The organism is Streptomyces sp. CB03238, from assembly GCF_002099185.1.
In the GTDB taxonomy this organism is placed as follows: Bacteria; Actinomycetota; Actinomycetes; order Streptomycetales; family Streptomycetaceae; genus Streptomyces.
In genome coordinates, this window is the sequence record NZ_NBCN01000005.1 from 134,517 (window position 1) to 192,187 (window position 57,671).

The following is a 57,671-nucleotide window of genomic DNA, read 5'->3' on the forward strand; positions in this document are numbered from 1 at the left end:
ACCTGATCGAGGGCGACCGGGTCACGGCGGCCGTACCGACGTACCGGGGCGAGGGCCGGACCTTCTTGTAGGCGGTCAGAACGTCACGGGCCGATGCTGCTGCCTACGCCGCCTCCGGTCGAGCTCCCGATCGGGCGGATGCCCTTGGTGATCTCGTCCATGGTGGCCGGCGGCGGGGCGCCCGGTCCGGCGGAGAAGACGAACCGCACGATGACGGGCGACTCGCTGCCGAGCGAGGACGGGAAGGCCAGGGACTGGACGTACCCGCCGGGGCCCTGGTTGGTGGTGACCTGCCAGCGCACCAGGTAGCCGGTGCGTCCGGCGACGACGGCGGGCCGCTCGGCGAGCACCTTGTGGGAGCGGATGCCGCCGTGGGGCCGGACGCCGAGGGAGTCCGCCTCGAACGCGCGGTCGGCGGCCTTGGCGATGTCCTCCTTGGCGATGGCCTCGGGGTCGGTGGTGCCGGTGGCCGTGGCGGTGAGGGAGAACACCGAGCCCCGCTTGCAGGTGCGGCTGCTCGCGGCGGGGCACGGGTCGGCGGCGACGGTCGACACGGTCGGCAGGTCGTCCGCGGTGCGCTCCGGCTTCTCCCAGCCGCCGAGGATGGGCAGGGTGATGCCGTTGAGCTGGTCGACGACGACCGTGGCGTCCTCGGTGGGCGCGGCTGTTGTGGGCGCGGGCGCGGAGCTCGTCGGCGGCGGCGCCGGGCTGTTCGCGGCGTCCACGGGCGGCTCCTCGTCGGAACCGAGGACGATCACCACCACGGCGGTCACGGCCGCCACCGCGACGCCCGCGGCGGCGAAGGCGATCAGGCGGCCGGTCCGCCTCGCCGGGCGCGGGGGGATGACGACGGTCGCGGGGGAGGCGGTACGGGTGTGCCCGGTCCAGGCCGCGCCGTCCCACCAGTGTTCGACGGCGGGGTTGCCTGGATCCGGGTACCAGCCGGGAGGGGTCGTCATGCTCATGCGGTCACCTTAGGGGGCGTGCACCCGGTCCAGCTGATCCGGTACGACGCTCCCGTCGGCCCGGCGGACGGGACCGCGGGTGCCGTCGGCGGCGGTGTAGCCGGTCGTGGCGCACGGGTACGGGGCGGCCTTGCGCGGCTTGGGCTGGATGAACATGGGGTTGACGATCCAGCGGCCGTCGGCGTTGTCGTACGCCCGGCACATCACCTCGTCCTTGTTGCGGTTGAGGACGAGCCGCAGGGCGGTGGCGTCGCGCAGGAAGGAGATGTCGGTGTCGGAGTCGCCGGCCGCGAACACCTGCCTCCGCTGGGCGGGCTGGACCTGGTCGGCGGCGGCGCCGCGTACGCCGAAGATCTCCTGGTTGATCCAGCAGCGCTTGCCGTCGATGTACGTGATCATCGAGTCGTCGCCGTCGCGGACGGTGCCGCAGCCCTGGAGCCGGCCGGTGAGGCGGCCGCCTTCCGTCACGTTGCGGATGCCGATGGCGTGGGACGGCTTGATGCCGACGCCGCCCGCCCAGACGTCGACGACCGGCTCGGGCGAGGCGGAGGTGATCCACACGTCGAAGCCGGCCTTCTGGAGGGTACGGACGAGGTCGCGCTGCTGGTCGTAGTAGCGGACCCAGCCGGTGGCGGTGCCGCTGCCGACGCGCTGCTCGGCGCCGATGGGCGCGGCGAGGTTCTCGGCGCGGGCGGCGGCCGCGAAGGACTCCACCTGGCGGGTGGTCCAGCCGTGCAGGAGCTGGGCGAGCCAGGCGTACTGAGGCTCCATGCGCCGGTGGTCGAACCCGGTGAAGGCCGCGTCGCCGGAGGTCGTCTCGCCGTCCCCGTACACGGACAGGATCTCGTCGGCGCAGTCGGTGTCGGTGGCGGTGGGCAACGTCCGTACGGCGGTGGGGCAGGCGGCCGCGAGGGAGGTGGCCGCGGCGTCGGTGAGGTAGCGGCTGGTGGTCTGCCAGTCGCCGCCCTGGGGCGGGCGTATGCGGCTGTTGCGGAGCAGCCAGAACATGGTGGCGTCGCCGACGTCGTTCTTGATGACGGTGTTGTCCCAGTCGAAGACGGCGACGGGCTTCTTGCCGCTCGTACGGTTCTCTCCGCAGTGGCCGTGGCGGTCGATGAGCTGTTGCAGTCTCGCCCGGTTGTCGCCGTACCAGCCGTCGGAGACGGTGAGGCGCGGGCACTTCTCCGGCGTGGCGTGGGCGGTCGCGGAGGCTGCGGTGAGGCCGGTGACCGTCAGGGGGAGGGCGGCCGCGGCGGCGGCCCAGCGGCGTATGTCTGTCACGTACACGCTCCTGGTGTATGCGGGACAGCCGGGCGTCGTGCGACGCCCGGCTGTCGGGGTGGTGGGAGAGAGCTGAACTACAGGGGGGTGACGTACGCCCCGGAGATGCCGCCGTCGACGAGGAAGTCGGTGGCGTTGATGAACGAGGAGTCGTCGCTCGCCAGGAACGCGACGGCGGCGGCGATCTCGTCGGCCTCGGCGAAGCGGCCGGCCGGGATGTGGACGAGGCGGCGGGCGGCGCGCTCGGGGTCCTTGGCGAACAGCTCCTGGAGGAGCGGGGTGTTCACGGGCCCGGGACACAGGGCGTTGACGCGGATGCCCTCGCGGGCGAACTGCACGCCCAGCTCCCGGGACATGGCGAGGACGCCGCCCTTGGAGGCGGTGTACGAGATCTGGCTGGTGGCGGCGCCCATGATGGCGACGAAGGACGCCGTGTTGATGATGGAGCCCTTGCCCTGGCGCCGCATGTAGGGGATGGCGGCCTTGCAGCAGAGGTAGACGGAGGTGAGGTTGACCTCCTGGACCCGCTTCCAGGCCTCCAGGCCGGTGGTGAGGATGGAGTCGTCGTCGGGCGGCGAGATGCCCGCGTTGTTGAAGGCGATGTCGACACTGCCGTAGGTGTCGTACGCGGTCTTGAACAGCGCCTCGACCTCGTCGGCGTCGGTGACGTCGACGCGTACGAAGGTGCCGCCGACCTCGTCGGCCGCGGCCTTGCCGGCCTCCTCGTCGATGTCGCCGCAGACGACGTGGGCGCCCTCGGAGGCCAGGCGGCGCGCGGTGGCGAGGCCGATGCCGCTGCCGGCGCCGGTGATGACGGCGGTACGGCCGGTGAGGCGGCGGCACACAGGGGTTTCGGTCATGGTGGTTCAGGCCTCCGTGCTGATGAAGACGTTCTTGGTTTCGGTGAAGGCGGTGAGGGCGTCGGGGCCGAGCTCGCGGCCGAGGCCGGACTGCTTGTAGCCGCCGAACGGGGTCCAGTAGCGGACGCTGGAGTGGGAGTTGACGGAGAGGTTCCCGGCGCGGACGGCGCCGGAGACGCGCAGCGCGCGGCCGACGTCGCGGGTCCAGACGGAGCCGGACAGGCCGTACTCGGTGGCGTTGGCCAGGCGTACGGCGTCCTCCTCGTCGTCGAAGGGCAGGACGACGGCCACGGGGCCGAAGACCTCCTCGACGGCGGCGGGCGCGTCGGGCGTGAGGCCGGTGAGGACGGTGGGCGGGAACCAGAAGCCGGGGCCTTCGGGCGCCTTGCCGCGGATGGCGGTCGCGTCCTCGGGGACGTACCCGCGCACTCTCTCCAGCTGGGTACGCGAGATCAGCGGGCCCATCTGGGTCTTCTCGTCCGACGGGTCGCCGACGACGATCTCCTCGATGGCGGGCGTCAGCAGCTCCAGGAAGCGGTCGTACGCGGTGCGCTGGACGAGGATGCGGGTGCGGGCGCAGCAGTCCTGCCCGGAGTTGTCCAGGAAGGACATGGGCGTCGCGGCGGCCGCCGCCTCGATGTCGGCGTCGGCGAAGACGATGTTCGGGCTCTTGCCGCCGAGTTCGAGCGTCACGCGCTTCACGCGGTCGGCGCACGCCGCCATGATGCTCTTCCCGACGCGGGTGGACCCGGTGAAGACGATCTTGGCGACGCCGGGGTGTTCGACGAGGGCGTTTCCCGCGACGGGTCCCGCGCCCGGCAGCACCTGGAAGAGGTGTTCCGGGAGCCCGGCCTCCAGGGCGAGTTCGGCGAGCCGGAGGGCCGTGAGGGGCGTGGTCTCGGCGGGTTTGAGGATGACGGCGTTGCCGGCCGCGAGGGCGGGGGCGGTGCCCCAGGCGGCGATCGGCATGGGGAAGTTCCAGGGGGCGATCACGCCGACGACGCCGAGGGGTTCGAGGATCGTGATGTCGAGGCCGCCGGGTACGGGGATCTGGCGGCCGTTCAGGCGCTCCACTCCCCCGGCCGAGTAGTCGAGCAGGTCGCGGACGTTGCCGGCTTCCCAGCGGGCGTTGCCGAGGGTGTGGCCGGCCTCGCGGACCTCCAGCCGGGCCAGTTCCTCGACGTGCTCGTCGACGACGGCGGCGAAGCGGCGCAGGAGGCGGGCGCGGTCGGCGGGGGCGGCCGCCGCCCACACCCGCTGGGCCTCGGTGGCGCGGGTGACGGCGGCGTCGACGTCGGCGGCGGTGGCGGCCGGGACGGTGGCGATGACCTCTTCGGTGGCGGGGTTGAGTACGAGGTGTTCGCTGGTCAAGACAGGGGCCTCACATGCGTTCGAAGGAGCGGCGCAGCTCCCAGTCGGTCACCGCGGCGTCGAAGGCTTCGAGCTCGATCCGCGCCATGTTGCGGTAGTGGGCGACGACCTCGTCCCCGAAGGCGGCCTTCGCGATGGGGCTGTTCTCCCACAGTTCGGCGGCCTCGCGCAGCGTGGTGGGGACGTGGGCGTAGTCGGCGGTGTACGCGTTGCCGTCGCACGGCTCGGGGAGTTCCAGCTGCTGCTCGATGCCGTACAGACCGGCCGCGACCAGGCCCGCGACGGCGAGGTGCGGGTTGACGTCGCCGCCGGGGAGGCGGTTCTCGAAGCGCATCGAGCGGCCGTGGCCGACCACCCGAAGGGAGCAGGTGCGGTTGTCGTACCCCCAGGCGACGGCTGTCGGCGCGAAGGAGCCGGGCTGGAAGCGCTTGTAGGAATTGATGTTGGGCGCGTAGAGGAGGGAGAAGTCCCGCAGCGCGGCCAGCTGTCCGGCGAGGAAGTGCCGCATCACCGGCGACATCCCGCCGGGTCCGTCGCCCGCCATGACGTTGCGGCCGGCGTCGTCGATGGACTGCAACGACAGGTGGATGTGGCAGGAGTTGCCCTCGCGCTCGTTGTACTTGGCCATGAAGGTGAGGGAGACGCCCTCCTGGGAGGCGATTTCCTTGGCACCGGTCTTGTAGATGGCGTGCTGGTCGCAGGTGACCAGGGCCTCGTCGTACTTGAACGCGATCTCGTGCTGGCCGGGGTTGCACTCGCCCTTGGCGGACTCGACGGTCAGTCCGGCGGCGGCCATCTCGTTGCGGATGCGGCGCAGCAGGGGCTCGATGCGGCCGGTGCCGAGGACGGAATAGTCGATGTTGTACTGGTTGGCCGGGGTCAGGTCGCGGTAGCCCGCGTTCCAGGCCTGTTCGTAGGTGTCCTTGAAGACGATGAATTCCAGCTCGGTGCCGACGTGGGCGGTGTAGCCGTGCTCGGCGAGCCGTTCCAGCTGGCGGCGCAGGATCTGGCGCGGTGCGGCGACGACGGGTGAGCCGTCGTTCCAGGCGAGGTCGGCGACGAGCATCGCCGTGCCCTCGTTCCAGGGGACGCGGCGCAGGGTCGACAGGTCGGGGCGCATGGCGAAGTCGCCGTAGCCCTTGGCCCAGGAGGACATGGCGTAGCCGTCGACGGTGTTGAGCTCCACGTCCACGGCCAGGAGGTAGTTGCAGCCCTCGGTGCCGTGCTCCAGCACGTCGTCGAGGAAGAACGGTGCGGCGAACCGCTTGCCCTGGAGCCGCCCTTGCATATCGGGGAAGGCCAGGACCACTGTGTCGATCTCACCGCTCGCGACGAGGGCACGCAGTTCCTCGACGTCGAGCGGGGGTTTGCGGTCTGCCACGGGATTGCTCCTCCTTCGGTCAGCCGGGAGCCATAAGGTATTGCGGAAGACCATTGCTTGGGAAGGGGAAACCGCGAGGTGGCGAAGAAGAGCTCGGGAAGTGCGTCCGGGGACCGGCTGGCGCCCGTGCTGCGGCCGGTGCGGGCGGGCAACGGCTTCGAGGAGGCGCTGGAGCAGATCCTCCAGGTCGTACGGCTCGGCCTGGTGCCCGGCGGCGAGCGGCTGCCCGCGGAGCGGGAGCTGGCGGACCGGATGGGGATCAGCCGGGTGACGCTGCGCGAGGTGCTCAAGGTGCTCCAGGAGCAGGGCCTGGTGGAGAGCCGGCGCGGCCGGTACGGCGGAACGTTCGTGCTGCACCGGGACCGGGCGCCCGGCGACTCGGGCGAGGAGGAGCTGCGGCGCCGTATCGCGTCGGTGGACGTGGAGGACACGCTGCGCTTCCGCGAGGTGCTGGAGGTGGGCGCGGCGGGGCTGTGCGCGGCGCACGGGCTGTCGGAGGAGGGCGCCGCGCGGCTGCGTACGGCGCTGCGGGCGACGCACGACGCGCCGCTGGACGACTACCGGCGCCAGGACACGCTGCTGCACCTGACGCTCGCCGAGCTGTCCGGCTCGCCGACGCTGACGGCGCAGTACGCGGCCGTACGGGCGTCGGTGAACGACCTGCTGGACTGCATCCCGCTGCTCGTACGCAATCTGGAGCACTCGCAGCACCAGCACACGGCGCTGGTGGAGGCCGTCCTGGACGGGGACGCGGACGCGGCGCGCGAGGTGATGCGGGAGCACTGCGCGGGGACGGCGGCGCTGCTGCGTGGCTTCCTCACGTAACTGCCGGGCGTAACCCGAAAGTAACGCACGGGTCTTGCGTTCACGCCCGACCACCGCAAAGGTATGGGACCACTCCATTGGGCCCCGACCACTGACGCGGGAGCGCTGCTGCCATGACGCTGGAAGAAACGAAGGACACACCCGTCCCCACCGACGACTATCTCAAGCGCCGGGCCCTTCGGCAGGGCAGCGCCGGCTGGCTGCTGCTGACCGGGCTCGGTGTGGGGTACGTCGTCTCCGGCGACTTCGCCGGCTGGAACATCGGCCTCGCCGAGGGCGGTTTCGGCGGGCTGGCGATCGCGACGGTCCTGATGGGCGTGATGTACGCCTGTCTCGTGTACGCGCTCGCCGAACTGTCCGCCATCCTGCCCGCGGCGGGCGGCGGTTACGGCTTCGCGCGCCGGGCGCTCGGCACCTGGGGCGGCTTCCTCACCGGTACGGCCATCCTCATCGAGTACATCCTGGCCCCGGCCGCCATCTCCATCTTCATCGGCGACTACGTCGAGTCCCTGGGCCTCTTCGGCCTGGAGTCCGGCTGGCCCGTCTACCTCGCCTGCTTCGTCGTCTTCATCGGCATCCACCTGTGGGGCGTCGGCGAGGCGCTGCGCTTCAGCCTGATCGTGACCGCCATCGCGGTGGCGGCGCTGCTGATCTTCGCGGTCGGCGCGTTCACCGAGTTCCGGGCGGACGGGCTCAATGACATCCCGGCCGATCCGACGGCCTTCGGGGCGAACTCCTGGCTGCCGTACGGGCTGCTCGGCATCTGGGCGGCGGTCCCGTTCGGCATGTGGTTCTTCCTGGGCGTGGAGGGTGTGCCGCTCGCCGCCGAGGAGGCGAAGGACCCGGTGCGGTCCATGCCGCGGGCGCTGTCGCTGTCGATGCTGATCCTGGTGCTGCTCGCCGTGCTGACGTTCTTCGCGGCGACGGGCGTACGGGGTTCGGCCGCGATCCAGGACGCCGGCAACCCGCTGGTGGTGGCCCTCCAGGGGGACGGCGACCCGACCGCGCTGAGCCGGTTCGTCAACTACGCGGGTCTGGCGGGCCTGGTGGCCTCCTTCTTCTCCCTCATCTACGCGGGCTCCCGCCAGTTGTTCGCCCTGTCCCGGGCGGGGTACCTGCCCCGGTTCCTGTCCCTGACCAGCCGCCGCAAGTCCCCGTACCTGGGCCTGCTGATCCCCGGCGCGCTCGGTTTCGCGCTGGCGGCCGGTACCGGGAACGGAGCGCGGATGCTGAACATCGCGGTGTTCGGCGCCACCATCTCGTACGCCCTGATGGCGCTGTCCCACATCGTGCTGCGGCGCCGCGAGCCGGACCTGCCGCGCCCGTACCGTACGCCCGGTGGGGTGGTGACGTCCTCCGTCGCCTTCGTGCTGGCGCTCGCCGCGCTGGTGGCGACGTTCCTGGTGGACCAGGACGCGGCGTTCATCGCACTCGGGGTCTATGCGGTCGCCCTCGCGTACTTCGCCTTCTACAGTCGTCACCGTCTTGTCGCGAGCGCGCCCGAGGAGGAGTTCGCGGCGCTGGCCGCGGCCGAGGCCGAGCTCGAACGCAACTGAGAGGAACCGGCTGTGCCTTCCAAGCCGCTCATCGGCGTCACCACCTACCTCGAGCCCGCCAAGTGGGGCGTGTGGGAGCTGCCCGCCGCCCTGCTCCCGGCGACGTACCCCCGCCTGGTCCAGTCGGCGGGCGGCATCGCCGCGATGTTCCCGCCGGACGCCCCCTCCGCCGCCACGGACGTCGTCGCCCGCCTCGACGGCCTCGTCGTCGCGGGCGGCGCGGACGTCGACCCCGTACGCTACGGCGCCGACCGCGACCCGCGTACGGGCCCGGCGGCGGTGGAACGGGACGCCTGGGAGCTCGCCCTCATCGAGGCGGCGCTGGCGGCCGGCACGCCGGTGCTGGGCGTCTGCCGCGGTATGCAGCTGCTGAACGTGGTTCTCGGCGGCACGCTGCTCCAGCACCTGGACGGCCACACCGGTGGCGTGGGCGTCTTCGGCCGGCACACGGTCAAGCCGGTCCCGGGCACGCGCTACGCCTCACTCATCGGCGAGGCGACGACCGTCCCGACCTACCACCACCAGGCCCTGGACCGGCTGGGCGAGGGCCTGACGCCGTGCGCGTACGCGGAGGACGGCACCGTGGAGGCGGTCGAGCTGACGGGCACGCGGTGGGCCCTGGGCGTCCAGTGGCACCCGGAGATGGGGGAGGACGTGCGGGTGATGGAGGGGCTGGTCGCGGCGGCGTCCTAGGGGGGTCCGGCGGCTCAGCCCGTGCCGCCCCGCGCCAGGGACAGCAGGTCACGGGCCGGGCCGGTGGGGAGGGGGCCGATGGGCCAGACGGCGCGGAGGGCGCGCTGGAGGTGGACGCCTTCCACGGGGACCTCGACGAGGCGGCGGGAGGCGAGTTCCTCGGTGACGGCGAGTTCGCTGAGGACCGCCGGGCCCGCTCCGCTGATCGCCGCCGCCTTGACCGCTGTCGTGGAGGCCAGCTCCATGAGGGGGTCGGCGAGCCCGCCGTAGTCCGCGAGCGCCGCGTCCAGCACCTGGCGCGTTCCCGAGCCGTACTCGCGCAGCACCAGCGGGGTGGCCGCCAGTTCGGCGGGCGTGAGCGGGGCGCGGCGGCGGGCCCACCGGTGGGAGGGGGCCGTGACCACCACGAGCCGGTCGTGGGCGACGACCGCGGCGTCCAGGCCCTCGGGGACGGCGAGGCCCTCGACGTACCCCAGGTCCGCCTCCCCGGCGAGCAGGCTGGCCGCGACGGCGGTCGAGTTGCCGGCCTGGAGCGAGACGGCCGTGTCGGGGCGCTCGGCGCGCAGGGCGATGAGCCAGCCGGGCAGCAGGTACTCGGCGATGGTCATCGAGGCGGCGACCCGCAGCCGTGAGTCCCGCCGGTCGCGCAGCGCCTGGGCGCCAGCGTCGAACGCCTCGGCGGCCTCGACGACACGCCTCGCCCAGTCGGTGACGAGCGCACCCGCGTCGGTGAGCCGGGAACCGCGCGGGGAGCGGTCCACGAGGGCGACGCCCAGTTGCCGTTCCATGGAGCGGATGCGGCTGCTGGCGGCCGGCTGGGTGATGCCGACCTCGCGCGCGGCCCGGCCGAGGCTGCCGTGCCGGGCGACGGCGAGAAGCAGTTCCAGGGCCCCGAGGTCGGGCACGCGATGCGAGATGCTCATAACTTCAGTTTATGGGGTCATAGGGACATGATCTCTGGTGTGGGCCATCGGCGCAGGTCAGGGTGGGTCCATGGCAACCCTCGCGCAGCAGCTCCCACTCCCCCGCGTACCCCGCGCCATGGCCGTCCGGCACCTCGGGCCCAACTGGTACGCGACGGTGATGGGCACCGCGATCGTCGCCAACGCGGGCGCCGCACTGCCCCTCCAGGTACCCGGTCTGCGCACCGCCTGCACCGCCCTCTGGGCACTGTCCCTGCTGATGCTGCTGGTCCTGCTCGCGGCGCGCGCGCTGCACTGGACGCTCCATAGGGACCAGGCCCGGGCCCACCTCCTGGACCCGGCCATTGCCCCGTTCTATGGGTGCCTGGCCATGGCCCTGGTCTCGGTCGGCGGCGGCGCCGTCGTCGTCGGCCGGGACTGGATGGGGCCGGCCACGGCGGTCACCCTCGGCGGGGTCCTGTTCGTGGCGGGGACGGTCATCGGCCTGACGGTCGCGGTGACGATCCCGTACCTGATGGTGGTGCACCACAGGGTCGACTCCGCCTCGCCGGTGTGGCTGCTGCCCGTCGTCGCGCCCATGGTGTCGGCCGCGCTCGGCCCCCTCCTCGTACCGCATCTGCCGCCCGGACAGTGGCAGCGGACGCTGCTGATCGGCTGCTACGGGATGTTCGGGCTGAGCCTGCTGGCGACCCTGGTGGTGCTGCCGCTGGTCTTCGGCCGGCTAATGACCGGCGGCCCGCTGCCGCTCACCCTGACGCCGACGCTGTTCCTGGTGCTCGGCCCGCTGGGGCAGTCCACGACGGCCGCCAGCAACCTCGCCGACGCGGCGCCGCCCGGCATGCCGTACGCGGCCGGGTTCGCCGTCCTGTACGGCGTACCCGTGATGGGCTTCGCGCTGATGTGGCTGGCGCTGGCCGGGGCGATGGTGCTGCGGGCGCGGCGGCGGGGCATGGGGTTCGCGATGACGTGGTGGGCGTTCACGTTCCCGGTGGGGACGTGTGTGACCGGCGCGGAGGGGCTGGCGCAGCACACCGGGCTCGCGGCGCTGCGGTGGCTGGCGGTGGTGCTGTACGTGCTCCTGGTGGCGGCGTGGCTGACGGCGGCCGTCAGGACGGCCCGTGGACTGGTCGGCGGAGCGCTGCTCGCAGCGCCTCCGGTGCCTGGGCCAGTGACGGCCCGTACCAGGTGAGGTGCCGCCCGTCGACGAGGGCGGCGGGCAGCCCGGCGAACGCCTCGGGGCCGTCGTCGGCGGTGAAGCGGTACGGCTCGTCCGGCAGGACGACGAGGTCGGCGCCTGAGGCGCGCAGCTCGTCGAGCGGGATGCGCGGGTAGCGCTCGGCGTGGTCCGCGTACACGTTCGCGACGCCGAGGCGGGCCAGCAGGTCGCCCGCGAAGGTGTCCCGGCCCAGCACCATCCAGGGGCGGCGCCAGATGGGCACCACGGCCTTGCGGTACGTGTCCGAGGGCGTCACCGCCGCCCAGGCCGCCTCCGCCTCGTCCAGCCAGCGCGGCCGGGTGCGCACCCCGCAGGCGCGCAGCACCCGGTCCAGCTCGGTGAACGCCTGGTCCAGGGCGCGGATCTCGGTGACCGCCACGTCCAGGCCGGCGGCGCGCAGGGCGGCGAGGTCGGGGGCCCGGTTCTCCTCCTCGTTGGCGATGACGAGGTCGGGGCGGAGGGCGGCGATCGCGGGGACGTCCGGGTTTTTGGTGCCGCCGATACGGGTGACGTCCAGCCCGGCGGGGTGGGTGCACCAGTTCGTGGCACCGACCAGCCGTCCTGGGGCCGTGACGGCGATCGCCTCGGTGAGGGACGGGACGAGCGAGACGACCCGCATCAGGTGGCCGTCTCGATGTGCTCGGCGACGGAGACGACGAGGATGCGGGTGTGCGGGTCGCCGGCCCGCCAGCGGTGGCGGACCCCGCCGGAGAGGTAGAGCGTGTCGCCGCGCTCCAGCCGGTACGCCTGGCCCTCGGCCTCCACCTGGGCGGCGCCGTCGGCGACGTACAGCATGGCGTCGTTGCGCAGCACGAGCTCACGCCCGGCGTCGTGCTCGCCGGTGAACTCCTCGGCGTGCATCTGGTGCTCGCCGCGCACCAGGGCCCGCGCGCCGGGCCGGCCGGGGTCGTCGGCGGCGCGTACGACGTCGACGGTGCGCGCCGGGTCAGCGGCGTCGAGCAGCGCCACGGTAGTGGTCTCCAGGGCGTCGGCGATCTGCTGGAGCGAGCGCTCGCTGGGCCGGGCGCGCTCGTTCTCGATCTGGCTCAGGAACGGCACGGACAGGCCGCTGCGCTCGGCGACCGCGGCGAGGGTGAGCGCCATGGCTCTTCGCCGCCTGCGGACGGCCACGCCCACTCGTAGCGTTTCCTTGTCGTCCATCTCCTCGGCTCCCTCCCTCTGCGACCACCTTACGCAGCGGAGGTACCGCCGAGTAGCGCAACGGGAGGGAAAGCCGTGGAGGGGGCTTACACAGGAGCCATCTTGTCGGCGACGCCCGGGTTGTCGTTCAGCCAGGCGCGGACGGCCTCCTGCTCCTTGCCCTTGCCGGTCTGCTGGATCTTCGCTTCGAGGTCCGTGAGCTGCTTCTCGGTCATCGTGAAGTCCTTGAGCCAGGCGGCGACCTCGGGGTTGTCGGCGGCGAAGCCCTCGCGGGCGAGGGTGTGCACGCCGTCGCCCTTGCCCCAGGTGCCCTTGGGGTCCTTGAGCTTCGTCAGGCCGTAGGTGGAGTAGGCCCAGTGCGGCGACCAGAGGGTGACGACGACCGGTTCCTTCTTGGCGTACGCGCGCTTCAGCTCGGCCAGCATGCCGGGAGTGGAGCCGTCGACGACCTCGTACTCACCCTCCAGGCCGTACTCCTTGAGGACCTTGTCCTTGAGCAGGCCCATCATTCCGGCGCTCGGCTCGATGCCGATGATCCGGCCCTTGAACTGCCCCGCCCTCCCCTTGAGGTCGTCGAGGGAGTCGATGCCCTTCAGGTACGAGGGGACGGACAGCTCCAGGGAGGTGGGGCCGTACCAGGCGCCCATGTCCTCCAGCTTGTCGTGGTACTTGTCCCAGTAGGTGGCGTGCGTGACCGGCAGCCAGGAGTCGGTCTGGACGTCGATCTGGCCGTTCGCCATCCCGGTGTAGAGGGCGCCCGCCTCGTACTGCTTGGCGTCGACCTCGAAACCGCGCCGCTCCAGGAGCTCCTTCCAGAGGAAGGTGGAGGCGATGCCCTCGTCCCAGGGGATGTAGCCCAGGGAGATCTTCTTGCCCTGGCCGACGTTCGTGCCGTCGGCGGCGGCCCGGGAGGTGGCCGTGCCGCCGAAGACGTTCATGCCGCCGGCGACGAGCGCGAGGACGACGGCACCGACGACCGCCACGGCGGGCCGGGGGCGGTGGTCGAAGATCTTGAGGCGGCCCCGGGGGAGGGCCTCGGCCTTGGCGAGGGCCCGGCGGCCGAGGGGCGAGACCTGCCGGCCGAGGGCCCCGGTGATCCGGTCCAGGTACATGGCGAGGATGACGATGGAGATACCGGCCTCGAAGCCGAGGCCGATGTCGACGTTGCCGATGGCCCGGTAGACGGCGCCGCCGAGTCCGCCGCCGCCGACCATGCCGGCGATGACGACCATGGACAGGCCCAGCATGATCACCTGGTTGATGCCGGCCATGATCGTGGGCAGGGCGAGCGGCAGCTGGACGCGCAGGAGGGTGTTGCGCGGTGTGGTGCCGAAGGCCTCGGCGGCCTCCACGAGCTCCTGGTCGACCTGGCGGATGCCGAGCTCGGTCATCCGTACGCCGGGCGGCAGGGCGAAGATGATGGTGGCGATGATGCCGGGGACCACGCCGACGCCGAAGAAGATGATGCCGGGGATCAGGTAGACCATCGCGGGCATGGTCTGCATGAAGTCCAGCACGGGCCGGGTCACGGCGCTGACGGCCTTGGAGCGCGAGGCCCAGATGCCCAGCGGGACGGCGATGGCCAGCGTGACGACGGTGGCGACCAGCACCAGGCTGAGGGTCGACATGGCGTCGTCCCACAGGTCGATGGAGTCGATCAGCGCGAAGCCGGCGAAGGCGAGGACGCCCGCGAGCAGGCCGCGCAGCCACCAGGCGAGGACGGCGAGGATGCCGCCGAAGAGCAGCGGCTCGGGCGCGGAGAGGGCGGCGTCGATGCCGTCGTACATACCGGTGACGAGCGAGCTGATGGCGTCGAAGAGCCAGGAGAGGTGGGACTGGAGCCAGTCGACACCGCTGTCGACCCAGTCACCGAGCGGAAGCCTAGGCACGGGCGGCCTCCTGGGTGGTGTCCACCGTGGTGCTGACCGCCGTGGTGCCGGCCACCTGGGTGCCCGCCTCCTGGGTGCCCGCCGCCGTGGTGCCGGCCGCCGGCTCGGCCAGGGCGGCGAGCAGCGTGGCGCGGGTGACGACGCCCACGAGCTCACCCGCGTCGTCGGTGACGGCGACCGCGACGCCGCTCGTGGAGCAGGGCGTGAACAGCTCGGCGATCGGCGTGTCGCGCGGGACGGCGGCGGGCGCGGCGGCCAGGACGTCGGCGGCAGTACGCAGGTCGCCGACGCCGAGCACGGTGTCCGGGTCGGCCATGATCGCGCCGGCGGTCAGCACGCGGGACCGGTCGACGTCCTGGATGAAGGAGGCGACGTAGTCGTTGGCGGGCCTGACCAGGATGTCCTCGGCCGAGCCGAGCTGGACGATCCGGCCGTCCCGCATGACGGCGATGCGGTCGCCGAGGCGCATGGCCTCGTTGAGGTCGTGGGTGATGAACACGATGGTCTTCTTCAGCCGCTTCTGCAGCTCCAGGAGCTGGTCCTGCATGTCGCGGCGGATCAGCGGGTCGAGGGCGCTGAAGGACTCGTCCATCAGCAGCAGGTCGGCGTCGGTGGCGAGCGCGCGGGCCAGGCCGACGCGCTGCTGCATGCCGCCGGACAGCTCGTCGGGCCAGGACTTCTCCCAGCCGCCCAGGCCGCACAGCTCCAGGGCCTCGGCGGCACGCCGTTCGCGCTCCGCGCGCGGGACGCCCTGCACTTCGAGGCCGTAGGCGGCGTTCTCCAGCACGCTGCGGTGCGGGAAGAGCGCGAAGTGCTGGAACACCATGCTGATCTTGTGGGAGCGTACGCGGCGCAACTCGCGCGGGCTCAGGGCGGTGAGGTCCTCACCGTCGAAGAGAACGCGTCCGGCGGTCGGCTCCAGCAGTCCGTTGAGCATGCGCAGCAACGTGGACTTGCCGGATCCGGACAGACCCATCACGACGAAGATCTGGCCCGGCTCGACGGAGAACGAGGCGTCGATCACCGCCGCGGTCGTTCCGTCGGCCCGCAGTTCGTCGCGGTCCGCGCCCGCTTCGAGCCTGCGTACCGCTTCGTCGGGTCGTCTGCCGAACACCTTGTACAGGTGCTCGGCCTGGAGCCTGGACACATACACCTCACGCGTTGAAACGAAAACGGCCTGCCATCCCCGATCGGCAGGCCGTGGAGCGGGTTTGTTGAAAACAGGACAGGGACCGCTCCGGTGCCGCGCCTGCCCTTGGGCACACACCGCAAACGGAAAGGTGATCCACTTCACGCGGGGTCACGCCGGGCGACCCGGAACCGCGTGCGCTCCCGGCTGTCAGTGGGGTGCGGCATGATCGGAGATGTGACGCGACGCCTGATGCTCCTCGACACCGCTTCCCTCTACTTCCGCGCCTACTTCGGGGTCCCTGACTCCGTGAAGGCCCCGGACGGCACGCCGGTCAACGCCGTGCGCGGGCTGCTGGACTTCATCGCCCGGCTGGTCCAGGACCGGCGGCCGGACGAGCTGGTGGCCTGTATGGACGCGGACTGGCGTCCGGCGTGGCGGGTGGAGCTGATCCCGTCGTACAAGGCGCACCGGGTCGCCGAGGAGACGGAGGTGGGGCCGGACGAGGAGGAGATCCCGGACACCCTGTCGCCGCAGGTTCCGGTGATCGAGGCGGTGCTGGACGCGCTGGGGATCGCCCGGGTGGGCGTCGCCGGGTACGAGGCGGACGACGTCATCGGGACGCTGGCGGGCCGGTCGGCGGGCCCGGTGGACATCGTGACCGGCGACCGGGACCTGTACCAGCTGGTGGACGACACCCGGGGCGTACGGGTGCTGTATCCGCTCAAGGGCGTGGGCACGCTCCAGGTCACGGACGAGGCATGGCTGCGCGCCAAGTACGGCGTGGACGGGCCGGGGTACGCGGATCTGGCGCTGCTGCGCGGTGACCCGAGCGACGGGCTGCCGGGTGTGCCGGGCATCGGCGAGAAGACGGCGGCCAAGCTGCTCGACGCGTACGGCGACCTGGCCGGGATCCTGGCGGCGGTGGACGATCCGCGATCGAAGCTGACGCCCGCGCAGCGCAGGCGGCTGGACGAGGCCCGGGGCTATCTGGCGGTCGCGCCGACGGTGGTGCGGGTGGCCGGGGACGTACCGCTGCCGGAGTTCGACCCGGCGCTTCCGGCGCAGCCGCGCGACCCGGCGGCGCTGGAGAAGCTGGCCGCGCGATGGGGCCTGGGAGGTTCGCTCGACCGTCTTCTCTCCACCCTCGCAAGCTGAGGTGTTAAGTTAGGCAAGCCTAAGCACCCAACTTCTCGGGGAGACCACCGTGGCGGAACAGCCTGCCCGCAAGGCACCCAAGGCGCAGGAGGCGCGCGTCGTGCGCACCGAGCGGCTCACACCGCACATGGTGCGCATCGTCCTCGGCGGCGAGGGGCTGGCCGAGTTCGCCGCGGACGAGTTCTCGGACCACTACATCAAGCTGCTCTTCCCGGCGGCGGGCGTGACGTATCCGGAGCCGTTCGACATGGCGCGCATCCGGGAGGAGTTCCCGCGTGAGCAGTGGCCCACGACGCGTACGTACACGGTACGGGCGTGGGACGCGGCCCAGCGCGAGCTGACCGTCGACTTCGTCGTCCACGGCGACGAGGGCCTGGCCGGCCCGTGGGCGGCACGCGCCCAGGTGGGCGAGACGGTGCGCTTCCTGGGACCGGGCGGCGGGTACGCGCCGGACCCGGCGGCCGACTGGCACCTGCTGGTGGGCGACGAGAGCGCGCTGCCCGCGATCGCCGCCTCACTGGAGCGGCTGCCGCAGGGCGCCGTGGGGCACGCCTTCATCGAGGTCGAGTCCCAGGACGAAGAGCAGAAGATCACCCTCCCGTCCGGCGTCGAGCTCCGCTGGCTGCACCGCGGCGGCAGCCCGGTCGGCGACGCGCTGCTGGCGGCGGTCCGGGACCTGGACTTCCCGCCCGGCGACGTGCACGCCTTCGTCCACGGCGAGGCGGGCTTCGTCAAGGACCTGCGCCGCCACCTCCGCCTGGAACGCCAGGTTCCCCGCGAGCGCCTGTCCATCTCGGGCTACTGGCGTCTGGGCCAGACGGACGAGGCCTGGCGGGCGGTCAAGCGCGACTGGAACGAGCAGGTCGAGCGCGAGCAGGAGAACCCGGCGGCCGCCGCCTGACACCCTGCCGTTCCCGCCCGTGACACGGCGCTGGGACCGCCCGGTGCCCCAGTACGGCCCCCGTAGCCCGCCCCTGCGGGCGGCTTTGGGGGCGCCTCCCGCAGCGCGGGCGACGGACAGTCCGGGATCAGGCCCCGCAGCGCGGGCCGGAACACCCAGCCCGCCACGCGCCGACCGCGCAGCCCCCTCCGGCCCGGCGAGCCGCAGGCCGCGCCCCAATGCGCCGCCGGGCCACGACCTCACACAGTCAGCCGTCTTGACACCCGCACGGCCGGCTGTCGGAGCCCCGGCCACCCGCCCCCCAGAGTGACGCGGACGCGCCGCCGGAGGACGTGCCTTTGCCGGGGCACGGCAACCGGGTGCTACGGGCGGGCCGGGCCTCATCGCGCCGGCCGAGGCCCTCGCGGCAGGCTCCACCGCACCGTGACGCGCCAAGGGCCCGGCCGGAAGCCCGGCCGGGCCCTTGGCGTACGACGGCAGGCGGTCAGCCCACCGAGCTGTAGGCGACGACACCACGCAGCAGCGCGTCGACCGCCTTGCGGGCGTTCTTGGCGACCGTGCTGTTCTCCCTCGGCGCGGCCGCGGCGATCTGGCCCAGGACGTCGATGACCTGCTTGCACCAGCGGACGAAGTCGCCGGCCGGCATCTCGGCCTCACGCAGCACCTCGTCGAGGCCCTTGTCGGAGGCCCACTGGTAGGCGGCCCAGGCGAAGCCGAGGTCCGGTTCGCGCTGGCCGACGCCCTCGGCCTGGTTGATGCGGAACTCCTCCTCCAGGGCGTCCAGCCGTCCCCAGATCCGCACCATCTCACCGAGCGCCGCCTTGGCCTTGCCCGACGGGAGTTTCGGCGCGACCGCGTCGTCCGCCTGCCTGGCCTCGTAGACCAGGGCCGAGACACACGCGGCCAGCTCGGCCGGGCTGAGGCCCTCCCAGACACCGTCGCGCAGGCATTCGCTGGCCAGCAGGTCCAGCTCGCCGTAGAGGCGGGCGAGCCGCTTGCCGTGCTCGGTGACCTCGTCGCCGCGCAGGTAGTCCATCTCCGTCAGGAGGGCGACGATCCGGTCGAAGGTGCGGGCGATGGTGTTCGTACGCCCCTCGATACGCCGCTCCAGCTGCCGTGTGTCGCGCTGGAGGCGGTGGTACCGCTCGGCCCACCGCGCGTGGTCCTCCCGCTCGTCGCACCCGTGGCAGGGGTGCGCGCGCAACGCGGCGCGCAGGCGGGTGATCTCGCGGTCGTCGGCGGCCGCGGAACGCTGCTTGCGGTGCCGCTCCGGGGCTATGTGCCCGGCCTTGGTGCGCAGCGCGGACGCGAGGTCGCGCCGCGACTGCGGCGAGCGCGGGTTGAACGACTTGGGGATGCGCATCCGCTCCAGCGGCTCGACCGGCACCGGGAAGTCGATCGACGCCAGCCGCTTGACCTGCCGTTCGGCGGTGAGGACGAGCGGGCGCGGCCCGTCGACGTGCTCGAAGCCACGGTGCCCGTTGGACCGCCCGGCCGGCAGGCCCGGATCCAGCACCAGGGCCAGCCCGGCGAACTTGCCGGTGGGCACATGGATGACGTCACCCGGCTTGAGCCGCTCCAGCGACGTGGCGGCGGCCACCCTCCGCTGCGCGGCGCCCTGCTTGGCCAGCTCGGTCTCACGGTCCTTCAGCTCGCGGCGCATCCGCGCGTACTCCTCGAAGTCACCGAGGTGGCACGTCATGCCCTCCCGGTAGCCTTCCAGCCCCTCCTCGTTGCGCTGGACCTGGCGGGAGATGCCGACCACCGACCGGTCCGCCTGGAACTGCGCGAACGACGTCTCCAGCAGCTCGCGCGAGCGGTGCCGGCCGAACTGGTCGACCAGGTTGACCGCCATGTTGTACGAGGGCTTGAAGCTGGAGCGCAGCGGATACGTACGGGTGCCGGCGAGGCCCGCGAGGTGGCCGGGGTCCATGCCGCGCTGCCAGAGCACCACCGCGTGGCCCTCGACGTCGATGCCGCGCCGCCCCGCGCGCCCGGTCAACTGGGTGTACTCGCCCGGGGTGATGTCGGCGTGCTGTTCGCCGTTCCACTTGACGAGCTTCTCCAACACCACCGAGCGAGCGGGCATGTTAATGCCGAGCGCCAGCGTCTCGGTGGCGAACACGGCCTTGACCAGGCCGCGTACGAACAGCTCCTCGACGACCTCCTTGAAGGTCGGCAGCATGCCCGCGTGGTGCGCGGCGATGCCCCGCTCCAGGCCTTCCAGCCACTCATAGTACCCGAGGACGTGCAGGTCCTCGGTGGGAATCGAGGCGGTGCGCTCCTCGACGATCTCCCGGACCCGGGCGCGTCCCTCCTCGTCGTTGAGGCGGAGTCCCGCGTACAGGCACTGCTGTACGGCGGCCTCGCAGCCGGCCCGGCTGAAGATGAACGTGATGGCGGGCAGCAGCCCCTCGGCGTCCAGCCGCTCGATGACCTCGGGCCGTCCGGGCGTCCAGATCCGCGACCGCTGCCGCCGCTCCCGCTCCCGGTCGGCCTCCCGGCCGCGGCGCCGGTCACGGCCGTTGAACGACGGGCGCGAGTTCTCCATGCGCGCCAGGCGGACCAGGTCGGGGTTGACCTCGCGCCGGCCGGACCCGCGGCCGCCGTGGTCGGTCTCCTCCTCGAAGAGGTCGTATATCCGGCGTCCGGCCAGGACGTGCTGCCACAGCGGCACGGGGCGGCTCTCGGAGACGATCACTTCCGTGTCGCCACGGACGGTGTCGAGCCAGTCACCGAACTCCTCGGCGTTCGACACGGTCGCGGAGAGCGACACCAGCGTCACGGACTCGGGGAGGTGGATGATCACTTCCTCCCAGACGGCTCCGCGGAACCGGTCGGAGAGGTAGTGCACCTCGTCCATCACCACATAGCCCAGGCCCCGGAGGGACTGGGAGCCCGCGTACAGCATGTTGCGGAGGACCTCGGTGGTCATGACGATCACCGGCGCCTCGGAGTTGACGCTGTTGTCACCGGTGAGCAGACCGACCTTGCCGGGTCCGTACCGCTTGACGAGGTCGGCGTACTTCTGGTTCGACAGCGCCTTGATGGGCGTGGTGTAGAAGCACTTGCGGCCCTGCTCCAGGGCGAGGTGCACGGCGAACTCACCGACGATGGTCTTGCCCGAGCCGGTGGGTGCCGCGACGAGTACTCCCTTGCCGGCCTCGAGGGCTCGGCATGCCTCGATCTGGAACGGGTCCAGCTCGAAGTCGTACAGGGCGCGGAAGGGAGCGAGCGCGGTCGCCTGCTCGGCGGCGCGGAGCCGGGCCGCCGCGTACGCTTCCGCGGGTGTGAGTTCTTCTGTCATCTTGCTATCGAGCCTACCCGCCGGGACTGACAGTCAGCCGATCTTTAATCACCACGGCAGCCCGTGACCGGGGGTCTACGCAGCGAGAACGGCCGAAGGCCCTCCGGGTGTCCGGAGGGCCTTCGCACCGCATGGGGGGCGCCGTGTTCGCACCCGTCAGGTGACGTCGTCGTATCCGCTTCCGTTCAGCCGGTCCGACCGCCTGCCGTCCGCCTGCTCGGGCAGCGCCGGGGCGGCGGGGACGGGCTCGACCGCACCGATGGCCTCGGGTGTCAGGTCCAGTTCGGAGGCTTCGTCGTCGGCGAGGCCACGATCGGGGTTCCGGAACTGCCGCCGCCGGTCGTTGAGCAGGGAGACGCCGACCGCGATGAAGTAGAGCACCGCCAGCGGGCCGGCCAGCAGGAGCATCGAGATGGGGTCACCACCAGGGGTGGCGATCGCGGCGAACGCCGTCAGGCCGATGATCATGCCCCGCCACCAGTGCAGCATCCGCCGACCGGTGAGGACACCCGTGAAGTTGAGCAGGATCAGCAGCAGCGGCAGCTCGAAGGCGAGACCGAAGACGACCACCATGCGGGTGATGAGGTCGAGGTAGTCGTCGAGCGGCAGCAGGTTCTTCGCGCCCTCCGGCGTGAAGCCCAGCATGATCTCGGCCGTCTGCGGCAGGACCGAGTACGCCACGTACGCGCCGAGCACGAACAGCGGAACGCCGACCGCCACGAAGCTGAGCGTGTAGCGCTTCTCCTGTTTGTGCAGGCCGGGGGCCACGAAAGCCCAGAGCTGGTAGAGCCACACCGGAGTGGCCACCAGGACGCCTGCCATCAGCGCGACCTTGAGCGCGATGGTGAACGGCGACAGCAGACCCTGTGTCGTCATCTCCGCGCACGGCTTGCCGTTCACCATCGTGTCGGCGCCGTTCTTGCAGCCCACCGACTCCAGGATCGGCCTCATCAGGAACTCGAAGATGTCCTTCTGGAAGAAGGCCGCGACGATCACTGCAACCGCAATGGCGATGACCGACTTCAGCAGCCGGTTCCGCAGTTCACGCAAATGATCGACAAGGGGCATTCGCCCCTCGTCGTTCTTCTCCCGCTTGCGGGCAGACTTGAGCAACCCACTTCCCTTGTCTCGTGCGAGTGCGGCAGCCGTCGGCGCGTAACGCTCAGCGCGTGTGCGTCAGCTCTTGGTGGTGTTCTGCTCGGCGACCGGGCGGGCGCTGCTCACATCGCCGGGCGCGGCCTGGATGGTGCGCGGGGCGGGCGGCTGCTGGGCCGTCGTGTCCGTGGTGGACGCCGGGGCGGAGTCGGCGTCGTCCTTCTTCATGGCCTTCGCCTCGCTCTTGAGGATGCGAGCCGACTTGCCCAGCGAACGAGCCATCTCAGGAAGCTTCTTGGCACCGAAGAGCAGCAGGATGACTACGATGATCAGAACGATCTCGAGGGGCTTCAGATTGCCGATCATGTGCGACTTCCTTCTCACCGAGGCGGCTGGGGAGTGGGATTTACCCGTGCGACCGGACGGTTGTCCAGCCCCATGCTGCAAGGATCGTAACTCGCACGGGTAAACGTCGGGCAATCCCTGTGCATACTCCGCGTTCCCGGCCGGGGCCCAACGCCTGCGCCGGAACCAGCAGCGTACCTCGCGTACCTGTCGGCGAGGAGACCGCCGACAGCCCGCCGGCCGACCGCCGGCGTTACCGCAATGTCTCCCCGGTGCGGGCCAGGTCGGTGGCCGCCCGTTCCAGGTCCTCGGCGGCGCGGTTGATTCGCTGGGTGGTGTGCGTCACTTGACGGCCGAGGCGCTGGGCCTCGATGAACACCCGGATGCCGAGGACGCCGAGGACGGCGATGCCGAGGAAACCCAGGGCGATGGCGAGCATGGGCCAGAACATGCGCAGAGCCTAGACGACGCTCAGACGGTGGAGTGCAGGCGCAGCGTCCGCACGCCGCCGCCGGTGAGGAGTTCGACGATGCGCTCACCGGCGGGCTTGCGTACGGCGGAGCCGCATTCGGGGCAGGTGAAGGAGTAGAAGGTGGTGCGGCGGCTGGCGCCGATGGCGAGGCGCAGGGAGCCGGCGGAGAGCTCGAAGCGGGCCTGGCACTCGGGGCAGGCGGCCTTGAAGAGGACCGGGGCCGCCGACGACGAGACGATTCCGGGCATCACAGACAAATCCCCCAATTTCTTACGACTGCCTGTACGGCTCAACGGGCTCGGCTCCGCCTACTCCTGCCCGTCGTACGCGGCCAGCGCCTCGCACGCCGCCTGACGTGCACTCGCCGCCAGCTCCGGCGGGGAGACGATCCGGCCCTCCCGGCCCAGGCGCAGGGCGAGCCGCCGCAGCGACGCCGGGTCCGGCGTACGCAGAGTGATGCGGAGGCCCCCGTCGGGCAGTTCCTCGGCGCTGTCATGGGGGTAGTACTCGGCCACCCACCGGCCGCCCGGCCCCACGTCGACCACCACCTCCGGGTCGTCGGCCGACGGCTGGACCAGGCCCTCGGACAGGTCACGCAGCTCGATCTCCGGCGGCGCGGACGGCTCGTCCAGCAGACGGATCTCGGCAACCCGGTCGAGGCGGAAGGTCCGCCGCGCCTCGGACAGGCGGCACCAGGCCTCCATATACGTATGGCCGACGGCGAAGAGCCGGATCGGGTCGACCTCGCGCTCGGTGAGCTCGTCCCGCGCGGGCGAGTAGTAGCGCAGCCACAGCCGGCGCCGCTCCGAGATCGCGCGGTCGACCTCCGCGAACACGCCGCCCTCGGACTCGAAGGTCACCGACAGCCGCGAACTGGCGCCCGCCGCCTCGCCCGCCGCGGCCTCCAGCTTCGCGGTGGCGCGCAGCAGCGCCTCCCGGTCACCCTCCCGCAGCCCGGGCAGGGTGGCGACGGCCCGCGCCGCGACCAGCAGCGCGGTCGCCTCGTCGGCGGCGAGGCGCAGCGGCTCGGCGACGTCGTCGGGGTTGTGCCACCAGATCTGCTCGCCGTCCGTGTCGATGTCGAGCAGGTCGCCGCCGCGGAAACTGGTGCCGCACATGGGCAGCACGTCGAGGTCGGAGATCAGCTCGTCCTCGGTGATGCCGAACGCCCGGGCGACGTCCCCGACGTGGGCGCCGGGGCGCTCACGCAGATAGGTCACCAGCGAGAGCATCCGCCTGGTCTGGTCGATCGCGTTCGCGGCCATCGTCTTTCCGTCCCCCTCAGCCCTTGGCCACGGCACGCAGCCGGTCCACCACATCGGCCCGCAGATCGGCGGGTTCCAGTACGACGACGTCCGGGCCGAACTCCACGAGCCAGGCGTCCAGCCCGTGGCCGTACGGAACCTCCAGCTCGTCCCAGCCGTCCCCCAGGTCCCGTACCGACAGGGCCCGGGCGCGCAGCGGGTAGCCACAGTCGGTGCGCAGCCGGATCCGGGCGGACCGGGTGGCCGTCTCCCCCGCCCAGCTCTCGACGGTCTCGCGGACGGTCGACACGTCCGGTACGGGCGCGGTGAAGGCCCCGGCCCGGGAGCGGACCTTGCCGGTGATCCGGGAGAGCCGGAAGACGCGCTCGGCGCCGCGCTCACGGTCCCAGCCGGCCAGGTACCAGTGGCCGCGCCAGCACTCCAGCGTCCAGGGCTCGACGTGGCGGGTCTCGGGGCGGGCGGCGTTGGCCTTGCGGTACTCGAAGACGACGGGGCGACGGTCACGGCAGGCCAGCATCAGCGGCTCGAAGGCGGCCTCATGGACGGGGATGCGCGGTTCGAGGGCGCTGTGGGGGGTGTCGTACGAGTCCTCCGCCTCGGGCATGCCGGCGGCCCGCAGCTTCTGCAGGGCGCCGCTGGCGGCGCCGGCGAGGCGCGCCTGCTGCCAGACCCTGGCGGCGAGACCCAGGGCGGCGGCCTCCTCGGCGTCGAGCTGGATCGGGGGCAGCCGGTTGGAGTCACGGCGGGCGAGGTAGCCGGTCTCGCCATCGAGGTTCTCCACCGTCTCGATGACCAGGCCGAGCTCGCGCAGATCATCCTTGTCGCGCTCGAACATGCGGTTGAAGGAGTCGTCGGAGCCGGCTTCCAGGTAGGCCTCGATCGAGCCGCGCAGCTCCCGCTTGCTGAGCGGGCGCCGGGTTCCCAGCAGGCACAGCGCCAGATTCATCAGCCGCTCGGCCTTGGCAATGGCCATCGACGCCCTGCACCTCTTCTTATGGAGTCACTTTTCCCGCTCAACGTACCGCCCCGGGGTGTCGCGGCAAAAGTGGCGGCCGGGTCCCACGGCAAGGGCGAGGGCCCGCGCCTGGAGGCACGGGCCCTCGAAGTGACCGGTTCTCGACGCCGCGTCGTAGCGGTGACGGGTCAGACGCCGACCAGGTCGCAGACGAAGATCAGCGTCTCGCCCGGCGCGATGCGGCCGCCACCGGCGCCGCGCTCTCCGTACGCCAGGTCCGCGGGGATGGTCAGCTTGCGCCGGCCGCCGACCTTCATGCCCTGCACACCCTGGTCCCAGCCCGCGATGACCTGGCCGGCGCCGAGCTGGAACGACAGCGGGGTGCCGCGGTTCCAGGACGCGTCGAACTCCTCACCGGTGGAGAAGGCCACGCCCACGTAGTGGACCTTGACCATGTCGCCGGCCTTGGCCACGGGACCGTCGCCCTCCCAGATGTCCTCGATCTGGAGCTCGGTCGGCGCCGGGCCTTCGGGGAAGTCGATCTCCGGCTTGTCGATGTTCACGAAAAACAGTGCTCCTCAAACGATGTACTGATCAACCGGGACAGTCTTACATCACGGCGAGGATGTCGAGTGAGAAGACCAGCGTCGAGTTGGCGGGGATGTCCCCGGAAGCCTGGGCGCCGTAGCCCAGCTCCGGCGGTACGACGAGCATCACGCGGCTGCCGACCTTCTTGCCCGCGAGGCCCTGCTGCCAGCCCTTGATCAGGTTCTGCAGCGGGAACTGGGCCAGCTCCCCGCCCTTGTAGCTGGAGTCGAACTCCTTGCCCCCGTCCCACAGGACACCCTTGTACTGGAGCAGCAGCTTGTCCGTGGGCTTGACGGCCGGGCCGTCGCCCTCCAGCACGTACTTGGCCACCAGTTCCTTGGGGGCGGGCTTCTTCGGTACGTCGATGGACGGGGCCTTGCCGTCGGTGTTGGTGCCGACCTTGGGGAGGTCGATGTTGTCATGGGCGACCTCCCGGCCCTTGGCGGAGCTCTTGCCGTTGAAGGTGCCGCGGATGTCGACAACGAACACCAGCGTGTCGGTGCCCTTGATACCGGCCTGCGGGTTGCCCTGGGTGCCGTAACCGAGAGCCGGGGGAATGGCCAGCTCGACCCGGCTGCCGACCGTCCTGCCGGGCAGCGCCCGGTCCCAGCCCGGGATGAGCTGGCCGACGCCGATCGGCATGGTCAGCGGCACGCCCCGGTCGTAGGAGTTGTCGAAGACCTTGGCGGTGTCCCAGATCTGCCCGAGGTAGTCGAACTGGAGGATGTCGCCCTTGGCCACCTTCTGACCCGTGCCGACGATGACCGACTTCGCCGCGAGGTCGGACGACGGCTTGCCCGCGCCCTTGGCGACGGTCGGCTTCTCGCCGAACTTCGTCCCCGCCGTGATGGCGGGCAGCGGGCCCTCCACGATCTTCGCGGAGGGCTCCGGCGGCGTGGACGGGCTCTCGTCGGTCTTGGCCTCGTCGGACTTGTCGTCGCCGCAGCCCGCGAGGGTGAGCAGGCCGGCGGGGACGGCGAGAAGGAGGGAGCGACGGCGCACGGAATGCCTCGTATCTTGGTCGGGATCTCGGGATCTGTAGGTCTTCGCAGTCGAGCTCGCGAGGGTGTCGCGTCACTCTACGGCGTGACTCTACGGCGTCCACGAGACACCGCACGAGCAACGCACGGCGCCTCACGCGCGTCACCCTCCTCGGTGGCACCGAGCCCGCCCAGGGCCCCGCCCCAGAAGCTTGGGCCGGAGGCCCACCACCCAGCGCCCCGGCCGGAAGACCCGGCCCAGGCGCCGCAGCCGGGGCCCGAGCGAGAGTCTCTCGCAGAGGCGGGCCAGAAACCCGGCCCAAGGCCCCGACACGGTGGCCGCCCCGGAACCCAGGCGCGAAGCCCGACCCACGCGTCCGGACCAGAGGCCCCGCCCATGCAGCCCGTGCGAGAGGCCCCGGAGTACCCGGGCCAGAGGCCGCCGAAGCTGGGAGCCCCCACGAACCGGAGAAAGGCCCGACCCAGGCGGGGCGGCAACAGGCCCCGCACAGGAACCCGGGTGAGACGCCGCGAGGCGCAGGCGTTAGAGAGGCCGCCGAAGCGACAGAGCCCCCACGAGAATGGCCGACCCGGGCGTGGGAGCAATAGGCCCCGCCCGGGGACCGGGGGAGGCCCGGACCCAGGCGTCGGGCAGGTAACTCCGCCCAGCGACCCGTGCGAGAGGCACCGGGCCGGAGGCCGCCGGAGCTCGGAGCCTGCCCGGGAACCGGGAGAAAGGCCCCGGGCTGCGGAGCCACAGGCCCCTCCGGGGCCGGGCTGGGGCGCGGGGCATGGCCGAACGGTCCGGCCAGGCCCGGCGCGGCGGGCCTGGCCGGGAAGGTGGGTCACATTCCGGCGATGAGCTTCTCCACCCGGTCGTCGACCGACCGGAAGGGGTCCTTGCACAGCACGGTCCGCTGGGCCTGGTCGTTGAGCTTGAGGTGCACCCAGTCGACGGTGAAGTCCCGTCGCTGCTCCTGCGCACGGCGGATGAAGTCGCCGCGCAGCCGCGCCCTGGTGGTCTGCGGGGGCACCGACTTGCCCTCGAAGATCTTCAGGTCGTTGCAGATCCGGGCGGCCTGTCCCTTCTTCTCCAGCAGGTAGTAGAGCCCGCGCCGACGGTGGATGTCGTGGTACGCGAGGTCTATCTGGGCGACCCTCGGGTGCGACATGGTCATGTTGTGCTTGGCGCGGTACCGCTCCAGCAGCTTGTACTTCATGACCCAGTCGATCTCGGTGCCGATGCGGTCGAGGTCCTCCTCCTCGATCGCGTCCAGCGTGCGGCCCCACAGCTCCAGGACCTGAGCCACCGTGCCCGTACGGATACCGCGCCGGTCGACGAAGTCGGCGGCCTTCTCGTAGTACTCGCGCTGGACCTCCAGGGCGGAGGCCTCGCGTCCGCTGGCGAGGCGGACCTTGCGCTGTCCGGTGATGTCATGGCTGACCTCGCGGATCGCCCGGATCGGGTTCTCCAGGGTGAGGTCGCGCATCACCGTGCCGGCCTCGATCATGCGCAGCACGAGGTCGGTGGCGCCGACCTTCAGCAGCATGGTCGTCTCGGACATGTTCGAGTCACCGACGATGACGTGCAGACGGCGGTACCGCTCGGCGTCCGCGTGCGGTTCGTCGCGGGTGTTGATGATGGGCCGGGAGCGGGTCGTCGCGGAGCTGACGCCCTCCCAGATGTGCTCGGCGCGCTGGCTGACGCAGTAGACGGCGCCGCGCGGGGTCTGCAGCACCTTCCCGGCGCCGCAGAGCAGTTGCCTGGTGACGAGGAACGGAATGAGGATGTCCGCGAGCCGCGAGAACTCTCCGTGACGGGCGACGAGATAGTTCTCGTGACAGCCGTAGGAGTTTCCGGCCGAGTCGGTGTTGTTCTTGAAGAGATAGACGTCGCCCGCGATTCCCTCCTCGTGCAGGCGGCGTTCGGCGTCGACGAGCAGGCCCTCGAGAATGCGCTCGCCGGCCTTGTCGTGGGTGACCAGTTCCGTCACGTTGTCGCATTCAGGAGTTGCGTATTCCGGATGCGATCCCACGTCGAGGTAGAGGCGGGCGCCGTTCCGCAGGAAGACATTGCTGCTGCGGCCCCATGACACGACACGGCGGAAGAGGTAGCGCGCCACTTCGTCAGGAGACAGTCGGCGCTGTCCCCTGAACGTGCACGTGACGCCGTACTCGTTCTCCAGCCCGAAAATGCGGCGGTCCATGACTGAACATTACGCCTGATGGCGTGTGCTGAAACCGGGTTCGACGGCACCGTTTCGATCATTTTCCGATGTCGCCACGACATCTGTGGTGTGTTGTGCTGCTCGGCGGGGAACTGCCAGTACGCGCTGGGTGGCCAGGAGGACGAGCAGGGCGACGAATCCACCGACCGCCGCCACGCCGAAACTCGCGGTGGTGCCGGAGAGCTGGACTACCGGCCCGGCCACGGCCGTTCCGGCGGCGGCCCCGACGCCGAAGGTGGTGACCAGCCAGGAGAACGCCTCGGTGACCGTCCCGCGCGGGGCGTGCCGGTCGACGACGATGAACGCGCACGCGATGGCGGGCGCCAGGAACACGCCCGAGAGGGCCGCCAGGGCGGTCATGGCCACCACGCCGGGGGTGAGCATCAGCGGCAGGTAGCCGAGCGCCAGCAGGCCGGCGAGGACGCGCAGGCGGCGCTCCGGCGCGCCCGCCCACTGCCGGGCTCCGTACACCGCGCCACCGACCAGGGCGCCGAGGCCGAGGGCGGCCATCAGCCAGCCGTAGACGGACTCGCGGCCGTGGTCCTCGGCGTACGCGATCCCGGCGACGGTGATGGAGCCGAGGGCGAGGCCGACGAAGAAGAACGAGCCGAGCAGGGCCAGCAGCCCGGGTGAGCGCAGCGCGCCCAGCCAGTGGGCCTCGCGGGGCGCGGAACGCCAGGTGCGGGACGGTTCGGACAGGACGACGGACAGGGCGCCGAGCACCCCGATCGCGTTGATGACGAGCAGGGCGGCGGCGGGCGACCAGAGCGAGACGAGCAGCGTCACCAGCAAGGGTCCGACGGTGAACATGACTTCCTGGGCGACCGCGTCCATGGCGTACGCCCGGTGGACCCGGTCCTCGCGGCCCAGGACGCTCGGCCACAGGGCGCGCAGGCCGCCCTCCAGGGGCGGGGTGAACAGCCCGGCGACGGCGACGGCCGCGTATGCCAGGAGAAGCGGGTCGATGCCGGCGAGGACGAGCAGCGCCATGCCGAGGGCCGAGACGAGGGCGGCGGGGAGCTGGACGCGGGGCTGGCCGTACAGGTCGACGGCGCGGCCGAGGAGGGGCTGGCCGATGGCGTTGCCGATGCCGTACACGGCGGCGAGCCCGCCGGCGAGGCTGTAGCTACCGCCCTCGGCACGAGTGAACACCAATATCGCGATCGGGCCTGTGCCATGGGGAAGGCGTCCTATGAGGGTGCCTATGAGCAGCCTGGCGGCATGGGGTGCCTTCAGGAGGTCGGCGTACCCGCCCGGTGCGGCGGCCATGTGCTGCCCCTCTCCCCCGGCACCTGGCCGAGGTTTTACGTATAACGTCCTGCGTCATACGTACCATGACGGCATCCCGCGGGTCCACCCTCGGGGTCGTGATCGTCGAAGCGGAGGCGTGCGTGCACCACCCGGACCCAGCGGTCCCCGACCCCGCGCCCCACCGGGCGCCCGGCCCCGGCGGCCCGCGCCCCACCAGCCGGGACGTGGCGCGGGTCGCCGGAGTGTCGCAGGCCACCGTGTCGCTCGTGCTGGGCGACAAGTGGCGCGGGCGGGTCTCGGAGCGCACCGCGCGGCTGGTGCGGGAGGCGGCCGACGAGCTCGGCTACCGGCCCAATCTCGCGGCGCGCAACCTCCGCCTGGGCCGTACCAGGACCGCGCTGCTGGTCGTGCCCGCCCTCACCAACGAGTTCTTCGCCCGCGTCTACACGGGCGCCGCCGCCGTCGCCGCCCGACACGGGTTCGGTGTGGTCCTGTACCCCTCCCCCGAGGGCGTCGGCCCGGCGAGGGACCCGTTCGCCTCGGCGCGGGCGGCGCTGGACGGGGTGATCGCCTCCTCCATGGCCGCCGACGCGCTACGGGCGATCCGTGGCACGGACCTGCCGCTGGTGATGCTCGACAGCGACCCGGCCGATCCGGGCGCCGCCGCCCATGTGAACCTCGACATCGCCGACGGCATGCGGCAGGTGACGGACCATCTGCTGGCCCTGGGTCACCGCCGCTTCCTGCACCTGTCGTCCGCCGTGCCGTCCTGGACCTTCGACGTACGCGGCCGGGCCCTGGCCGCGTGCCTGGGCGGCGTCCCGGACGTCTCCGTACGGACCGCCGCGGCGCCGCTGGAGGTGAACGGTGCCCGTGAGGCCGCCGAGCGCGCGCTGACCGCGCCCGGGCCGCGCCCCACGGCCCTGGTCTGCGACGACGACATCGTGGCGGCGGGTGCCTGCAAGGCGGTACGGCGGCTGGGGCTGCGGGTACCGGAGGACGTGTCGGTCACCGGGTTCGACGACCTGGCGCTCGCCACGGCGGTGGAGCCGGAGCTCACCACGGTCCGGCTGCCCGCCGAACGGATCGGTGAGCGCGGTATGGCAGCCCTGCTGGACGTCCTGGCGGGGCGCCCGCCGGAGCGCGGCGACCTCCCGGTCACCCTGATGCCCCGCGGCTCCTCCGGGCCCCCACCCGCCCCCTGATCGCAGGTGCCGGAACCTCCCGCGCCGACGCCCGGCCCCTCACGCCCGTGCCCTTCACGCCCGTGCCCGGACACGGGCCGGCGCCCGGAGCCGATACACACCTCGGCGGCTCACCGAGGGGCCCGAAGCCGGCACGCCGGTGCCCCGGACCCCGCGCGGGGGATCCGGGGCACCGGTCGGCCGGAGGTCAGTCCTCGGACTCCTCCGGCTCCTCGTCCGAGGGCGCGTCCGTCGGGGTGGAGGCCGAGGCGTCCGCCTCCAGAAGGCGGGACAGCTGGCGGCCGACGATCCGCTTGAACTTGCGCTGCTGCGGGCGCGTCCGGTCCAGGATCGCCACCTCGAGCCGCTCGGCGGGGATCTCCCGCTCGCTGCCGTTGGTGTCCCGGGACAGCGCCTGCACGGCGAGCTTCAGCGCCTCGGCGAGCGACATCCCGTCGCGGTGCCGCTGGTCGAGGAAGCTGCTGATCTGCTCGGCGTTGCCGCCGACCGCGACCGAGCCGTGCTCGTCCACGATCGATCCGTCGTGCGGCAGCCGGTAGATCTGGTCGCCCTCCGGGGAGGTCCCCACCTCGGCGACGACCAGCTCCACCTCGTACGGCTTCTCGCCCGCGCTGGAGAAGATGGTGCCCAACGTCTGGGCATAGACGTTGGCGAGGCCACGGGCCGTCACGTCGTCGCGGTCGTACGTGTAGCCGCGCAGGTCCGCGTAGCGCACGCCGCCGATCCGCAGGTTCTCGTACTCGTTGTACTTACCGGCCGCGGCGAAACCGATCCGGTCGTAGATCTCGCTGAACTTGTGCAGCGCACGGGACGGGTTCTCACCGACGAAGACGATGCCGTCGGCGTACTGCAGCACAACCAGGCTGCGTCCACGGGCGATGCCCTTGCGGGCGTATTCCGCCCGGTCCTGCATGGCCTGTGCGGGCGAGACATAGAACGGCGTCGTCACCGGCTATCCGTCCCTTTCTTCAGATGGGCAAACATCAGAGCGCGAACCTCAGAGCGCGGACATCAGAGCAGCGCGGCGCGCGGGCCGTCGGGCTGTTCCAGGCGGCGCTCCAGGATCGCTCGGGCGGTCTCGGAGGACTCGGCCTCCGTCAGCCGCCGGAAGCCCTCGTCGGTGATCACGGTGACGATCGGGTAGATCCGGCGGGCCACGTCCGGGCCGCCGGTCGCCGAGTCGTCGTCCGCCGCGTCGTACAGCGCCTGCACGACCAGCGTGATGGCCTGCTGCTCCGTCATGTCGTCGCGGTAGAGCTTCTTCATGGCGCCCCGGGCGAAGATCGAACCCGAGCCGGTGGCCGCGAAGCCGTGCTCCTCGGAACGGCCACCCGTCACGTCGTAACTGAAGATCCGGCCCTTCTCGCGGTCGACGTCCCAGCCGGCGAAGAGCGGGACGACGGCCAGGCCCTGCATGGCCATGCCCAGATTGCTGCGGATCATGGTGGAGAGGCGGTTCGCCTTGCCCTCCAGGGACAGCTGGACGCCCTCGACCTTCTCGAAGTGCTCCAGCTCCAGCTGGAAGAGCTTGACCATCTCCACGGCGAGGCCGGCGGTGCCGGCGATGCCCACGGCCGAGTACTCGTCGGCCGGGAACACCTTCTCGATGTCCCGCTGGGCGATCATGTTGCCCATCGTGGCGCGCCGGTCACCGGCGAGCACCACACCGCCGGGGAACGTGGTGGCGACGATGGTCGTACCGTGCGGTGCTTCGATGGCGCCCTGCAGGGGCGGCAGCGTCCGCTTGCCGGGCAGCAGCTCGGGTGAGTGGTCGGCCAGGAAGTCCATGAACGAGGAGGAGCCGGGCGTCAGGAAGGCTGCCGGCAGACGCCCGATGCTACGAGGGTTGGCTTCCACGCGTTTCCTTCCGAAATGAGGCGGCGGCCCGCCGCTGCGACGGTCGGGCCGATCATGCGTGCTGTGCACGGACCTTACCCGTGCCGTCGCCGGTCATCCGTCCCGGTGCCGTCGGCTTTCCCCGACGGCACCGGGAGGGACAACGAGCTCTACTGTCCGCCCTTTTGCACGAAGGACCGTACGAAATCCTCTGCGTTCTCCTCAAGTACGTCATCGATCTCGTCGAGTACGGAGTCGACGTCGTCGGACAGCTTCTCCTGGCGCTCCTTGAGGTCCTCGGAAGCCTGCGCGTCCTGCGCCTGCTCCTCGACCTCCTCGGTGGAACGTGTGGCCTTCTGCTGCCCGCCGCCGGTGTCCTTGGTCGCCATATCCCTCACCCCGCTCGGTTTGCCCGCTTGGTTCGGTCTCTCAAGATCAGACCCTACAAGGACGGTCTGACATCGGCCCTGTACTTTCTCCAACGTCCAGGGAGTATCCCCATGATTCCCGGAGATCCCCGGACCAAGCTCTTTTCGTACGAGTACTCGGCCGGCGCTCAGTGGCCGGACAGGACGCGGACCAGGTCCTCAGCCGTGCGGCAGCGGTCCAGGAGCTCCTTCACATGGTTACGTGTACCACGCAACGGTTCCAGGGTGGGCACCCGCTGCAGAGAGTCACGACCGGGCAGGTCGAAGATCACCGAGTCCCAGGAGGCCGCGGCCACGTCGTCGGCGTACTGCTCCAGGCACCGGCCCCGGAAATAGGCCCTGGTGTCCTCCGGAGGCTTCGCCTGCGCCCGTACGACCGCGTCCTCGTCCAGCAGCCGCTTCATCCTCCCCCGGGCCGCCAGACGGTTGTACAGGCCCTTGTCGGGCCGTACGTCCGCGTACTGGAGGTCCACCAGGTGGAGCCGTGCCGCGTCCCAGTCGAGCCCGTCACGGCGCCGGTAGCCCTCCATGAGCTCCCGCTTGGCGACCCAGTCCAGCTCGCCCGCCAGGCTCATCGGGTCGTTCTCCAGCCGGTTGAGGGTGTCCTCCCACCTGACCAGCACGTCCTTGGTCTGCTCGTCGGCGTCGGCGCCGAAGCGCTCCTCCACGTACTTGCGGGCCAGCTCGAAGTACTCCATCTGCAGCTGGACAGCGGTGAGTGTCCGGCCGCTGCGCAGCGTGATCAGATACTGGAGCGAGGGGTCGTGGGACACCTGGTGCAGGGTGCGCACCGGCTGGTCGACGGCGAGGTCGACGGTGATGAAGCCGTCCTCGATCATGGACAGCACCAGGGCCGTCGTGCCCAGCTTGAGGTACGTCGAGATCTCGGAGAGGTTCGCGTCGCCGATGATCACATGGAGCCGGCGGTACTTCTCGGCGTCGGCGTGGGGCTCGTCCCGGGTGTTGATGATCGGCCGCTTGAGGGTGGTCTCCAGGCCGACCTCGACCTCGAAGTAGTCGGCGCGCTGGCTGATCTGGAAGCCGTGCTCGTGGCCGTCCTGGCCGATGCCCACACGGCCGGCGCCCGTGACGACCTGCCGGGAGACGAAGAAGGGCGTCAGGTGGCGCACGATGTCCGAGAAGGGGGTCTCCCGCTTCATCAGGTAGTTCTCGTGCGTGCCGTAGGAGGCGCCCTTGTTGTCGGTGTTGTTCTTGTAGAGGTGGATCGGCTGGGCGCCCGGCAGCTGGGCCGCCCGCTCGGCGGCCTCCGCCATGATCCGCTCGCCGGCCTTGTCCCACAGGACGGCGTCGCGCGGATTGGTGACCTCGGGGGCGCTGTACTCGGGGTGGGCGTGGTCGACGTAGAGCCGCGCGCCATTGGTGAGGATCACATTGGCCAGGCCGATGTCCTCGTCCGTGAGCTGGCTGGAGTCGGCGGCCTCGCGGGCGAGGTCGAAGCCGCGGGCGTCCCGCAGCGGGTTCTCCTCCTCGAAGTCCCAGCGGGCGCGCCGCGCCCGGTGCATCGCCGCCGCGTAGGCGTTGACGATCTGGGACGAGGTGAGCATGGCATTGGCGTTCGGGTGCCCGGGGACGGAGATCCCGTACTCCGTCTCGATGCCCATTACTCGCCGTACAGTCATGCGGCCCTCCTTGCCCGGCGGCGCCCCCGTTCGGGAACGGCGCTCAAGTACCGCTGCTTCTCCGGTGCGTGTGCGGTGCCCGTCCCCGCACTGCGCGACTCGGCGGTACGGAAGAGCCTAGAACGCCTCTGCGCTGGTGGGGAGATCAATTGCGTCATTGCTCGGTGGTGGTCGGAATGATGGCCGGGGGCCGGTGAAAGCAACCGGCCGCGGATGCCCTCCCCCGCCGTGGGCGGGACTCCGGGGCACCCGCAGCCGGAATGCGATCTACAGGTACTGACCGGTATTCGCCACCGTGTCGATGGACCGACCGGTGTCGGCGCCCTGCTTACCGGTGACGAGGGTGCGGATGAAGACGATCCGCTCGCCCTTCTTTCCGGAGATCCGGGCCCAGTCGTCCGGGTTGGTGGTGTTCGGCAGGTCCTCGTTCTCCTTGAACTCGTCCACGCAAGCCTGGAGGAGGTGGGAGACCCGAAGGCCTTTCTGGTTGTGGTCGAGGAAGGCCTTGATGGCCATCTTCTTCGCCCGGTCGACAATGTTCTGGATCATTGCGCCGGAGTTGAAGTCCTTGAAGTACAGGACTTCCTTGTCACCATTGGCGTACGTGACCTCGAGGAACCGGTTCTCCTCGGATTCCGCGTACATCTGCTCCACGACCGACTGGATCATCGCCTGGGCCGCGGCTTCCTTGGACCCATTGTGCTCGGCCAGGTCGTCCGCGTGCAGCGGCAGCGAGGCTGTCAGGTACTTGGCGAAGATGTCCTTGGCGGCCTCCGCGTCCGGACGCTCGATCTTGATCTTCACATCGAGCCGGCCCGGCCGCAGGATGGCGGGGTCGATCATGTCCTCGCGGTTGGAGGCGCCGATGACGATGACGTTCTCCAGCCCCTCCACACCGTCGATCTCGGCGAGCAGCTGCGGAACGATGGTGTTCTCCACGTCCGAGCTGACACCGGAGCCACGGGTACGGAAGAGGGACTCCATCTCGTCGAAGAAGACGATCACCGGGGTGCCCTCGCTCGCCTTCTCACGAGCGCGCTGGAAGACCAGGCGGATGTGCCGCTCGGTCTCACCGACGTACTTGTTGAGGAGCTCGGGGCCCTTGATGTTGAGGAAGTAGCTCTTCCCGGCGGGCTGCCCGGTCACCTCGGCGACCTTCTTGGCAAGGGAGTTGGCGACGGCCTTCGCGATCAGCGTCTTGCCGCAGCCGGGCGGACCGTAGAGCAGGATGCCCTTCGGCGGCCGCAGTTCGTGCTCCTTGAAGAGGTCGGGGTAGAGGTACGGAAGCTCGACCGCGTCGCGGATCAGCTCGATCTGGTTCCCCAGACCGCCGATCTTGCTGTAGTCGACGTCCGGGACCTCCTCGAGGACGAGCTCCTCGACCTCGCTCTTCGGGATCACCTCGTAGACGTAACCGGACCTGGGCTCGAGCAGCAGGGCGTCACCGGGGCGGATGGTGATGTCCAGCAGCGGCTCGGCGAGCCTCACCACCCGTTCCTCGTCGGTGTGCCCGAGCACCAGGGCGCGCTCGCCGTCCTCGAGGATCTCCTTGAGGGTGACGATGTCCCCGGCGCGCTCGAACTCCATGGCCTCGACCACGTTGAGCGCTTCGTTGAGCATCACTTCCTGGCCGCGCCGGAGCTCGTCGAGCTCGACGCTGGGGCTGACGTTCACCCGGAGCTTGCGGCCCCCGGTGAAGATGTCGCAGGTGGCGTCCTCGTTCGCCTGCAGGAAGACACCGAAGCCGGCCGGAGGCTGCGCGAGCCGGTCGACCTCCTCCTTGAGGGCCACGATCTGGTCGCGGGCCTCACGGAGCGTATTGGCGAGTCGCTCGTTCTGCGCGGACACGCCGGCCAGGTTGGTCTGCAGCTCGACGATCCGCTCTTCGAGAATCCTCGTGTGACGCGGAGAGTCGGCGAGCTTACGTCGCAGGACGGCGATTTCCTGCTCGAGATAGGCAACCTGGCCGGCAGGGTCTTCAGACCCCCGCCCCGGCCGGATGCCGCGGTTGATGTCGTCGTCGTGGGCTGCCACGGTCCTCACCTCCTCCAAGGGGAGCTGGACGCTTCCTGACCCTACCTGGGTGGGTGGTGATTGAAACCCCTAGATCACAAAGACTCTCGGGGTGTGTCCGATCTTCACCCTTGCGCTCTCCCTCGCACCAGGGGGATACCCACCCATCAACACTTGAAAGCGGGCGGTTGTATCGTCGGAGTGGTCAACACCCGTCAGGGTTGGCCCGACTTACCACACCAGAGGCAGGAACATGACCGTGCAGCACGAGGCTCCGACCACGGGCGCCGGCGAGGCCCTGGAGGTCTGGATCGACCAGGACCTCTGCACCGGCGACGGCATCTGCGCGCAGTACGCCCCCGAGGTCTTCGAGCTGGACATCGACGGCCTGGCGTACGTGAAGAGCGCCGACGACGAGCTGCTGCAGGACCCCGGCGCCACGGCGCCCGTTCCGCTGCCCCTGCTCCAGGACGTGGTCGACTCCGCGAAGGAGTGCCCCGGCGACTGTATCCACGTACGGCGCGTTTCGGACAGGGTCGAGGTCTACGGTCCTGACGCTGGGTGACCGATTACGCACCAAGGGCTTCGGCCGGGGCGGAACGGACGAACTTGTCCCCCTCCCACCGCCACTTGACCGTCTCGCGCTGATCGGGACAGCACCGTGGTACGTCGGGCGAGGAGTAGCCGAGCAGGGTCGCGGTGACCACACCCGCACGTACGGCGATGTCGCTGACGCTGCGCCGCTCGGCGGGCTCGACGAGGGTGGCCACCACACGCGCCCCGGAGCTGCCGCGGGACAGGACGTACACACCGCTGGGCGGCGTTCCGGAACCCGACTGGCAGTGCGCCGCCACCACCGTTTCCGGCCGGCCGTCGCCGTCGATGTCACCCATCGCCCTCTTCGCCACCACGCTGGGCGCGCCCGCGCATTCCAGCGGGTACGTCACCGCGGCCGGGTCGGGAGCGGGCGCCGGGGCGGGGGCCGCCGCTGTCCGGATGCCGCCCGCCTGGGAGGCGGTGGCGGCTTCCGGCTGGAACATTCCGGCGCCTGCGACCACCGCGGCCATCGCGGCGGCGGTGGCGAGCCAGTGCACCGGGCGGGCGTGGGTGTGCGCGAGGTCCGGGAAGGCGGAGGTCTGCACGCGGAGTGTCTCCTGTGAGCTGTGCGGTGGGGGGTGGCCAGCATCGTGCCATACGTCACAGTGAGGCGGAACCGGGGGGTCGAGCTGTGTTTCCCTCAAAGCGCACTACGGAGCGTCGGCGGAGCGCCGAACGTAAAGGCGCCGCCGCCGAGTTCCCCACCCTTGGCGGGAACTCGACGGCGGCGCCGTCGCGTTGTCGGGGCGTCAGCCCCGGTCACTGCGTCGGGGCGTCAGCCCCGGTCGCTGCCCTGCGTCAGCCCTTGTTGGGGCCTTCGTAGTCCTCGCCGTACGCGCCCTTGGCGGGACGGCGGCGGCGCATCGGGGGCTCCACGCCGTCCGCGAGGCGGCGGGCGGTGAGCAGGAAGCCGGTGTGGCCGATCATGCGATGGTCCGGGCGGACCGCCAGGCCCTCGACGTGCCAGTTGCGGATCATCGACTCCCAGGCGGCCGGCTCGGCGAAGCAGCCGATCTCGCGGATGGACTCCACGGTGCGGGCGAGCTGGGTGGTGGTCGCGACGTAACAGCAGAGGATGCCGCCGGGGACGAGCGCCTTGGAGACGGCCTCCAGGCACTCCCATGGGGCCAGCATGTCCAGGATGACCCGGTCGACGTCGGTGTCGGACAGGTTGTCCTGGAGGTCGCCGACGGTGAGCTGCCAGGCGGGGTGCGGGCCACCGAAGTAGCGCTCGACGTTGCCCTTGGCGATCTCGGCGAAGTCCTCGCGGCGCTCGTAGGAGTGCAGCATGCCGTCGTCGCCGATGGCGCGGAGCAGGAAGCTGCTGAGCGAGCCGGAGCCCACACCGGCCTCGACGACGCGTGCGCCGGGGAAGATGTCGGCGAAGGCCAGGATCTGCCCCGCGTCCTTGGGGTAGACCACGGCGGCGCCGCGGGGCATGGACAGGACGTAGTCGGGGAGCAGGGGGCGCAGCGCGAGGTAGGCGACGTTTCCCGTGGTACGGACAACACTGCCCTCGGGAGCACCGATCAGCTCGTCGTGCGGGAAGGAACCCTTGTGGGTGTGGAAATTCTTCCCGGCCTCGAGCGTGAACGTGTAGTGGCGTCCCTTGGGGTCGGTGAGCTGGACCTGGTCCCCGACCTCGAAGGGCCCGCGACGGCGGGCGGCACCGGTCGGTTCGGACATGTGACCAGTGTATGGGCTTCAGGAACCCGGCCGTGCCATGGCCTGGACGAAGGCCCGCTCGACGTCCGCGGTGGACAGGACGCCGTAGATCTCGCCGGACTCCTCGACCACCAGGTACTCGGTCGCCGGAGTCGCGCGCAGCCGGTCCAGGAGCGCCTCCCCGGCGAGGTCGGCGGGGACCCTCATGCCCTCGGTGAGGTCCTGGGCGAGGCCGCTGACCGCCACCCAGGGGCGGCGGTGCTGGGGGATGCCGACGATCGCCGTCTCACGGACCAGGGCCTTGGGCTCGCCCTGGCCGTCGACGACGACGAGGGCGCGGGCGCCGGCCTCGTTGGCGCGGCGGAGGGCCTCGGAGAGGGGAGTGTCGGACTCGACGGGGACGGCGCGCCGGGTGAGGGTGCGGGCACGCAGCTCGGGGAGGTGCTCGCGCAGCCGGGCCATGCGGAGGCTGTTGCCGGCGCCGGTCCAGATGATCGCGGCGAGGATGGCGGCGAGGAGCGCGTCGGTGACCGTCTCCAGGCCGCTGATCTCCTCGGTCGCGTTGCCGAGGGCGCCGGTGTGGGTGAGCAGCGGAAGGCCGATGAGGACGGTGACGGCGAGGGCGCGGCCGACCCACGCGGCGGCGACCGTGCCGCTCATGGGCTTGCCGGTGATCTTCCATACGACGGCGCGGAGCATGCGGCCGCCGTCCAGCGGGAGGCCGGGCAGCAGATTGAACGCGGCGACGATGAGGTTGGAGATCATCAGGCCGGCGAGCAGGACACCGGGCACGGTGCCGGGCTCGACGCCGTACATCGCGGCGTAGAAGGCCCCGGCGAGGACCAGGGAGAGCAGCGGGCCGACGACGGCGAGGACGAATTCGCGGCCGGGGGTCTCGCACTCCTTCTCGATCTCGGAGACGCCGCCGAAGAACTGGAGCTGGATGCGGCGCACCGGCAGTTTGAAGCGGAGCGCGGCGACGGTGTGGGCCAGCTCGTGCACGAGCACGGAGGCGTAGAAGGCGACCGCGAAGAAGAGGGAGACCAGGTAGCGGGCGTTGCCGAGCTCGGGCAGGACCCGCTCGATCTGGTCACCGAAGACCCAGGTGATGAGGGCCGCGACCAGGAACCAGCTGGGGGCGACGTACACGGGCACGCCGAAGATGCGGCCCATCAGGAAGCCGCCGCCTTCCCGGGTCCGCCGCGGTTTTCCGCTGTCGGGAGCGGCTCCGGCCGGGTCGGACCGCGGACGGGTGTGCTCGCCGCTCTCGTCGTCCTTGTTCACAGGTTCCCTTCGGTGTGAAGCGTCACACGACGATCATGCAGTGTGGGAGGTTCTGGCGTCGATGGTATGCCGCTCGTTGTCAGTGGCGGGCCGTAGGGTTTGGAACCATGACCACGAGCCCCTCCAGCTCTCCGAGCCCGCCCACCCCTCCGAGCCCGCGGCGGCCCGCCTCGCTGTCGCCGTCGCGGGCGAGCGACTTCATGCAGTGCCCGCTGCTGTACCGGTTCCGGGTGATCGACAAGCTGCCGGAGAAGCCGAGTACGGCGGCGACGCGCGGCACGCTGGTGCACGCCGTGCTGGAGCGGCTCTTCGACGATCCGGCGGTGGAGCGGACGGCGCCGCGGGCGAAGGCGATGGTGCCGGGGCAGTGGACGCGGCTGCTGGAGTCGAGGCCGGAGCTCGGGGAGCTGTTCGAGGGGGATGCGGACGGGGAGCTGCTGGCGCGCTGGCTGGCGGAGGCGGAGCAGCTGGTCGAGCGGTGGTTCACGCTGGAGGACCCGACGCGGCTGGAGCCGGCGGAGCGGGAGCTGTTCGTGGAGACCGAGCTGGAGTCGGGGCTGCGGCTGCGGGGGGTGATCGACCGGGTCGATGTGGCGCCGACGGGCGAGGTGCGGATCGTCGACTACAAGACGGGCAAGGCGCCGCGTCCGGAGTACAGCGAGGGCGCGCTGTTCCAGATGACGTTCTACGCCCTGGTGGTCTGGCGGCTGAAGGGTGTGGTGCCGCGCCGGCTCCAGCTGGTGTACCTGGGCAGTGGTGACGTGCTGACGTACGACCCGGTGGAGGCGGATCTGCTGCGGGTGGAGCGCAAGCTCCAGGCGCTGTGGGACGCGATCGCCCATGCCACCGAGACGGGTGACTGGCGGCCGCGTCCGACGAAGCTGTGCGGGTGGTGTGACCACCAGTCGGTGTGCCCCGAGTTCGGCGGCACTCCCCCGGTCTACCCGCTCCCCATCGTCCCGGCACCAAGGGTGGAGTGACGCCGTACCGGCGCGCGGCCGGCCGCCCGGGCGGGCGGAGCCGGGGGTTCCGGGTCGACACGGGCAGGTGGCGCCGGGACCGGCGGAGTCGGGGCGGGGCGGTCAGGGCAGAATGGGCCCGGTCAGCTGAGCCGTGAAGGAGTACCTGTGGCTATCCGCGTCCTACTGGTCGACGACCAGCCGCTGCTGCGCACCGGCTTCCGGATGATTCTGGAGGCGGAGCAGGACATCGCGGTCGTCGGTGAGGCCGGGGACGGCCTCCAGGCTCTCGACCAGGTGCGGGCGCTGCAGCCCGATGTGGTGCTGATGGACATCCGGATGCCCCGCATGGACGGTGTGGAGGCGACCCGGCAGATCACCGGACCGGGCCGGGACGGACCGGCCAAGGTGCTGGTGCTGACGACCTTCGATCTGGACGAGTACGTGGTGGAGGCGCTGCGTGCCGGGGCCAGCGGCTTCCTGCTGAAGGACGCGCCGGCCAATGAGCTGGTGCAGGCGATCCGGGTGGTCGCGGCGGGCGAGGCGATGCTCGCGCCGAGCATCACGCGCCGGCTGCTCGACAAGTACGCGGACCACCTGCCCTCCGGTGAGGAGCCCGTGCCGGACGCGCTGAACACGCTGACGGACCGTGAGGTGGAAGTGCTGAAGCTGGTGGCGCGCGGGCTGTCGAACGCCGAGATCGCCGCCGACCTGTTCGTCAGCGAGACGACGGTCAAGACTCATGTGGGTCATGTACTGACCAAGCTGGGCCTGCGCGACCGGGTCCAGGCCGCCGTGTACGCGTACGAGAGCGGTCTGGTGCGTCCCGGCGCCCAGTGACCGGTACGCGAAAGCGGGGTGCCCGACCGGCGTCGGGCACCCCGCTTTCGTATGGGCTCGTATCAGCCCTTCTTGATCTCCCAGAAGCGGAAGACGGTGGACGCGTCCAGCGTCCACTCCAGACCCGTGACGCCGTCGCGGGCGACCGCGTACTGCTTGCCCTGCCACAGCGGCAGGACCGGGAGGTCCTCGGCCACCAGGTCCTGGAGCTTGCCGAAGTCCTCGCCGGCCGCGGTCCGGTCGGCGGTCGCGGCGGTGCGCGGGACGAGCGTGCCGGTGATCTTGCTGTTCTCGTAGTTGTTGTTGAGGACGTTGCCCTCGCCGAAGAACGGCTGCGTGAAGTTGTCCGGGTCCGGGTAGTCGGGGACCCAGCCCTTCACGTACACGCCGTACTTGCCGGCCTGGATGTCCTTCTCGTACTGGGAGAACTCGACGGACTTGACCGTCGCGTCGAACAGCCCACTGTCGTTGAGCTGCTTGGCGATCGCCTTGAGCTCCTCGTCGGTGGAGGGACCGTAACGGCTGGGTGTCGACCAGAGGGTGAGCTTCACCTTGCCGTCGATGCCGGCGGAGCGCAGCGCCTGCTCGGCCTTCTGGGGCTGCGGCTGGTCGCCGTACTCGTTGACGAAGGCCGTGTTGTGGCCGACGATCCCCGCCGGGATGATCGAGTACAGCGGGGTGGTGGTCGACCGGTGGACGTTGCTGACGAGGGCGTCGCGGTCGACGAGGTAGGCGATGGCCTTGCGTACGCCGAGCTTGCCGACGACCGGGTCGTCGACGTTGAACACCAGGTGCTGCACCTCGGCGCTGGAGCCCTCGATGACCTCTATGTCGTTCTCCGCCGACGTGTCGGTGGCCTGGATCTCGGCGATGTCGGCCGCGGCGAGGCCACGGTAGGCGACGTCGACGTCGCCCTTCTGCAGGGCAGTGCCCAGCGCCTTGCGGTCGCCGTGGAAGAACTTCAGCGTGACGCCGCCGTTCTTCACCTTGGCCGTGCCGCGGTAGTCGGGGTTGGGCGAGAAGACGGCCTCGCCCTCGGTGAACGAGTCGAGCTTGTACGGGCCGGAGCCGACGGCCTTGCCGTCCTTGCGCAGTTCCCCGCCTTTGTACTCGCGGTGGTCGACGATGGAACCGGCACCCGAAGCGATCTTGCTCGGGAAGGTGGCGTCGGGGACCTTCAGCGTGAAGACGACGGTCTTGTCGTCCGGCGTGTCGATCTTGTCGATCGTGGCGAGCAGCGGCGCGGGGCCCGCCGGATCGTTGATCTTCAGCGCCCGCTCGAAGGAGAACTTCACGTCCTCGGAGGTGAGCGGGTTGCCATTGCTGAACTTCAGCCCGTCGCGCAGCGTGCAGCGGTAGACCTTGCTGCCGCCCTGGTCGAAGCCGCACTTGTCGGCCGCCTCCGGCTGGGGCACCGAGGCGCCCTTGGGGAAGCTGAGCAGGGACTGGAAGACGTTGTTGAACAGCAGCCACGAACCCGGGTCGTAACCGGCGGCGGGGTCCGTCGCCAGAACTTCGTCGGACATGCCGACGGTCACCGAACCACCGGAGCCACCGGCGTCGCCGCTCTTCTCCTCGCCGCAGCCGCTCAGCAGGGCGGCCGCAAGCCCCGCGGCGAGCGGGGCCGTCAGCCACTTGTTGTGTGCCTTCACAGGAACCTTGCCTCTGGATCTCATCGCCGGCCGAGCCCGTGTGCGCGGCCGGGTACAGCAGGGTCAGGCGATACCTCGGCCGAGCTCCCAGAGCTGCAGGTCCGAGGAGGTGTTCAGCGCCCACTCGACACCGGTCACGTCGTCGCGGGCGGCGACGTACTGCTTGCCCTGCCACAACGGCAGCACCGGGACGTCGTCGGCGACGATGTCCTGGATCTGCGCGAAGGCGGACGAGGCGGCGTTGCGGTCTGCCGCGCGGCGCGACTCGGGGAGGAGCCGGCTGCGCGTGGCGCTGTTGACGTAGGGGGTGTTGAGGAAGTTGTCCGCGTCGAGGAACGGCGCGATGTAGTTGTCGGGGTCCGGGAAGTCGGGGAACCAGCCCAGGCCGTACACGGCGTACTCACCGCGCTTCTGGGCGGGGCGGAACTCGGACCACTTGGCGCCTTGGACGGTGACGTCGAAGAGGCCGGTGGCATTGAGCTGGTCGCGCAGCGCCGCGAACTCCTTGGCGGTGCCGTCGCCGTAGTGGTCGCTGGTGTAATGCAGCGTCAGCTTCACCGGGGCGGTGATGCCGGCGTCGCGCAGGATGGCGGTGGCCTTCTTGCGGTTCGGCTCGCCGTACTTGTCGAGGAAGGAGTTGGTGTGTGCGGTGATGCTGGACGGGATCAGCGAGTACAGCGGGGTCGCGGTCGCCCCGTACACCTTGCCGGCGAGCTGGTCCCGGTCGACGACGGCGGCCATGGCCTGGCGGACCGCCTTGTCCTTGACGGACGGGTCGTCGGTGTTGAAGCCGAGGTAGCGGATCTCCAGGCCGGGAACCTCGGTGACCTTGATGCCCGGCTTGGGGTTCTCGTTGAGGTCCTTGACCTGCTCGGGCGACATCGTCCGGGTGATCATGTCGATGTCGCCGGCTTCGAGGGCCTCGCCCATCGCGCCGGCGTCCTCGAAGGACCGCAGCTCGACCTTGTCGTTGCGGAGCTTGATGTCGCCCTTGTAGTGGGCGTTCCTGGTGAAGACGACCTTGGTGACGTGGTCACCGCTGACGTCGGCCTTCATGGTGTACGGGCCGGAGCCGTCGACCTGGAAGCCGTCGCGGAGCTTCCTGGCCTCGTACTTCTCGCTGCTGACGATGCCGGCGACGGGCGTGGAGAGCTTGTACGGGAAGGTGGCGTCCGGGCTCTTCAGGTGGAAGACGATCTCGTCGTCACCCTTGGTCTCGATCGTGTCGATGTTCGACAGCAGGCCGGCCGCGCCGTTGTCCGACTTGATGGCCAGGACCCGCTCGATGGAGAACTTCACGTCCTTGGCGGTCAGGGGGGTGCCGTCCGCGAAAACCAGGCCGTCGCGCAGGATGCAGCGGTAGCTCTCGCTCGCCCGGTCGGTGAAGCCGCACTGGGAGGCCGCCTCGGGCACCGGGGAGCCGCTGCCGCGCGGTACGCGCATCAGGGTCTGGACGGTCTGGCGCAGCACGTTCCAGACGCCGGTGTCGTAGGCGAAGGCCGGGTCGAAGGGGGCGGAGGCGTCCTTGGATGCGGTGAACCGGTCCGTGGTACCGACGACGATGGCGTCGCCGCCGGAGCCGCCGCCGGTGCCGCCGCAGGCGACGAGCACGGGGGCGAGCAGGCCGAGCACGGCCGGCAGCACCAAGGTCTTGCGGTTCATTCTGGACGTTCTCCTCATCCGGCACTGGGTACAGCGGTGTACGGACACTCCGCCGCGTCCGCCCGGTCGGGGCGGAGCGATCGGGCCGGGATACAGAGCGATCGATCCTGTGTTCCCGTGGGCTTGGTGGCCGGACGGGGGCACGCGGAAACTGCGGCGAAGTTCTCGGCAAGAGATTAGTAGGCGACGCCACAGGTGCAGGAACGGGGCCGAGTTGAGACCGCATCAGACAGTGATCAGTAATGCGGGCTCATCGATCTCTATGCGCCGGAATGATTCGTACACCACTCCATGAATGCGGACACATGACCAGGGCCGAAGTGCCGCGTTCCGGGCATGTAGGCCTTTCCGTCCATGCGGACCGCGACACTCAGAGTGACGAAGGTCACTCTCGAAAAGCCTTTGCCGGGGTAACGGAAAATGCACGGTCAGGTGCGTTGAGTTTTCGCCGCTATTCGGTGTCGCACCCTGGGTGTGCGATCAGTTCATTCGCGTGATCAATGTCCGCAGAAAGCGCAGATCGATCTCTTCCAGCGACCGCACGACGACGCGGCCGTCGGCGGGGGCGATGGGCGCCACGGACGGCACGGCGACCACCCGGCAGCCCGCCGCCTCGGCGGCCGCGACACCGGTGGCGGTGTCCTCGATGACGGCGCATCTGCCCGGCTCGGCGCCGACCCCGCGCGCGGCCAGGAGGTACGGGTCGGGGTGCGGCTTCGTACGGGACACCTCGTCGCCCGCCACGGTGAGCGTGAAGCGGTCGCGGCCGAGCGAGTGCAGGACCCGGTCGATGATGCGGCGGTGCGAGGCGGAGACCAGCGCGGTGGGCACGTTGTGCGCGGCGAGCTCGGCGAGCAGCCGCTCGGCGCCCGGCATGAGGGGGACGCCGCGGCCGATGCGCTGCTCGAAGCGCTCGTTGAGCAGCACGGTCAGCTCGGCGAGGGTGATGTCGGCACCGGTGGCCCCGATGAGGTAGCCGGCGCTGCGGGTCATCGGCCCGCCGACCACCACGTCGCGCCATGACTCGTCGAGGGTGTGACCCAGCTCACCGAAGACCTCGACCTCCGTGTCCCACCAGAAACCCTCGGTGTCGACGAGCGTGCCGTCCATGTCGAGGAAGACCGCCTGCAGGGCGGAGCCCTCGGCCATGCGGGTCAAGGACGCGGGGACCGTACTGGTCATCCGGCACACCTCCATAGAGGGACGAGAAGGCCGATCGCTCTCCCGGTGGGAGGTCTCCTGGGAAATCCGCTGAGAAATCCCGCTGAGTTCCCACAGGGAAAGCGACCGGCCTGCACTGGACCGACCAGTGTACGTCGTGTCCTGTGTTATCGCGCGTTGAAGTACTTCGCCTCGGGGTGGTGGATGACGATGGCGTCGGTGGACTGCTCGGGGTGGAGCTGGAACTCCTCGGAGAGGTGGACGCCGATCCGTTCCGGCTGGAGCAGGTCGGCGATCTTGGCGCGGTCCTCCAGGTCGGGGCAGGCGCCGTAGCCCAGCGAGAAACGCGCGCCGCGGTACTTCAGCGCGAACATGTCCTCCACGTCCGCCGGGTCCTCGGCCGCGAAGCCCAGCTCGGCACGGACCCGCGCGTGCCAGTACTCGGCCAGCGCCTCGGCCAACTGCACGGACAGGCCGTGCAGTTCGAGGTAGTCGCGGTAGGAGTCGGAGGCGAACAGCTCGGCGGTGGCCTCGCCGATCCTCGATCCCACGGTGACGACCTGGAGGCCGACGACATCGGTCTCGCCGGACTCCTCGGGGCGGAAGAAGTCCGCCAGGCACAGGCGTCGGCCGCGGCGCTGGCGCGGGAAGGTGAAGCGGGTGCGCTCGTTGCCGCTGTCGTCGAGGATGATCAGGTCGTCACCCTTGGACACGCACGGGAAGTAGCCGTGGACGACCGCGGCTTCCAGCAGGTTCTCGGTCTGGAGCTTGTCCAGCCAGCCACGCAGCCGCGGCCGGCCCTCGGTCTCCACCAGCTCCTCGTACGTCGGTCCGTCACCGGTGCGGGCCTGCTTCAGGCCCCACTGGCCCTTGAACAGGGCGCCTTCGTCCAGCCAGGACGCGTACTCCTTGAGCTGGATGCCCTTGACGACCCGGGTGCCCCAGAACGGCGGGGTCGGTACGGGGTTGTCGGTGGCCACGTCGGACCGGACCCCGCTCTCCGGCTCCTGCTCCTCGGCCAGGGCGCCGGCCGCGGGGCGTACCCGCCGCTGCTTCAGCTCGGGCAGGGTGGCCCCGGGCACGCCGCGCTTGACGGCGATGAGCGCGTCCATCAGGCGCAGGCCCTCGAACGCGTCACGGGCGTAGCGGACTTCGCCCTGGTAGATCTCGTGCAGGTCCTGCTCGACGTAGGCGCGGGTCAGGGCGGCGCCGCCGAGGATGACGGGGTAGTCGGCGGCCATGCCGCGCTGGTTGAGCTCCTCCAGGTTCTCCTTCATGATCACGGTCGACTTGACCAGGAGACCCGACATGCCGATGACATCGGCCCGGTGCTCCTCGGCCGCTTCGAGGATCGCGGAGACGGGCTGCTTGATGCCGAGGTTGACCACGTTGTAGCCGTTGTTGGACAGGATGATGTCGACGAGGTTCTTGCCGATGTCGTGCACATCGCCACGGACCGTGGCCAGGACGATGGTGCCCTTGCCCTCGTCGCCCTCGACCTTCTCCATGTGCGGTTCGAGGTAGGCGACCGCCGTCTTCATCACCTCCGCCGACTGCAGCACGAACGGCAGCTGCATCTGGCCGGAGCCGAACAGCTCACCGACCACCTTCATGCCGTCCAGCAGGGTGTCGTTGACGATGTCCAGGGCGGGGCGGGTGGTGAGGGCCTCGTCGAGGTCGGCCTCCAGGCCGTTCTTCTCCCCGTCGATGATGCGGCGCTTGAGGCGCTCCTCCAGCGGCAGCGCGGCCAGCTCCTCGGCCTTGCCCGCCTTCATCGACGTGGTGTTGACGCCCTCGAACAGCTCCATCAGCTTCTGCAGCGGGTCGTAGTCCGCACGGCGCCGGTCGTAGATCAGATCGAGCGCGGTGGTGACCTGCTCCTCGTCGAACCGTGCGATGGGCAGGATCTTCGACGCGTGCACGATCGCCGAGTCCAGACCGGCCTTGACGCACTCGTCGAGGAACACGGAGTTCAGCAGGATCCGCGCGGCCGGGTTCAGACCGAAGGAGATGTTCGACAGACCGAGGGTGGTCTGGACGTCGGGGTGGCGGCGCTTGAGCTCCCGGATCGCCTCGATGGTGGCGATACCGTCCTTGCGGGACTCCTCCTGACCCGTGCAGATCGTGAACGTCAGGCAGTCGATCAGGATGTCCGACTCGTGGATGCCCCAGTTCTGCGTCAGGTCGGTGATCAGCCGCTCGGCGATCGCCACCTTCGTCTCGACGGTGCGGGCCTGGCCCTCCTCGTCGATGGTCAGCGCGATCAGCGCCGCACCGTGTTCCTTGGCCAGGGCGGTGACCTTCGCGAACCGCGACTCGGGCCCGTCGCCGTCCTCGTAATTCACCGAGTTGATCACCGCGCGGCCGCCGAGCTTCTCCAGCCCGGCGCGGATGACCTCCACCTCGGTGGAGTCCAGCACGATGGGGAGGGTGGAGGCGGTGGCGAACCGGCCGGCCAGCTCCTCCATGTCCGCCACACCGTCCCGGCCGACATAGTCGACGCACAGGTCGAGCATGTGGGCGCCCTCACGGATCTGGTCCCGGGCCATCTCCACACAGTCGTCCCAGCGGCCCTCCAGCATGGCCTCACGGAACTTCTTCGACCCATTGGCGTTGGTCCGCTCACCGATCGCCATGTACGCCGTGTCCTGCCGGAACGGCACCGTCTGGTACAACGACGCCGCACCCGGCTCCGGACGCGGATCACGCGGCGCGGGCGCCAGGTCCCGCACACGCTCCACGACGTGCCGCAGATGCTCCGGCGTCGTACCGCAGCAGCCGCCGACCAGCGACAGCCCGTATTCGCGTACGAACGTCTCCTGCGCGTCCGCCAGCTCGACCGGCGTCAGCGGATAGTGCGCACCGTCCTTGCCCAGCACCGGCAGACCCGCGTTCGGCATGCACGACAGCGGGAGGCGGGAGTGGCGGGCCAGGTAGCGCAGGTGCTCGCTCATCTCGGCCGGGCCGGTGGCGCAGTTCAGGCCGATCATGTCGACGCCCAGCGGCTCCAGCGCGGTCAGCGCCGCACCGATCTCCGAGCCCAGCAGCATCGTGCCGGTCGTCTCCACCGTGACCGAGACGATCAGCGGGAGGTCGGCGCCGGTCGCGTCGAGGGCGCGGCGGGCGCCGAGGACGGCGGACTTCGCCTGGAGCAGGTCCTGGCACGTCTCGACGACCAGGGCGTCCGCCCCGCCCGTGATCATGCCCTCGGCGCTCTGCTGGTAGGCGTCGCGCAGCTTGAGGTACGGGACGTGGCCGAGGGTCGGCAGCTTGGTGCCGGGACCCATGGAGCCGAGTACCCAGCGCTGCCGGCCGGAGGAGGCGGTGCACTCGTCGGCGGCCTCGCGGGCGATGCGGGCGGCGGCCTCGGACAGCTCGTACACGCGGTCGGCGATGTCGTACTCCGCCAGCGCCGAGAGGTTCGCACCGAAGGTGTTCGTCGAGATGCAGTCGACGCCGGCGGCGAAGTACTCGTCGTGGACCGATCGGACGATGTCGGGCCGGGTGATGCTGAGGACCTCGTTGCAGCCTTCGAGGTTCTGGAAGTCCTCGAGGGTGGGGTCCTGCGCCTGGAGCATGGTGCCCATGGCTCCGTCGGCCACGACCACACGGGTGGTGAGGGCCTGGCGGAGGGCTGCGGCTCGGGTCCTGCTGTCAGTGCTCTGCGTGCTGTCAGCGGCGAGGGTCGGCGACGAGGCCATGGAAGTGCTCCCTGGAGTGCGACGGCTGTCGGCTTTGCACCTTCAGGGGAAGGTGCATCGAGCCAGAGTAACCGCGTACCCGCCGGGGTGGACATTTTGTTCCAGAGGGTGGACGGCATGCTGGGGCGGCGGCGTCCGGCCGCACGGGTTCCCGGGGGCTTCCTCGATGTGGCTCAAGGTCGGCAACGACCGATAGTGTTCAGCATTGTCGAACTGAGGGAGAAGGGCCGGGCGATGCCGAAGAACATCCAGTCGCTGGAACGTGCGGCGGCGATGCTGCGACTGCTCGCCGGCGGCGAGCGCCGTCTCGGACTGTCGGACATCGCGTCGTCGCTGGACCTGGCGAAGGGCACGGCGCACGGCATTCTGCGCACCCTGCAGGCGGAGGGCTTCGTCGAGCAGGACGCGGCCTCCGGCCGCTACCAGCTGGGCGCGGAGCTGCTGCGGCTCGGCAACAGCTACCTCGACGTGCACGAGCTGCGCGCCCGCGCCCTGGTGTGGACGGACGACCTGGCCCGCTCCAGCGGCGAGAGCGTCCACCTCGGAGTGCTGCACCAGCACGGCGTACTCGTCGTCCACCACGTCTTCCGCCCCGACGACAGCCGCCAGGTGCTGGAGGTCGGCGCCATGCAGCCGCTGCACTCCACCGCCCTGGGCAAGGTGCTGTCGGCGTACGACCCGGTGGCGCACACCGAGGCGCTGGAGGTGGAGCGCGAGGCGTTCACCCCGCGCACCGTCACGGACCTGGAGGACTTCGAGGCCGTGCTGGACATGACCCGGGCGCGCGGCTGGGCGGCGGACGTGGAGGAGACCTGGGAGGGTGTCGCGGCGGTGGCCGCGCCCATCCACGACCGGCGCCGGATGCCGGTCGGGGCGGTGGCCATCACGGGTGCCGTGGAGCGGGTCTGCAACGGCGGCGAGCTGCGCCCCGAGCTGGTGGCGGCGGTACGGGACTGCGCCCGCGCGGTCTCCCGCGACCTGGGTGCCGGGCGCTTCTGACGCCTTCGGCGCATCATCGGTAACGAACGCATTTCGGCCAACAGAACTCTTGACGCCACGTTTACCAGAGGACAAAACTGCCGTGCATCGGTCGGCATTGTCGAACAGCTACCGGCAATCACGCTAGAGTGTGGCAATGCCAGAGGCCGGTTAACGCCCTCACCTGAGGGCGCGGACCACCGGAGGGACCCGGGGTTCGCCTTCCCCTGGACGAAGGACAAAGGAGTCGCGGGTGTCCAGCTCCGACATCTTCATCGGCGAGATCATTGGTACCGCCGTACTCATCCTGCTCGGCGGTGGCGTGGTCGCCGCCGTCGTACTCAAGCGCTCGAAGGCGCAGAACGCCGGCTGGCTGGCCATCACCTTCGGGTGGGGCTTCGCGGTCCTGACCGCCGTCTACATGACGGGCTCCCTCTCCGGCGCGCACCTCAACCCGGCCGTCACGGTCGGCATCGCGATAAAGGACGGGGACTTCAAGAACGTCCCCGTCTACTTCGCGGGCCAGCTCCTCGGCGCCATGATCGGCGCGGCCCTGGTCTGGATCGCCTACTACGGCCAGTTCCACGCGCACCTGACCGATCGCGAGATCGTGGGCGACCCGGCCGACAAGGCCATCGAGGGCCCGCACAACGAGGCCGCGAGCAAGGCCGGCCCCGTGCTCGGTGTCTTCTCGACCGGCCCCGAGATCCGCAATGTCTGGCAGAACCTGGCCACCGAGATCATCGGCACCCTCGTACTGGTGCTCGCGGTCCTCACCCAGGGCCTCAACGACAGCGGCAAGGGCCTGGGAACCATTGGCGGCCTGATGGTGGCCCTGGTCGTGGTCGGTATCGGCCTCTCGCTCGGCGGCCCCACCGGCTACGCCATCAACCCGGCCCGTGACCTCGGCCCGCGCATCGTGCACGCCCTGCTGCCGCTGCCGAACAAGGGCGGCTCCGACTGGGGCTACGCCTGGATCCCCGTCGCCGGCCCGCTGATCGGCGGAGCCCTCGCGGCGGGTATCTACACCATCGCGTTCGCCTGAGCCGTCCTTCTTACAGACTTACGGGAGCAACCGTGACCGACGCACACACCACCGGCCCGTTCATCGCGGCCATCGACCAGGGCACCACCTCCAGCCGCTGCATCGTCTTCGACCGCGACGGGCGCATCGTCTCCGTCGACCAGAAGGAGCACGAGCAGATCTTCCCCAAGCCGGGCTGGGTGGAGCACAACGGCGCCGAGATCTGGACCAACGTCCAGGAAGTCGTCGCCGGCGCCATCGAGAAGGCCGGGATCACCTCGGCCGACGTCAAGGCCATCGGCATCACCAACCAGCGCGAGACCACGCTGCTGTGGGACAAGAACACCGGTGAGCCCGTCCACAACGCCATCGTCTGGCAGGACACCCGCACCGACGCCCTGTGCAAGGAGCTCGGCCGCAACGTCGGCCAGGACCGCTTCCGCCGCGAGACGGGCCTGCCGCTCGCCTCGTACTTCGCCGGTCCGAAGATCCGCTGGATGCTCGACAACGTCGAGGGCCTGCGCGAGCGCGCCGAGCGCGGCGACATCCTCTTCGGCACCATGGACTCCTGGGTCATCTGGAACCTCACCGGCGGTGTCGAGGGCGGTCACCACGTCACCGACGTCACCAACGCCTCCCGCACCATGCTGATGAACCTCCACACCATGGAGTGGGACCAGAAGATCCTGGAGTCCATGGACGTCCCGGCGGCCGTGCTGCCGGAGATCCGCTCCTCCGCCGAGGTGTACGGCCACGTCAAGGGCGGCGTCCTGGACGGCGTCCCGGTCGCCTCCGCGCTCGGCGACCAGCAGGCAGCCCTGTTCGGCCAGACCTGCTTCGCGGAGGGCGAGGCGAAGTCGACGTACGGCACGGGCACCTTCCTGCTGCTGAACACCGGCGAGAAGATCATCAACTCGTACTCGGGTCTGATCACCACCGTCGGTTACAAGATCGGCGACCAGGCCCCGGTGTACGCCCTGGAGGGCTCCATCGCCGTCACCGGTTCGCTGGTGCAGTGGATGCGCGACCAGATGGGCCTGATCAACTCCGCCGCCGAGATCGAGACCCTGGCGTCGTCGGTCGACGACAACGGCGGCGCGTACTTCGTACCGGCCTTCTCCGGCCTGTTCGCCCCGTACTGGCGCTCCGACGCCCGCGGTGTGATCGCCGGCCTGACCCGGTATGTCACCAAGGCGCACATCGCGCGCGCCGTGCTCGAGGCCACCGCCTGGCAGACCCGCGAGATCACCGACGCCATGACGAAGGACTCCGGCGTCGAACTGGCCGCGCTCAAGGTCGACGGCGGCATGACCTCCAACAACCTGCTGATGCAGACCCTCTCGGACTTCCTGGACGCCCCCGTGGTGCGCCCCATGGTCGCCGAGACCACCTGCCTCGGCGCGGCCTACGCCGCCGGCCTGGCCGTCGGCTTCTGGCCGGACACCGACGCGCTGCGTGCCAACTGGCGCAGGGCCGCCGAGTGGACCCCCCGCATGGACGCTGACAAGCGTGACAGCGAGTACAAGAGCTGGCTCAAGGCCGTCGAGCGGACCATGGGCTGGATCGAGGACGAGGAGTAATTCGACATGACCACCCTGCAGAGCGTCCCTGCCCTCGGGACGCACCCGGCTGCCGGTTCCCTGCCGAGCCGTGCGGAGACGCGGGAGCAGCTCTCCAAGGCGACGTACGACCTCCTGGTGATCGGCGGCGGCATCCTGGGCATCTCCACGGCCTGGCACGCCGCACAGTCCGGGCTGCGGGTGGCCCTGGTGGACGCCGGCGACTTCGCCGGCGCCACCTCCTCCGCCTCCTCCAAGCTCCTCCACGGCGGTCTGCGCTACCTGCAGACCGGCGCGGTGAAGCTGGTCGCGGAGAACCACTTCGAGCGCCGTGCGGTCTCCCGCCAGGTGGCCCCCCACCTGGCGAACCCGCTCACCTTCTACCTGCCGGTCTACAAGGGCGGACCGCACGGCGCCGCCAAGCTCGGCGCGGGCGTCTTCGCGTACTCGGCCCTGTCCGCCTTCGGCGACGGCGTCGGCCACCTGCTCAGCCCCGCCAAGGCCGCCCAGGACGTGCCGGAGCTGCGCACCGACAACCTCAAGGCCGTGGCCGTGTACGGCGACGACCAGATGAACGACGCGCGCATGGCCCTGATGACGGTCCGCGCCGCCGTCGACGCGGGCGCCACCGTCCTCAACCACGCCGAGGTCACCGGCCTCCGCTTCACCAAGGGCCGGGTCACCGGCGCCGACCTCCGGGACCGCACCAGCGGTGACGAGTTCGGCGTCGACGCCCGCCTGGTCCTCAACGCCACCGGCCCCTGGGTCGACCACCTGCGCCGGATGGAGGACCCGAACGCGGCCCCCTCCATCCGCCTGTCCAAGGGCGCGCACCTCGTCCTGAAGCGCACCTCCCCCTGGAAGGCCGCGCTCGCCACCCCGATCGACAAGTACCGCATCACCTTCGCCCTCCCCTGGGAGGACATGCTGCTGCTCGGCACGACCGACGAGGAGTACGAGGGCGACCCCGGCGAGGTCGCGGTCAACGACAAGGACATCACCCAGATCCTGGACGAGGCCGCGTTCTCCATCCGGGACCAGCAGCTGTCCCGGGACCTGATCACGTACTCCTTCGCGGGTCTGCGGGTGCTGCCGGGCGGGCCCGGCGACACCTCCAAGGCCAAGCGCGAGACGGTCGTGACCGAGGGCCGCGGCGGCATGCTGTCGGTGGCCGGCGGCAAGTGGACCACTTTCCGCCACATCGGCCGTACGGTGATGAACAAGCTGGCGTCCCTGCCCGGCCACCCGCTGGGCGAGGACATGGAGCCGATCTCCCGGCTCCCGAAGAAGCTGCCCCTGCCCGGCATAGCCAACCCCAACGCGGTCGCCCACCGGCTGCTGGTCGACGGCGGTACGCCCGGGCCGCGCATGGCCGCCGACACCGCCCGCCACCTGGCCACGCACTACGGCTCGCTCTCCTTCGACATCGCGCGCCTGGCCAACGACAACCCGGAGCTCGCCGAGCGCGTCCACCCGGACGCGCCGGAGATCTGGGCCCAGGTCGCCTACGCCCGTGACCACGAGTGGGCCGAGACGGCGGACGACGTGCTGCGCCGCCGGACGACCCTGACGATCCGGGGCCTGGCCACGGACGAGATCCGCGCCAAGGTCGAGGACATGCTCGGCAAGAAGGCCTGACGTACCCGACGACGAGGGCGGCCCTTGAAGGGCCGCCCTCGTTGTACGCTCAGACATCGGATGTCTGATGGGGGACCCTGCCATGGCCGTGACCGATGAGGCGATCCAGAAGATCAAGGGGATGATCGTCTCGGGCGCGCTGCGCCCCGGTGACCGGCTCCCCAAGGAGAGCGAACTCGCCGCCGCGCTGGGCCTGTCGCGCAACTCCCTGCGCGAGGCGGTGCGCGCCCTGTCGCTGATCCGCATCCTCGACGTACGCCAGGGAGACGGCACATACGTCACGAGCCTCGACCCGCAACTGCTGCTGGAGGCGCTCGGCTTCGTCGTGGACTTCCACCGCGACGACACGGCGCTGGAGTTCCTCGCCGTACGCCGCATCCTGGAGCCCGCCGCCACCGCTATGGCCGCCAGCCGCATCACCGAGGCGGAACTGGACGCGCTGGACGGCCGGCTGGAGGCGCTGGGCGACGAGCCGTCGGTGGAGGAACTGGTCGCCGCCGACCTGGAGTTCCACCGCACCATCGTCACCTCCGCCGGGAACGCGGTCCTCAGTTCCCTCCTGGACGGCCTGTCCGGGCCGACGACCCGGGCCGGCGTCTGGCGCGGCCTGACGCGGGAGGACGCGGTCGGCCGTACGCTCGACGAGCACCGCGCCATCCTGGCGGCGCTCCGCGACCGGGACGCCGAGGCGGCCCGCTCGTGGGCGACGGCGCATGTGGCCGGTGTGGAGCGGTGGCTCAGGAGCACGAGCGCAGCGCTCGGATGAATCGGCTGGATTCTCGCCGTGTTTCCGCCGGTCGCCGTGGGTAGTGGATCTCGGTCGGTACAGCACTCGGACGTGTACAGGGGCTGCGGGCGGGGCCCCGGAAAGCCGTAAGGTTGGTCCGTACGCACGGAACTTCGGAAGGAGGCCTGGGTGATCGAGCTCGAGGGGGTTCCCGAGCTGATCGACCCGGTCATGGTGGCCGCGTTCGAGGGCTGGAACGACGCCGGCGACGCCGCCTCCACCGCGGTCGCGCACCTGGAACGGGAGTGGAAGGGCGAGGTGTTCGCGGCGCTCGACGCCGAGGACTACTACGACTTCCAGGTCAACCGGCCCACGGTGTACCTGGACGGCGGGGTACGGAAGATCACCTGGCCCACCACCCGGCTGTCGGTGGTCCGGGTGGGCGGCGACAAGCCGCGCGACCTGGTGCTGGTCCGCGGTATCGAGCCGTCCATGCGCTGGCGCTCGTTCTGCAACGAGCTGCTCGGCTTCGCCCACGAGTTGGGCGTGGAGATGGTGGTGATCCTGGGCGCGCTGCTCGGCGACACCCCGCACACCCGGCCGGTGCCGGTCAGCGGCGTCACGTCCGACCCGGACCTGGCTCGCACCATGGACCTGGAGGAGACCCGGTACGAAGGGCCGACGGGCATCGTCGGCATCCTCCAGGAGGCCTGCACGCACGCGGGCGTACCGGCGGTGAGCCTGTGGGCGGCGGTGCCGCACTACGTGTCGCAGCCGCCGAACCCCAAGGCGACGCTGGCGCTGCTCAACCGGCTGGAGGACCTGATCGACCTGCGCATCCCGCTGGGTGAGCTGGCCGAGGACGCGCGGGCCTGGCAGGTCGGCGTGGACCAGCTGGCCTCGGAGGACAGTGAGGTGGCGGAGTACGTCCAGACGCTGGAGGAGGCGCGGGACACCGCGGAGCTCCCGGAGGCGTCGGGCGAGGCCATCGCCCGCGAGTTCGAGCGGTACCTGCGGCGGCGGGACGGCGGACCGGGGCATGCGACCGAACTCGGCGACAGCTCGTACCTGCGCGATACGTCGAGCGGGCGAACCCGCCCGCCGAAGCCGCCGAAGGCGGAGGAATCCGACGACGACGGTTCCCCGGACTCCCCGGAGGACTGACAGGCGCGGGGCGGCACCTCACATGAGGTGCCGCCCCGCCGCCGTAACAAGACCCGCGCCTACAGCGCCACGCCCAACAGGGCGTCGGCCGTACGCGACACGAGACCGGGCGCGCCCTCGTCCGTACCGCCCTCCGCCTCCTG

The 57,671-nt window shown here is 70.7% G+C and carries 51 protein-coding genes (2 of these 51 cut by a window edge); 17 read left to right on the plus strand and 34 right to left on the minus strand.

The features are described from left to right. Positions 1–71 carry the end of an amino acid deaminase/aldolase gene (locus tag BKD26_RS10175; RefSeq protein ID WP_084897514.1) on the plus strand. 1,132 nt of this gene lie to the left of the window's left edge, so 71 of the gene's 1,203 nt are visible here — the last part of the coding sequence; its start codon lies off the left edge, out of view; the stop codon is at positions 69–71. 12 nt (positions 72–83) lie between these two features. Here BKD26_RS10175 and BKD26_RS10180 read toward each other — a convergent pair whose 3' ends face one another. From BKD26_RS10180 to BKD26_RS10200, 5 genes are all read right to left on the minus strand, one after another. Next, positions 84–965: a DUF2510 domain-containing protein gene (locus BKD26_RS10180; protein WP_084897515.1), complete on the minus strand. Its 882-nt coding sequence runs from the start codon at positions 963–965 to the stop codon at positions 84–86. Between the two features lie 9 nt (positions 966–974). Further along, positions 975–2,246, minus strand: coding sequence for a haloacid dehalogenase-like hydrolase (locus BKD26_RS10185; RefSeq protein WP_084897713.1), 1,272 nt, complete (start codon positions 2,244–2,246; stop codon positions 975–977). Positions 2,247–2,323: 77 nt separating this feature from the next. Next, on the minus strand, positions 2,324–3,106 hold the full coding sequence (locus BKD26_RS10190) for a 3-oxoacyl-ACP reductase (RefSeq protein WP_084897516.1): 783 nt from the start codon (positions 3,104–3,106) through the stop codon (positions 2,324–2,326). A gap of 6 nt (positions 3,107–3,112) precedes the next feature. Continuing rightward, positions 3,113–4,477 (minus strand): aldehyde dehydrogenase family protein, encoded by a 1,365-nt coding sequence (locus BKD26_RS10195; RefSeq protein WP_084897517.1) that lies wholly within the window; start codon positions 4,475–4,477, stop codon positions 3,113–3,115. Between the two features lie 10 nt (positions 4,478–4,487). Then, complete coding sequence (locus BKD26_RS10200; RefSeq protein ID WP_084897518.1) at positions 4,488–5,858, minus strand: glutamine synthetase family protein; 1,371 nt, start codon at positions 5,856–5,858, stop codon at positions 4,488–4,490. A gap of 78 nt (positions 5,859–5,936) precedes the next feature. On the opposite strand from BKD26_RS10200, the gene BKD26_RS10205 reads away from it, so the two are divergent. From BKD26_RS10205 to BKD26_RS10215, 3 genes are all read left to right on the plus strand, one after another. After that, positions 5,937–6,683 (plus strand): FCD domain-containing protein, encoded by a 747-nt coding sequence (locus BKD26_RS10205; protein ID WP_084897519.1) that lies wholly within the window; start codon positions 5,937–5,939, stop codon positions 6,681–6,683. 113 nt (positions 6,684–6,796) lie between these two features. After that, a complete protein-coding gene (gene eat / locus BKD26_RS10210) occupies positions 6,797–8,239 on the plus strand; it encodes an ethanolamine permease (RefSeq protein ID WP_084897520.1) in 1,443 nt (480 codons plus the stop codon). A gap of 12 nt (positions 8,240–8,251) precedes the next feature. Beyond that, positions 8,252–8,932: a gamma-glutamyl-gamma-aminobutyrate hydrolase family protein gene (locus BKD26_RS10215; protein ID WP_084897521.1), complete on the plus strand. Its 681-nt coding sequence runs from the start codon at positions 8,252–8,254 to the stop codon at positions 8,930–8,932. A 14-nt stretch (positions 8,933–8,946) separates the two neighbouring features. Here the strand turns inward: BKD26_RS10215 and BKD26_RS10220 are convergent, their stop codons facing one another. Then, positions 8,947–9,855: a LysR family transcriptional regulator gene (locus tag BKD26_RS10220; protein WP_179166490.1), complete on the minus strand. Its 909-nt coding sequence runs from the start codon at positions 9,853–9,855 to the stop codon at positions 8,947–8,949. Positions 9,856–9,925: 70 nt separating this feature from the next. On the opposite strand from BKD26_RS10220, the gene BKD26_RS10225 reads away from it, so the two are divergent. After that, positions 9,926–11,044 (plus strand): TDT family transporter, encoded by a 1,119-nt coding sequence (locus tag BKD26_RS10225; protein ID WP_084897522.1) that lies wholly within the window; start codon positions 9,926–9,928, stop codon positions 11,042–11,044. Here the strand turns inward: BKD26_RS10225 and BKD26_RS10230 are convergent. The 4 genes from BKD26_RS10230 to BKD26_RS10245 form a co-directional block, all read right to left on the minus strand. Continuing rightward, the gene (locus BKD26_RS10230) at positions 10,962–11,690 is read right to left on the minus strand and encodes a helical backbone metal receptor (protein ID WP_084897523.1); all 729 of its coding nucleotides are present in this window, start codon (positions 11,688–11,690) and stop codon (positions 10,962–10,964) included. The genes BKD26_RS10225 and BKD26_RS10230 overlap by 83 nt on opposite strands. After that, on the minus strand, positions 11,690–12,232 hold the full coding sequence (locus BKD26_RS10235; protein WP_073758287.1) for a helix-turn-helix domain-containing protein: 543 nt from the start codon (positions 12,230–12,232) through the stop codon (positions 11,690–11,692). Before BKD26_RS10235 ends, BKD26_RS10230 begins: the two co-directional genes overlap by 1 nt. A gap of 86 nt (positions 12,233–12,318) precedes the next feature. Beyond that, on the minus strand, positions 12,319–14,121 hold the full coding sequence (locus BKD26_RS10240) for an ABC transporter permease/substrate binding protein (RefSeq protein WP_084897524.1): 1,803 nt from the start codon (positions 14,119–14,121) through the stop codon (positions 12,319–12,321). Then, positions 14,114–15,268 carry a betaine/proline/choline family ABC transporter ATP-binding protein gene (locus tag BKD26_RS10245; protein WP_084897525.1) on the minus strand — a complete coding sequence of 385 codons (1,155 nt, stop codon included), beginning with the start codon at positions 15,266–15,268 and terminating at the stop codon, positions 14,114–14,116. Before BKD26_RS10245 ends, BKD26_RS10240 begins: the two co-directional genes overlap by 8 nt. Before the next feature lie 234 nt (positions 15,269–15,502). Here BKD26_RS10245 and BKD26_RS10250 point away from each other — a divergent pair, with 234 nt between their 5' ends. Together BKD26_RS10250 and BKD26_RS10255 are read left to right on the plus strand one after the other, a co-directional pair. Then, on the plus strand, positions 15,503–16,408 hold the full coding sequence (locus tag BKD26_RS10250; RefSeq protein ID WP_084897715.1) for a 5'-3' exonuclease: 906 nt from the start codon (positions 15,503–15,505) through the stop codon (positions 16,406–16,408). 49 nt (positions 16,409–16,457) lie between these two features. Then, a complete protein-coding gene (locus BKD26_RS10255) occupies positions 16,458–17,309 on the plus strand; it encodes a siderophore-interacting protein (protein WP_084897526.1) in 852 nt (283 codons plus the stop codon). A gap of 484 nt (positions 17,310–17,793) precedes the next feature. Here the strand turns inward: BKD26_RS10255 and BKD26_RS10260 are convergent, their stop codons facing one another. The 11 genes from BKD26_RS10260 to BKD26_RS10310 form a co-directional block, all read right to left on the minus strand. Beyond that, positions 17,794–20,616, minus strand: a complete 2,823-nt coding sequence (locus tag BKD26_RS10260) for a DEAD/DEAH box helicase (protein WP_084897527.1) — start codon at positions 20,614–20,616, stop codon at positions 17,794–17,796. Positions 20,617–20,772: 156 nt separating this feature from the next. Beyond that, entirely contained in the window at positions 20,773–21,729 is a 957-nt protein-coding gene (gene tatC / locus BKD26_RS10265) for a twin-arginine translocase subunit TatC (protein WP_084897528.1), read from the minus strand. A gap of 63 nt (positions 21,730–21,792) precedes the next feature. Next, complete coding sequence (gene tatA, locus BKD26_RS10270) at positions 21,793–22,077, minus strand: Sec-independent protein translocase subunit TatA (RefSeq protein WP_073758298.1); 285 nt, start codon at positions 22,075–22,077, stop codon at positions 21,793–21,795. A gap of 232 nt (positions 22,078–22,309) precedes the next feature. Further along, positions 22,310–22,507, minus strand: coding sequence for a hypothetical protein (locus BKD26_RS10275; protein WP_084897529.1), 198 nt, complete (start codon positions 22,505–22,507; stop codon positions 22,310–22,312). Between the two features lie 20 nt (positions 22,508–22,527). Further along, complete coding sequence (locus BKD26_RS10280) at positions 22,528–22,776, minus strand: hypothetical protein (protein ID WP_179166491.1); 249 nt, start codon at positions 22,774–22,776, stop codon at positions 22,528–22,530. Between the two features lie 60 nt (positions 22,777–22,836). Continuing rightward, entirely contained in the window at positions 22,837–23,793 is a 957-nt protein-coding gene (locus BKD26_RS10285; RefSeq protein WP_073758304.1) for a WYL domain-containing protein, read from the minus strand. A 16-nt stretch (positions 23,794–23,809) separates the two neighbouring features. Next, positions 23,810–24,766, minus strand: a complete 957-nt coding sequence (locus tag BKD26_RS10290) for a WYL domain-containing protein (RefSeq protein WP_084897531.1) — start codon at positions 24,764–24,766, stop codon at positions 23,810–23,812. 170 nt (positions 24,767–24,936) lie between these two features. Beyond that, complete coding sequence (locus BKD26_RS10295) at positions 24,937–25,311, minus strand: FKBP-type peptidyl-prolyl cis-trans isomerase (protein WP_084897532.1); 375 nt, start codon at positions 25,309–25,311, stop codon at positions 24,937–24,939. A 46-nt stretch (positions 25,312–25,357) separates the two neighbouring features. Next, on the minus strand, positions 25,358–26,338 hold the full coding sequence (locus tag BKD26_RS10300; RefSeq protein ID WP_084897533.1) for an FKBP-type peptidyl-prolyl cis-trans isomerase: 981 nt from the start codon (positions 26,336–26,338) through the stop codon (positions 25,358–25,360). 823 nt (positions 26,339–27,161) lie between these two features. Next, entirely contained in the window at positions 27,162–28,523 is a 1,362-nt protein-coding gene (pafA, locus tag BKD26_RS10305) for a Pup--protein ligase (protein WP_073758312.1), read from the minus strand. Between the two features lie 9 nt (positions 28,524–28,532). Continuing rightward, positions 28,533–29,813, minus strand: a complete 1,281-nt coding sequence (locus tag BKD26_RS10310) for an MFS transporter (RefSeq protein WP_084897534.1) — start codon at positions 29,811–29,813, stop codon at positions 28,533–28,535. A 65-nt stretch (positions 29,814–29,878) separates the two neighbouring features. Here BKD26_RS10310 and BKD26_RS10315 point away from each other — a divergent pair, with 65 nt between their 5' ends. Next, the gene (locus BKD26_RS10315; RefSeq protein ID WP_084897535.1) at positions 29,879–31,000 is read left to right on the plus strand and encodes a LacI family DNA-binding transcriptional regulator; all 1,122 of its coding nucleotides are present in this window, start codon (positions 29,879–29,881) and stop codon (positions 30,998–31,000) included. A gap of 187 nt (positions 31,001–31,187) precedes the next feature. Here BKD26_RS10315 and prcA read toward each other — a convergent pair whose 3' ends face one another. The 5 genes from prcA to arc form a co-directional block, all read right to left on the minus strand. Beyond that, positions 31,188–31,949, minus strand: coding sequence for a proteasome subunit alpha (gene prcA, locus BKD26_RS10320; RefSeq protein WP_064069118.1), 762 nt, complete (start codon positions 31,947–31,949; stop codon positions 31,188–31,190). Between the two features lie 62 nt (positions 31,950–32,011). Further along, positions 32,012–32,857 carry a proteasome subunit beta gene (gene prcB / locus BKD26_RS10325; RefSeq protein WP_084897536.1) on the minus strand — a complete coding sequence of 282 codons (846 nt, stop codon included), beginning with the start codon at positions 32,855–32,857 and terminating at the stop codon, positions 32,012–32,014. A gap of 149 nt (positions 32,858–33,006) precedes the next feature. After that, complete coding sequence (locus tag BKD26_RS10330) at positions 33,007–33,225, minus strand: ubiquitin-like protein Pup (protein WP_016325855.1); 219 nt, start codon at positions 33,223–33,225, stop codon at positions 33,007–33,009. Between the two features lie 167 nt (positions 33,226–33,392). Further along, the gene (gene dop / locus BKD26_RS10335; protein ID WP_179166492.1) at positions 33,393–34,904 is read right to left on the minus strand and encodes a depupylase/deamidase Dop; all 1,512 of its coding nucleotides are present in this window, start codon (positions 34,902–34,904) and stop codon (positions 33,393–33,395) included. Between the two features lie 267 nt (positions 34,905–35,171). Next, entirely contained in the window at positions 35,172–36,938 is a 1,767-nt protein-coding gene (gene arc / locus BKD26_RS10340) for a proteasome ATPase (RefSeq protein ID WP_084897538.1), read from the minus strand. A 232-nt stretch (positions 36,939–37,170) separates the two neighbouring features. Here arc and BKD26_RS10350 point away from each other — a divergent pair, with 232 nt between their 5' ends. Continuing rightward, a complete protein-coding gene (locus BKD26_RS10350) occupies positions 37,171–37,482 on the plus strand; it encodes a ferredoxin (protein WP_084897539.1) in 312 nt (103 codons plus the stop codon). Between the two features lie 4 nt (positions 37,483–37,486). Here BKD26_RS10350 and BKD26_RS10355 read toward each other — a convergent pair whose 3' ends face one another. The 3 genes from BKD26_RS10355 to BKD26_RS10365 all read right to left on the minus strand — a co-directional run bounded on the left by BKD26_RS10355 (position 37,487) and on the right by BKD26_RS10365 (position 40,463). Continuing rightward, positions 37,487–38,059 (minus strand): hypothetical protein, encoded by a 573-nt coding sequence (locus tag BKD26_RS10355; RefSeq protein WP_084897540.1) that lies wholly within the window; start codon positions 38,057–38,059, stop codon positions 37,487–37,489. Positions 38,060–38,312: 253 nt separating this feature from the next. Then, positions 38,313–39,200 (minus strand): tRNA (adenine-N1)-methyltransferase, encoded by an 888-nt coding sequence (locus BKD26_RS10360; protein ID WP_073758328.1) that lies wholly within the window; start codon positions 39,198–39,200, stop codon positions 38,313–38,315. Between the two features lie 18 nt (positions 39,201–39,218). Continuing rightward, positions 39,219–40,463, minus strand: a complete 1,245-nt coding sequence (locus tag BKD26_RS10365; protein WP_084897541.1) for a site-2 protease family protein — start codon at positions 40,461–40,463, stop codon at positions 39,219–39,221. Positions 40,464–40,570: 107 nt separating this feature from the next. Between BKD26_RS10365 and BKD26_RS10370 the strand changes: the two genes are divergently transcribed. Both BKD26_RS10370 and BKD26_RS10375 read left to right on the plus strand, forming a co-directional pair. Beyond that, positions 40,571–41,443: a RecB family exonuclease gene (locus BKD26_RS10370; RefSeq protein ID WP_084897542.1), complete on the plus strand. Its 873-nt coding sequence runs from the start codon at positions 40,571–40,573 to the stop codon at positions 41,441–41,443. A gap of 147 nt (positions 41,444–41,590) precedes the next feature. Continuing rightward, positions 41,591–42,262: a response regulator transcription factor gene (locus BKD26_RS10375; RefSeq protein WP_064069109.1), complete on the plus strand. Its 672-nt coding sequence runs from the start codon at positions 41,591–41,593 to the stop codon at positions 42,260–42,262. A 62-nt stretch (positions 42,263–42,324) separates the two neighbouring features. On the opposite strand, the gene BKD26_RS10380 is transcribed toward BKD26_RS10375, so the two are convergent. The 4 genes from BKD26_RS10380 to metH form a co-directional block, all read right to left on the minus strand. Beyond that, positions 42,325–43,914, minus strand: coding sequence for an ABC transporter substrate-binding protein (locus BKD26_RS10380; RefSeq protein WP_179166493.1), 1,590 nt, complete (start codon positions 43,912–43,914; stop codon positions 42,325–42,327). A 63-nt stretch (positions 43,915–43,977) separates the two neighbouring features. After that, on the minus strand, positions 43,978–45,576 hold the full coding sequence (locus tag BKD26_RS10385; protein ID WP_084897544.1) for an ABC transporter substrate-binding protein: 1,599 nt from the start codon (positions 45,574–45,576) through the stop codon (positions 43,978–43,980). A gap of 480 nt (positions 45,577–46,056) precedes the next feature. Further along, positions 46,057–46,758: an HAD family phosphatase gene (locus BKD26_RS10390; RefSeq protein WP_084897545.1), complete on the minus strand. Its 702-nt coding sequence runs from the start codon at positions 46,756–46,758 to the stop codon at positions 46,057–46,059. A 146-nt stretch (positions 46,759–46,904) separates the two neighbouring features. After that, entirely contained in the window at positions 46,905–50,438 is a 3,534-nt protein-coding gene (gene metH, locus BKD26_RS10395) for a methionine synthase (RefSeq protein ID WP_084897546.1), read from the minus strand. A 234-nt stretch (positions 50,439–50,672) separates the two neighbouring features. Between metH and BKD26_RS10400 the strand changes: the two genes are divergently transcribed. From BKD26_RS10400 to BKD26_RS10425, 6 genes are all read left to right on the plus strand, one after another. Continuing rightward, on the plus strand, positions 50,673–51,437 hold the full coding sequence (locus tag BKD26_RS10400) for an IclR family transcriptional regulator (RefSeq protein WP_084897716.1): 765 nt from the start codon (positions 50,673–50,675) through the stop codon (positions 51,435–51,437). Positions 51,438–51,669: 232 nt separating this feature from the next. Continuing rightward, positions 51,670–52,461 (plus strand): MIP/aquaporin family protein, encoded by a 792-nt coding sequence (locus BKD26_RS10405; protein ID WP_084897547.1) that lies wholly within the window; start codon positions 51,670–51,672, stop codon positions 52,459–52,461. Between the two features lie 32 nt (positions 52,462–52,493). Then, entirely contained in the window at positions 52,494–54,020 is a 1,527-nt protein-coding gene (gene glpK, locus BKD26_RS10410; RefSeq protein ID WP_084897548.1) for a glycerol kinase GlpK, read from the plus strand. 6 nt (positions 54,021–54,026) lie between these two features. Continuing rightward, the gene (locus tag BKD26_RS10415; protein WP_084897549.1) at positions 54,027–55,637 is read left to right on the plus strand and encodes a glycerol-3-phosphate dehydrogenase/oxidase; all 1,611 of its coding nucleotides are present in this window, start codon (positions 54,027–54,029) and stop codon (positions 55,635–55,637) included. A gap of 82 nt (positions 55,638–55,719) precedes the next feature. After that, positions 55,720–56,403 (plus strand): FadR/GntR family transcriptional regulator, encoded by a 684-nt coding sequence (locus tag BKD26_RS10420; protein WP_084897550.1) that lies wholly within the window; start codon positions 55,720–55,722, stop codon positions 56,401–56,403. 150 nt (positions 56,404–56,553) lie between these two features. Further along, on the plus strand, positions 56,554–57,528 hold the full coding sequence (locus BKD26_RS10425; protein ID WP_084897551.1) for a PAC2 family protein: 975 nt from the start codon (positions 56,554–56,556) through the stop codon (positions 57,526–57,528). A 59-nt stretch (positions 57,529–57,587) separates the two neighbouring features. Here the strand turns inward: BKD26_RS10425 and mshC are convergent, their stop codons facing one another. Beyond that, positions 57,588–57,671 carry the 3' end of a cysteine--1-D-myo-inosityl 2-amino-2-deoxy-alpha-D-glucopyranoside ligase gene (gene mshC, locus BKD26_RS10430; RefSeq protein ID WP_084897552.1) on the minus strand. It continues 1,146 nt past the right edge of the window, so 84 of the gene's 1,230 nt are visible here — the last part of the coding sequence; the start codon falls outside the window, past its right edge; its stop codon occupies positions 57,588–57,590.

Coding starts and splice junctions, on each gene's coding strand:
- BKD26_RS10180 (WP_084897515.1), bottom strand. CDS start 965: ATGAGCATGACGACCCCTCCCGGCTGGTACCCGGATCCAGGCAACCCC.
- BKD26_RS10190 (WP_084897516.1), bottom strand. CDS start 3,106: ATGACCGAAACCCCTGTGTGCCGCCGCCTCACCGGCCGTACCGCCGTC.
- eat (WP_084897520.1), top strand. CDS start 6,797: ATGACGCTGGAAGAAACGAAGGACACACCCGTCCCCACCGACGACTAT.
- BKD26_RS10220 (WP_179166490.1), bottom strand. CDS start 9,855: ATGAGCATCTCGCATCGCGTGCCCGACCTCGGGGCCCTGGAACTGCTT.
- BKD26_RS10225 (WP_084897522.1), top strand. CDS start 9,926: ATGGCAACCCTCGCGCAGCAGCTCCCACTCCCCCGCGTACCCCGCGCC.
- BKD26_RS10230 (WP_084897523.1), bottom strand. CDS start 11,690: ATGCGGGTCGTCTCGCTCGTCCCGTCCCTCACCGAGGCGATCGCCGTC.
- BKD26_RS10235 (WP_073758287.1), bottom strand. CDS start 12,232: ATGGACGACAAGGAAACGCTACGAGTGGGCGTGGCCGTCCGCAGGCGG.
- BKD26_RS10250 (WP_084897715.1), top strand. CDS start 15,503: ATGCTCCTCGACACCGCTTCCCTCTACTTCCGCGCCTACTTCGGGGTC.
- BKD26_RS10260 (WP_084897527.1), bottom strand. CDS start 20,616: ATGACAGAAGAACTCACACCCGCGGAAGCGTACGCGGCGGCCCGGCTC.
- tatA (WP_073758298.1), bottom strand. CDS start 22,077: ATGATCGGCAATCTGAAGCCCCTCGAGATCGTTCTGATCATCGTAGTC.
- BKD26_RS10275 (WP_084897529.1), bottom strand. CDS start 22,507: ATGTTCTGGCCCATGCTCGCCATCGCCCTGGGTTTCCTCGGCATCGCC.
- BKD26_RS10280 (WP_179166491.1), bottom strand. CDS start 22,776: ATGCCCGGAATCGTCTCGTCGTCGGCGGCCCCGGTCCTCTTCAAGGCC.
- BKD26_RS10285 (WP_073758304.1), bottom strand. CDS start 23,793: ATGGCCGCGAACGCGATCGACCAGACCAGGCGGATGCTCTCGCTGGTG.
- BKD26_RS10290 (WP_084897531.1), bottom strand. CDS start 24,766: ATGGCCATTGCCAAGGCCGAGCGGCTGATGAATCTGGCGCTGTGCCTG.
- pafA (WP_073758312.1), bottom strand. CDS start 28,523: ATGGACCGCCGCATTTTCGGGCTGGAGAACGAGTACGGCGTCACGTGC.
- BKD26_RS10310 (WP_084897534.1), bottom strand. CDS start 29,813: ATGGCCGCCGCACCGGGCGGGTACGCCGACCTCCTGAAGGCACCCCAT.
- BKD26_RS10315 (WP_084897535.1), top strand. CDS start 29,879: ATGACGGCATCCCGCGGGTCCACCCTCGGGGTCGTGATCGTCGAAGCG.
- BKD26_RS10330 (WP_016325855.1), bottom strand. CDS start 33,225: ATGGCGACCAAGGACACCGGCGGCGGGCAGCAGAAGGCCACACGTTCC.
- dop (WP_179166492.1), bottom strand. CDS start 34,904: ATGACTGTACGGCGAGTAATGGGCATCGAGACGGAGTACGGGATCTCC.
- BKD26_RS10350 (WP_084897539.1), top strand. CDS start 37,171: ATGACCGTGCAGCACGAGGCTCCGACCACGGGCGCCGGCGAGGCCCTG.
- BKD26_RS10360 (WP_073758328.1), bottom strand. CDS start 39,200: ATGTCCGAACCGACCGGTGCCGCCCGCCGTCGCGGGCCCTTCGAGGTC.
- BKD26_RS10370 (WP_084897542.1), top strand. CDS start 40,571: ATGACCACGAGCCCCTCCAGCTCTCCGAGCCCGCCCACCCCTCCGAGC.
- BKD26_RS10385 (WP_084897544.1), bottom strand. CDS start 45,576: ATGAACCGCAAGACCTTGGTGCTGCCGGCCGTGCTCGGCCTGCTCGCC.
- BKD26_RS10390 (WP_084897545.1), bottom strand. CDS start 46,758: ATGACCAGTACGGTCCCCGCGTCCTTGACCCGCATGGCCGAGGGCTCC.
- metH (WP_084897546.1), bottom strand. CDS start 50,438: ATGGCCTCGTCGCCGACCCTCGCCGCTGACAGCACGCAGAGCACTGAC.
- BKD26_RS10400 (WP_084897716.1), top strand. CDS start 50,673: ATGCCGAAGAACATCCAGTCGCTGGAACGTGCGGCGGCGATGCTGCGA.
- BKD26_RS10415 (WP_084897549.1), top strand. CDS start 54,027: ATGACCACCCTGCAGAGCGTCCCTGCCCTCGGGACGCACCCGGCTGCC.
- BKD26_RS10420 (WP_084897550.1), top strand. CDS start 55,720: ATGGCCGTGACCGATGAGGCGATCCAGAAGATCAAGGGGATGATCGTC.